At 66.0% G+C, this 55,572-nt stretch carries 54 protein-coding genes, 1 tRNA gene, 1 pseudogene and 1 riboswitch (2 of these 57 only partly in view); of the genes and pseudogenes, 23 read left to right on the top strand and 33 right to left on the bottom strand.

Features of this window, described 5'->3' with window-relative positions; translation table 11 throughout:
- The 4 genes from rpmA to ASC89_RS26845 form a co-directional block, all read right to left on the bottom strand.
- A protein-coding gene (gene rpmA, locus ASC89_RS26860) for a 50S ribosomal protein L27 (RefSeq protein WP_055875668.1) crosses the window boundary here: on the bottom strand, positions 1–209 show its 5' portion. It extends 61 nt beyond the left edge of the window; the window shows 209 of its 270 coding nt (coding positions 1–209); the start codon lies at positions 207–209; the stop codon falls past the left edge of the window.
- A 12-nt stretch (positions 210–221) separates the two neighbouring features.
- Complete coding sequence (gene rplU / locus ASC89_RS26855) at positions 222–845, bottom strand: 50S ribosomal protein L21 (RefSeq protein ID WP_056003847.1); 624 nt, start codon at positions 843–845, stop codon at positions 222–224.
- Positions 846–1,077: 232 nt separating this feature from the next.
- Positions 1,078–1,818: an MBL fold metallo-hydrolase gene (locus ASC89_RS26850; RefSeq protein WP_162248002.1), complete on the bottom strand. Its 741-nt coding sequence runs from the start codon at positions 1,816–1,818 to the stop codon at positions 1,078–1,080.
- 23 nt (positions 1,819–1,841) lie between these two features.
- The gene (locus tag ASC89_RS26845) at positions 1,842–2,291 is read right to left on the bottom strand and encodes a gamma-glutamylcyclotransferase family protein (RefSeq protein WP_056003841.1); all 450 of its coding nucleotides are present in this window, start codon (positions 2,289–2,291) and stop codon (positions 1,842–1,844) included.
- A gap of 95 nt (positions 2,292–2,386) precedes the next feature.
- On the opposite strand from ASC89_RS26845, the gene ASC89_RS26840 reads away from it, so the two are divergent.
- Positions 2,387–2,476 (top strand) — tRNA-Ser (locus ASC89_RS26840).
- A 136-nt stretch (positions 2,477–2,612) separates the two neighbouring features.
- Here the strand turns inward: ASC89_RS26840 and ASC89_RS26835 are convergent.
- The 7 genes from ASC89_RS26835 to ASC89_RS26805 form a co-directional block, all read right to left on the bottom strand.
- Entirely contained in the window at positions 2,613–3,575 is a 963-nt protein-coding gene (locus ASC89_RS26835; protein ID WP_056003838.1) for an ABC transporter ATP-binding protein, read from the bottom strand.
- A 5-nt stretch (positions 3,576–3,580) separates the two neighbouring features.
- Positions 3,581–4,585 carry an ABC transporter ATP-binding protein gene (locus ASC89_RS26830; RefSeq protein ID WP_056003937.1) on the bottom strand — a complete coding sequence of 335 codons (1,005 nt, stop codon included), beginning with the start codon at positions 4,583–4,585 and terminating at the stop codon, positions 3,581–3,583.
- Between the two features lie 5 nt (positions 4,586–4,590).
- Positions 4,591–5,505 (bottom strand): dihydrodipicolinate synthase family protein, encoded by a 915-nt coding sequence (locus ASC89_RS26825; RefSeq protein ID WP_056003835.1) that lies wholly within the window; start codon positions 5,503–5,505, stop codon positions 4,591–4,593.
- Positions 5,506–5,527: 22 nt separating this feature from the next.
- Positions 5,528–6,403: an ABC transporter permease gene (locus ASC89_RS26820; RefSeq protein WP_056003832.1), complete on the bottom strand. Its 876-nt coding sequence runs from the start codon at positions 6,401–6,403 to the stop codon at positions 5,528–5,530.
- Position 6,404: 1 nt separating this feature from the next.
- Positions 6,405–7,364, bottom strand: a complete 960-nt coding sequence (locus ASC89_RS26815; protein ID WP_056003829.1) for an ABC transporter permease — start codon at positions 7,362–7,364, stop codon at positions 6,405–6,407.
- A 71-nt stretch (positions 7,365–7,435) separates the two neighbouring features.
- Positions 7,436–9,025 (bottom strand): ABC transporter substrate-binding protein, encoded by a 1,590-nt coding sequence (locus ASC89_RS26810; RefSeq protein ID WP_056003826.1) that lies wholly within the window; start codon positions 9,023–9,025, stop codon positions 7,436–7,438.
- A gap of 25 nt (positions 9,026–9,050) precedes the next feature.
- The gene (locus ASC89_RS26805) at positions 9,051–9,770 is read right to left on the bottom strand and encodes a FadR/GntR family transcriptional regulator (RefSeq protein WP_055875700.1); all 720 of its coding nucleotides are present in this window, start codon (positions 9,768–9,770) and stop codon (positions 9,051–9,053) included.
- Between the two features lie 91 nt (positions 9,771–9,861).
- Between ASC89_RS26805 and ASC89_RS26800 the strand changes: the two genes are divergently transcribed.
- Positions 9,862–10,815, top strand: coding sequence for a dihydrodipicolinate synthase family protein (locus ASC89_RS26800; protein WP_056003822.1), 954 nt, complete (start codon positions 9,862–9,864; stop codon positions 10,813–10,815).
- A 45-nt stretch (positions 10,816–10,860) separates the two neighbouring features.
- Here ASC89_RS26800 and ASC89_RS26795 read toward each other — a convergent pair whose 3' ends face one another.
- The gene (locus ASC89_RS26795) at positions 10,861–11,640 is read right to left on the bottom strand and encodes a LytTR family DNA-binding domain-containing protein (RefSeq protein ID WP_244488565.1); all 780 of its coding nucleotides are present in this window, start codon (positions 11,638–11,640) and stop codon (positions 10,861–10,863) included.
- 11 nt (positions 11,641–11,651) lie between these two features.
- The gene (locus ASC89_RS26790; RefSeq protein ID WP_056003816.1) at positions 11,652–12,740 is read right to left on the bottom strand and encodes a sensor histidine kinase; all 1,089 of its coding nucleotides are present in this window, start codon (positions 12,738–12,740) and stop codon (positions 11,652–11,654) included.
- A gap of 175 nt (positions 12,741–12,915) precedes the next feature.
- Between ASC89_RS26790 and ASC89_RS26785 the strand changes: the two genes are divergently transcribed.
- Genes ASC89_RS26785 through ASC89_RS26775 form a run of 3 tightly spaced genes read left to right on the top strand, consistent with a single transcriptional unit; the run spans position 12,916 to position 14,762 of the window.
- A complete protein-coding gene (locus ASC89_RS26785; protein WP_162248001.1) occupies positions 12,916–13,848 on the top strand; it encodes a DUF4189 domain-containing protein in 933 nt (310 codons plus the stop codon).
- Positions 13,849–13,894: 46 nt separating this feature from the next.
- Positions 13,895–14,332 carry a hypothetical protein gene (locus tag ASC89_RS26780; RefSeq protein ID WP_156384789.1) on the top strand — a complete coding sequence of 146 codons (438 nt, stop codon included), beginning with the start codon at positions 13,895–13,897 and terminating at the stop codon, positions 14,330–14,332.
- Between the two features lie 22 nt (positions 14,333–14,354).
- Positions 14,355–14,762: a hypothetical protein gene (locus ASC89_RS26775; protein WP_055875719.1), complete on the top strand. Its 408-nt coding sequence runs from the start codon at positions 14,355–14,357 to the stop codon at positions 14,760–14,762.
- Between the two features lie 65 nt (positions 14,763–14,827).
- Here the strand turns inward: ASC89_RS26775 and ASC89_RS26770 are convergent, their stop codons facing one another.
- On the bottom strand, positions 14,828–15,331 hold the full coding sequence (locus ASC89_RS26770; RefSeq protein ID WP_056003807.1) for a hypothetical protein: 504 nt from the start codon (positions 15,329–15,331) through the stop codon (positions 14,828–14,830).
- A 69-nt stretch (positions 15,332–15,400) separates the two neighbouring features.
- Between ASC89_RS26770 and ASC89_RS26765 the strand changes: the two genes are divergently transcribed.
- The 3 genes and pseudogenes from ASC89_RS26765 to ASC89_RS26755 all read left to right on the top strand — a co-directional run bounded on the left by ASC89_RS26765 (position 15,401) and on the right by ASC89_RS26755 (position 16,919).
- Positions 15,401–15,931: a hypothetical protein gene (locus ASC89_RS26765; RefSeq protein WP_055875724.1), complete on the top strand. Its 531-nt coding sequence runs from the start codon at positions 15,401–15,403 to the stop codon at positions 15,929–15,931.
- Between the two features lie 95 nt (positions 15,932–16,026).
- Positions 16,027–16,284, top strand: a pseudogene (locus ASC89_RS26760) (tripartite tricarboxylate transporter permease); the annotation flags it as partial.
- Positions 16,285–16,367: 83 nt separating this feature from the next.
- Complete coding sequence (locus ASC89_RS26755; protein ID WP_056003802.1) at positions 16,368–16,919, top strand: hypothetical protein; 552 nt, start codon at positions 16,368–16,370, stop codon at positions 16,917–16,919.
- Positions 16,920–17,077: 158 nt separating this feature from the next.
- On the opposite strand, the gene ASC89_RS26750 is transcribed toward ASC89_RS26755, so the two are convergent.
- The 5 genes from ASC89_RS26750 to ASC89_RS26730 all read right to left on the bottom strand — a co-directional run bounded on the left by ASC89_RS26750 (position 17,078) and on the right by ASC89_RS26730 (position 22,805).
- Entirely contained in the window at positions 17,078–18,079 is a 1,002-nt protein-coding gene (locus ASC89_RS26750) for an ABC transporter substrate-binding protein (RefSeq protein ID WP_056003799.1), read from the bottom strand.
- A gap of 3 nt (positions 18,080–18,082) precedes the next feature.
- Entirely contained in the window at positions 18,083–18,835 is a 753-nt protein-coding gene (locus ASC89_RS26745; protein WP_082533625.1) for an ABC transporter ATP-binding protein, read from the bottom strand.
- Positions 18,832–19,638 carry an ABC transporter permease gene (locus tag ASC89_RS26740; protein WP_056003796.1) on the bottom strand — a complete coding sequence of 269 codons (807 nt, stop codon included), beginning with the start codon at positions 19,636–19,638 and terminating at the stop codon, positions 18,832–18,834. Before ASC89_RS26740 ends, ASC89_RS26745 begins: the two co-directional genes overlap by 4 nt.
- A 27-nt stretch (positions 19,639–19,665) precedes the next feature.
- Positions 19,666–20,274, bottom strand: coding sequence for a YkoF family thiamine/hydroxymethylpyrimidine-binding protein (locus ASC89_RS26735; protein WP_056003793.1), 609 nt, complete (start codon positions 20,272–20,274; stop codon positions 19,666–19,668).
- Positions 20,265–20,378: riboswitch (TPP riboswitch) on the bottom strand. (Overlaps the previous gene by 10 nt.)
- A 138-nt stretch (positions 20,379–20,516) precedes the next feature.
- Positions 20,517–22,805 (bottom strand): acetamidase/formamidase family protein, encoded by a 2,289-nt coding sequence (locus ASC89_RS26730; protein WP_056003790.1) that lies wholly within the window; start codon positions 22,803–22,805, stop codon positions 20,517–20,519.
- 334 nt (positions 22,806–23,139) lie between these two features.
- On the opposite strand from ASC89_RS26730, the gene ASC89_RS26725 reads away from it, so the two are divergent.
- Entirely contained in the window at positions 23,140–24,591 is a 1,452-nt protein-coding gene (locus ASC89_RS26725; RefSeq protein WP_056003787.1) for an acetamidase/formamidase family protein, read from the top strand.
- 32 nt (positions 24,592–24,623) lie between these two features.
- Here the strand turns inward: ASC89_RS26725 and ASC89_RS26720 are convergent, their stop codons facing one another.
- The 12 genes from ASC89_RS26720 to ASC89_RS26665 all read right to left on the bottom strand — a co-directional run bounded on the left by ASC89_RS26720 (position 24,624) and on the right by ASC89_RS26665 (position 37,588).
- Positions 24,624–25,088 carry a hypothetical protein gene (locus ASC89_RS26720; RefSeq protein WP_056003784.1) on the bottom strand — a complete coding sequence of 155 codons (465 nt, stop codon included), beginning with the start codon at positions 25,086–25,088 and terminating at the stop codon, positions 24,624–24,626.
- Positions 25,085–25,939, bottom strand: a complete 855-nt coding sequence (locus ASC89_RS26715) for an IclR family transcriptional regulator (RefSeq protein ID WP_056003781.1) — start codon at positions 25,937–25,939, stop codon at positions 25,085–25,087. The genes ASC89_RS26720 and ASC89_RS26715 overlap by 4 nt, the downstream gene beginning before the upstream one ends.
- A 272-nt stretch (positions 25,940–26,211) precedes the next feature.
- A complete protein-coding gene (locus ASC89_RS26710) occupies positions 26,212–27,255 on the bottom strand; it encodes a beta-propeller fold lactonase family protein (protein WP_056003778.1) in 1,044 nt (347 codons plus the stop codon).
- Positions 27,256–27,274: 19 nt separating this feature from the next.
- Positions 27,275–28,438, bottom strand: a complete 1,164-nt coding sequence (locus ASC89_RS26705; protein ID WP_056003775.1) for an alanine racemase — start codon at positions 28,436–28,438, stop codon at positions 27,275–27,277.
- A 2-nt stretch (positions 28,439–28,440) separates the two neighbouring features.
- Positions 28,441–30,039: an amidohydrolase family protein gene (locus tag ASC89_RS26700; protein ID WP_056003772.1), complete on the bottom strand. Its 1,599-nt coding sequence runs from the start codon at positions 30,037–30,039 to the stop codon at positions 28,441–28,443.
- Positions 30,036–31,085: a Gfo/Idh/MocA family protein gene (locus ASC89_RS26695; RefSeq protein ID WP_056003769.1), complete on the bottom strand. Its 1,050-nt coding sequence runs from the start codon at positions 31,083–31,085 to the stop codon at positions 30,036–30,038. Before ASC89_RS26695 ends, ASC89_RS26700 begins: the two co-directional genes overlap by 4 nt.
- On the bottom strand, positions 31,082–31,966 hold the full coding sequence (locus tag ASC89_RS26690) for a carbohydrate ABC transporter permease (RefSeq protein WP_056003766.1): 885 nt from the start codon (positions 31,964–31,966) through the stop codon (positions 31,082–31,084). Before ASC89_RS26690 ends, ASC89_RS26695 begins: the two co-directional genes overlap by 4 nt.
- Positions 31,966–32,868, bottom strand: a complete 903-nt coding sequence (locus ASC89_RS26685; RefSeq protein WP_055875764.1) for a carbohydrate ABC transporter permease — start codon at positions 32,866–32,868, stop codon at positions 31,966–31,968. The genes ASC89_RS26690 and ASC89_RS26685 overlap by 1 nt, the downstream gene beginning before the upstream one ends.
- 204 nt (positions 32,869–33,072) lie before the next feature.
- Entirely contained in the window at positions 33,073–34,398 is a 1,326-nt protein-coding gene (locus tag ASC89_RS26680) for an ABC transporter substrate-binding protein (protein WP_056003762.1), read from the bottom strand.
- A 250-nt stretch (positions 34,399–34,648) separates the two neighbouring features.
- A complete protein-coding gene (locus ASC89_RS26675; protein ID WP_056003759.1) occupies positions 34,649–35,938 on the bottom strand; it encodes an aspartate aminotransferase family protein in 1,290 nt (429 codons plus the stop codon).
- A 13-nt stretch (positions 35,939–35,951) separates the two neighbouring features.
- Positions 35,952–36,839, bottom strand: a complete 888-nt coding sequence (locus ASC89_RS26670) for an amidohydrolase family protein (protein ID WP_056003756.1) — start codon at positions 36,837–36,839, stop codon at positions 35,952–35,954.
- The gene (locus ASC89_RS26665) at positions 36,836–37,588 is read right to left on the bottom strand and encodes an IclR family transcriptional regulator (RefSeq protein ID WP_056003753.1); all 753 of its coding nucleotides are present in this window, start codon (positions 37,586–37,588) and stop codon (positions 36,836–36,838) included. The genes ASC89_RS26670 and ASC89_RS26665 overlap by 4 nt, the downstream gene beginning before the upstream one ends.
- Before the next feature lie 325 nt (positions 37,589–37,913).
- Here ASC89_RS26665 and ASC89_RS26660 point away from each other — a divergent pair, with 325 nt between their 5' ends.
- Entirely contained in the window at positions 37,914–38,486 is a 573-nt protein-coding gene (locus ASC89_RS26660) for a hypothetical protein (protein WP_156384788.1), read from the top strand.
- A gap of 121 nt (positions 38,487–38,607) precedes the next feature.
- Here ASC89_RS26660 and ASC89_RS26655 read toward each other — a convergent pair whose 3' ends face one another.
- Together ASC89_RS26655 and ASC89_RS26650 are read right to left on the bottom strand one after the other, a co-directional pair.
- A complete protein-coding gene (locus ASC89_RS26655; protein WP_056003747.1) occupies positions 38,608–39,528 on the bottom strand; it encodes a sugar phosphate isomerase/epimerase in 921 nt (306 codons plus the stop codon).
- Positions 39,529–39,538: 10 nt separating this feature from the next.
- Positions 39,539–40,723 (bottom strand): Xaa-Pro peptidase family protein, encoded by a 1,185-nt coding sequence (locus ASC89_RS26650; protein ID WP_056003744.1) that lies wholly within the window; start codon positions 40,721–40,723, stop codon positions 39,539–39,541.
- A gap of 100 nt (positions 40,724–40,823) precedes the next feature.
- Here ASC89_RS26650 and ASC89_RS26645 point away from each other — a divergent pair, with 100 nt between their 5' ends.
- The 13 genes from ASC89_RS26645 to ASC89_RS26585 form a co-directional block, all read left to right on the top strand.
- Positions 40,824–42,020, top strand: coding sequence for an ROK family transcriptional regulator (locus tag ASC89_RS26645; protein WP_056003741.1), 1,197 nt, complete (start codon positions 40,824–40,826; stop codon positions 42,018–42,020).
- A gap of 98 nt (positions 42,021–42,118) precedes the next feature.
- Positions 42,119–43,783 carry an ABC transporter substrate-binding protein gene (locus ASC89_RS26640; RefSeq protein WP_056003739.1) on the top strand — a complete coding sequence of 555 codons (1,665 nt, stop codon included), beginning with the start codon at positions 42,119–42,121 and terminating at the stop codon, positions 43,781–43,783.
- Positions 43,784–43,862: 79 nt separating this feature from the next.
- The gene (locus tag ASC89_RS26635; RefSeq protein ID WP_055875792.1) at positions 43,863–44,849 is read left to right on the top strand and encodes an ABC transporter permease; all 987 of its coding nucleotides are present in this window, start codon (positions 43,863–43,865) and stop codon (positions 44,847–44,849) included.
- The gene (locus ASC89_RS26630) at positions 44,850–45,776 is read left to right on the top strand and encodes an ABC transporter permease (RefSeq protein WP_082527901.1); all 927 of its coding nucleotides are present in this window, start codon (positions 44,850–44,852) and stop codon (positions 45,774–45,776) included.
- Positions 45,769–47,400: an ABC transporter ATP-binding protein gene (locus ASC89_RS26625; RefSeq protein ID WP_055875797.1), complete on the top strand. Its 1,632-nt coding sequence runs from the start codon at positions 45,769–45,771 to the stop codon at positions 47,398–47,400. The genes ASC89_RS26630 and ASC89_RS26625 overlap by 8 nt, the downstream gene beginning before the upstream one ends.
- Positions 47,397–48,476: a sugar phosphate isomerase/epimerase gene (locus tag ASC89_RS26620; RefSeq protein WP_055875801.1), complete on the top strand. Its 1,080-nt coding sequence runs from the start codon at positions 47,397–47,399 to the stop codon at positions 48,474–48,476. The genes ASC89_RS26625 and ASC89_RS26620 overlap by 4 nt, the downstream gene beginning before the upstream one ends.
- An 8-nt stretch (positions 48,477–48,484) precedes the next feature.
- Positions 48,485–49,270, top strand: coding sequence for a PIG-L deacetylase family protein (locus tag ASC89_RS26615; protein ID WP_055875803.1), 786 nt, complete (start codon positions 48,485–48,487; stop codon positions 49,268–49,270).
- A 311-nt stretch (positions 49,271–49,581) separates the two neighbouring features.
- Positions 49,582–51,216 carry an ABC transporter substrate-binding protein gene (locus ASC89_RS26610; protein WP_055875806.1) on the top strand — a complete coding sequence of 545 codons (1,635 nt, stop codon included), beginning with the start codon at positions 49,582–49,584 and terminating at the stop codon, positions 51,214–51,216.
- Positions 51,217–51,281: 65 nt separating this feature from the next.
- Positions 51,282–52,313 carry an ABC transporter permease gene (locus ASC89_RS26605; RefSeq protein WP_055876054.1) on the top strand — a complete coding sequence of 344 codons (1,032 nt, stop codon included), beginning with the start codon at positions 51,282–51,284 and terminating at the stop codon, positions 52,311–52,313.
- Positions 52,297–53,196, top strand: a complete 900-nt coding sequence (locus ASC89_RS26600) for an ABC transporter permease (protein WP_244488564.1) — start codon at positions 52,297–52,299, stop codon at positions 53,194–53,196. The genes ASC89_RS26605 and ASC89_RS26600 overlap by 17 nt, the downstream gene beginning before the upstream one ends.
- Complete coding sequence (locus tag ASC89_RS26595; protein WP_056003736.1) at positions 53,196–54,161, top strand: ABC transporter ATP-binding protein; 966 nt, start codon at positions 53,196–53,198, stop codon at positions 54,159–54,161. The genes ASC89_RS26600 and ASC89_RS26595 overlap by 1 nt, the downstream gene beginning before the upstream one ends.
- Positions 54,158–55,168: an oligopeptide/dipeptide ABC transporter ATP-binding protein gene (locus ASC89_RS26590; RefSeq protein WP_056003732.1), complete on the top strand. Its 1,011-nt coding sequence runs from the start codon at positions 54,158–54,160 to the stop codon at positions 55,166–55,168. The genes ASC89_RS26595 and ASC89_RS26590 overlap by 4 nt, the downstream gene beginning before the upstream one ends.
- A protein-coding gene (locus ASC89_RS26585) for a DUF6282 family protein (protein ID WP_055875815.1) crosses the window boundary here: on the top strand, positions 55,165–55,572 show its beginning. The gene runs 600 nt beyond the window's last position; the window shows 408 of its 1,008 coding nt (coding positions 1–408); its start codon is at positions 55,165–55,167; its stop codon lies beyond the right edge, outside the window. Before ASC89_RS26590 ends, ASC89_RS26585 begins: the two co-directional genes overlap by 4 nt.

Below are 55,572 nucleotides of genomic sequence, written 5' to 3'. Positions count from 1 at the left end.
TTGAACGCCACGGTGCCGGGAATAAGGGCGTAAATGGTATGGTCGATGCCCATACCGACGCCGGTGCCCGGGTGCCACTTGGTGCCGCGTTGACGGATGATGATGTTGCCGCCGATCACAGCTTCGCCGCCGAACTTCTTGACGCCAAGACGTCGGCCAGCCGTATCGCGACCATTGCGGGAGGAACCGCCTGCCTTCTTATGTGCCATCGGTTAGACTCCTTATTCCTTGTCAGCCTTGGGAGCGGCCTTCTTGGCCGCCGGCTTCTTGTCTGCAGCGGGCTTTTCGGCCTTGGGCGCAGCTTCCTTTTTGGGAGCAGCAGCCTTCTTGGCCGGAGCCTTGGTCTCGGTCGCCTCAGCAGCCGGAGCTGCCTTGGTCGTCGCTTTCTTGGCCGGGGCCTTCTTTGCGGCGGCCGGCTTGGCGGCGGCCTTGGGGGCCTCGGTCACGCTGGCCGAAGCCGCCGCGGCGGCAGCGCGCTTTTCGGCGCGGGCCTTGGCAATCTCGTCGACCTTGGTGGTCGGCTTTGCGCCGCCGGTCAGGATCTCGGTGATGCGCACGGTCGACAGACGCTGACGATGGCCGTTGCGGCGATCGTAGTGCTGGCGGCGCTCCTTCTTCAGGATGATGATGGTGCGCTCTTTTTCGGTGGCGATGAACTGGCCTGCAACCAGGGCGCCTTCCACGAGCGGCGCGCCAACGGTGACCGCGTCGCCGTCGCCAACCATCAGGACCTGGTCAAAGGTGACCACGTCGCCCGGCTGAGCGTCGATCTTCTCGATCTTCACCACGTCATTGGCGGCAACCTTGTACTGCTTGCCGCCGGTCTTGATCACTGCAAACGTCATTGTCGTCCCGGGGAACTCCCGGACCTCTTCGTTATCGCGCCCTGTGGCGCCGCAGGCGATGCCTGATCCTGCGGGCTTCGAGATAGGCTGCCGATAGCGATATCGGCGGCGGCCTCGGACAGCGGTTGAACAAATCAAAAATGCGCGCAGCAAACGCCGCACGCAATTCGAGCGGCCTTATCGTCAAGAATCCAACCGGAGTCAAGGCCGCGCAGGCCGGGTCCTTTAGGGCTCAGTACCAGGCGGCAAGCCGAACTTCTGCGGCATCGCCGACCAGTTCGGCGAGCTTGGCCGGATCACCACCCTGGTAGTGATAGGGATAGACGATGCCGGGCCGGAAGGCGGCGACCGCCGCAGCGACCTGCTCGAGGCTCATGGTATAGGGCAGGTTCATCGGCAGGAACGCGACGTCGATACCGGTCAAGGCCCGCATTTCCGGCGTGTCCTCGGTATCGCCGGCGACATAGACGCGCTTGTCGCCGAAGCCGATGACATAACCGTTGCCGACGCCCTCGGGGTGGTAGCGCTTACGGTTCTCGGTGGTGTTGTAGGCGGCGACGACCTCGATCGGCAGTCCGGCGATTTCGCCGGTGGCGCCGTTCGGCAGGGCAGTGGCGCGCGGCTTCAGCGGGCCGGGCAGGCGGGCCAGCACCTCTTCGGAGGTAAGGATCGGGGCAGTGTCGCCGGCGATGGCGTTGAGCGTTGCAATATCGAAATGGTCGCCATGGCCATGGGTGATGAGGATGCCGGTCGGCGGCGGCAGGCCCTCATAGAGCGCCGGACCGTTGGCCGGATCGATGTAGAGCGTCTCGGCGCCGAAGCTCAGCACGAGGCTCGCATGGCGGATCGGGTAGATGGCCACGTCCCCCGCCGAGGTCACGAGGACATCGGGCGTTGCGGCGAGTACCGGGCGAATGGCGGCGGCGAGCGGCAGGGCGGCAAGCCCCAGCATGGTGGCACGACGGTTCGGCATGGTCATTCCGGGGGCGTTGATTTCTAGTGCGGGCGGATGGCGATCAGGCGTTGGCGCAGTTCATCGGCAGTGGCGGCTTCGGTCGCGAGGACGCGCGGCTTGTGCTCGGCCTGCCAGCGCTGCAGCGTCCATGCCGGCGCATCGGCAGCGATGGCGATCGCCGGCAGGTAGGCATCGGCCTCGTGCAGCTCCTCCTCGAGCATCGCCGCGATCGGGGCGCGACGGTACTCATCGCCCTCGAAGGCGTCGAGCAGGTCGCGCTCGAATGGCGTCAGTCCCAACAGCAGCAACCCGTCCGCCGTTCCGCCCGGCGTACGCAACAGCGCCGGATAGACGCGGCCGGGATAGTGCACGGTGCGAAAGCCCGGGGCGCGGGCCGCATGCACCGCTTCGGGTGGCAGCATGCGGCCGAGCACCGCCGAGCGCAGTTCGGGGTCGCACAGCGTGCCATAGACGAAGAGCGGAAGAGTCATGCAGCGAGCGAGCCAAAGAGTGTTGCAGCCTCGATCATGCTATGCCATAAGCCCGCCCGTCTCGACCAGCCGCGGTAACGCGTGTTCGACCTCGCGGAGAGGTGGCAGAGTGGTCGATTGCACCGCACTCGAAATGCGGCATGGGGGCAACTCCATCGGGGGTTCAAATCCCTCCCTCTCCGCCATTCCTCTCGTTCCGTGCGGCGATCGCACAGCGCGGGACGAGCGATCGGGCGAGCTGCTCTCCACCGCGATGCCCCGAAACTGGCCGAGCTTGGTACGTGCCTAACCGGGCCACCACGAGAGCTTCTGCATGCAGGCCTAGAGATCGTCGCGAATACAGGCCTTCAGATGGCCCGGGCCGACCGTCTCGAGCGGCGGCACCGCCGCTGCGCATGCGTCGATGGCATATGGACAGCGCGTTCGGAACACGCAGCCGGAAGGTGGGTTGGCAGGGCTGGGGATGTCGCCGGTGAGCAGTTGTCGCTGCCGCCTGTCGCCCGGCACCGGCGACGGGATCGCCGAGAGCAGCGCCCGCGTGTAGGGGTGGCGCGGACGGGCGTAGAGCTCAGCGCTCGGGGCGATCTCCATGATCCGGCCGAGATAGAGCACGATGACCGTGTCGCAGATGTACTCGACCACGGCCAGGTCGTGCGAGATGAACAGCATGGTGAGGCCAAGCCGCTGCTGCAGATCGCGCAGCAGGTTGACGATCTGCGCCTGGATCGAGACGTCGAGTGCCGAGACCGGCTCGTCGGCCACGATCAGTTGCGGATCGAGCGCCAGGGCCCGGGCGATGCCGATGCGCTGGCGCTGGCCGCCGGAGAATTCATGGGCATAGCGGTTGAAGGCGTCGGCAGGGAGCTCGACGGCAGCCAGCGCCTGGCGCGCGCGCGTACTCCGTTCCTCGCGGCTAAGCCCGCCCTGGATTTCCAGCCCTTCGGTGAGGATCTGCCCGATGGTCATGCGGGGCGACAGGCTCGCGAACGGGTCCTGGAAAATATACTGCATGAAGCGGCGTTGCTTGCGCAGCTCGGCGGTCGAGAGTTTTGTCAGATCGGTGCCGTTGAAGCGGACCTCGCCCGAGGTTGGCTCCACCAGCCGCAGGATCGAGCGACCGATCGTCGTCTTGCCGCTGCCCGACTCGCCGACCAGGCCCACCACGCTGCCGCGCGGCACGTCGAACGACACGTCCTCGAGCGCCCGCACGACCGGGCCGCGGGAAAAGGCCGAGGGCTTGAAGTGCTTGGTCAGGCCACGGACCGAGAGCAGGGGGGCATCCATGGTGCTTACAGCTCCTGCCAGCGAATGCAGCGGCTTGCCTGGTCGTTGCCGGTATCGAGAAGGGGCGGCACTGCGGCGCGGCACGCCTCGATGGCGTAGCTGCAACGCGGGGCAAACGAGCAGCCCTGCGGCAGCCGGGCGAGGCTCGGCACGGTGCCGGGAATGGTGGGAAGCGGGGTGCCCGCCTGCTTGAGCCGGGTGGCCTCGCCGAGCCTCGGGACCGAGCGCATCAACCCGATGGTGTAGGGATGCCGGGGGTGCGCGAACACATCGGCGACGCGGCCGGTTTCCACCACGCGCCCCGCATACATCACCGCGACGCGGTCGGCGATCTCGGCGACAACGCCCAGATTATGGGTGACGAAGAGGATGCCCATGCCCCGCTGCGCCTGCAGTTGCTGCAGCAGGTCGAGCATCTGCGCCTGGATGGTGACATCGAGTGCCGTCGTCGGCTCGTCGGCGATCAGCAGCGCCGGATCGCAGGCGAGCGCCATGGCAATAGTGGCGCGCTGCCGCATGCCGCCCGAAAGTTCGTGCGGATATTGCTTGGCCCGCCGCGCCGGATCGGGGATGCCGACATCGGCGAGGAGTTGCACCGCCGCCGCTGCCGCGTCCTTATGCGATTTGCCCAGGTGGATCCGGATGGGTTCGGCGATCTGCTCGCCGACGGTGTAGACCGGATTGAGGCTGGTCATCGGCTCCTGAAAGATCATCCCGACATCGTTGCCGCGCACCTGGCGCAGCGCGTCAGCGTCGAGCTGCGCGAGGTCGCGGACCACTCCGGATTTACCGCGGAAGCCGACGCTACCCTTCGCCACCCGCCCGATGCGGGGCAGGAGGCGGAGAACGGAGAGGCTGGTGACCGACTTGCCCGAGCCGGATTCCCCGACCAGCGCCACCGTCTCGCCCGCGGCGATGGCCAGGTCGAGATCCTGCACCACCGCGACGTCCTTACCGGAAATGCGGTAGACCGTGGTGAGGCCGGAAATGTCGAGGATCGGCTCGGGCATCGCGGTCAAAGCAGGCCGGTCGACTTGAGGATGGCGTCGATCTTCGCCGTCTCGTCGGAATTGAGCATGCGCTGCGGCCGCGCCATGACGTTGGTCGAGATGATGCCGAGCTGCCGCATGGCGGTTTTGAAGGCACCGACCCCGGCCGAGCCGGCGCTGGTCCGCGGCTGCGCGATCCAGACGATCTCGAACAACCGGCAAAGCCGCTCCTGCTCCCGGCGCGCCGCCTCGTGGTCGCCCGCCTGGAACAGGTTCCAGAGTTTGACGTAGCCGTGCGGGTCGACATTGGCGAGGCCGGGGACGACGCCATGCGCGCCCATGCCCAGCACATTGTCGACGACGATCTCCGAGCCGGTCATGGCGAAGAAATCCGGTCGGTCCGCCATGTCCAGCATGACATAGCGAAGGTTGCCGTCATCGGCGCTCGAGTCCTTGACCCCGGCAATGGTACCCTCGCGAGCCAGCGTCACCGTGGTGCTGCGCTCGAGCTTCAGATGCACGCAGACCGGGATGTCGTAGGCGACCAGCGGCAGGTCGACTGCGTCGCGGATGTAGCGGAAATGGTCGATGGTCTCGGCCTGGTTGGTGCGGGCGTAGAACGGCGCCGTCACCACCAGCGCGTCGGCACCCGCCGACTTGGCGATCCGCGCATGCTCGATCACCCGGTCGGTGGTCGGGTCGATGACGCCGACGAAGATCGGCAGGCGGCCGTTGTTCACCTTGACCGCATGTTCGATGATTTTCGTGCGCTCGGCGGCAGCGTGGAACACCACTTCGCTGGTCGATCCCAGAACGAAGAGACCGTGCACGCCGCCATCGATGAGGTTCTCGATCACCCGGGTGAAGGAGGGATAGTCGACCTCGAAAGTCTCGGTCAGCGGAGTGACGACGGGGGGAACGACGCCGGTGAACTTAGGCATTTGTGGGCTTTCTCGAAGAGGATCAGTTGAGGTCGGAACGGGGGTCGAACGCGTCGCGCAGGCCATCGCCGATGAAGTTGATGGCCAGTACCGCAAGCACCAGGGCGGCGCCGGGGAACATCCACTGCCAGACATACTGCTCAAGCACGACCGTCGAGCGGGCGGCGTTGAGCATGTTCCCCCAGCTGGCTTCGGGCGGCGGGATGCCGAGGCCGAGGAAGGACAGGCCAGCCTCGAGCAGGATGGCATTGGCAATCTGCAGCGTGGCGTAGACGACGAGGATGTCGATGCAATTGGGCAGGCCATGCCTGAACAGCAGGTGCCAGAGGTTGGCTCCCATGCCGCGCGCGGCGACGACGAAATCACGCTCGCGCAGCTCCAGCAGCCGTGCCCGCACCATGCGTGAGAGCACCGGCCAGGACAGCAGCGAGATGACGAAGATGGTGGGCACGATGCCGGTACCGGCGATCGAAGCGAGCACCAGGAGCAGGATCACGGGCGGCAGCGTCATCGCCAGATCGACCAGCCGCATGGTCGAACCATCGGTGATGCGACCCCCAAACGCGGCGAGCGCGCCGACGAGGAAGCCGATGACCAGCGAAATGGCAACCGAGACGCCGGCGACAAGCAAGGAAATCCGCCCGCCCTGCAGCAGCCTTGCCAGCACATCGCGGCCGACGCCGTCGGTGCCGAACCAATGCGCCGCGCTCGGCCCCTTGTTGAGGGCGCGCAGGTCGATGTCGTTGGGGGCGTGAGGCCACCAGAGGTCATAGGTCAGCACAGCGATGAGTACGGGCAACAGGATCATCAGCCCGGCGACTGCCGCGCCGTTGCCGACGAAACGCGACAGCGATCGGGCCAGCGGGCCATTGCTGCGGGGGAGAGCGATGGCAACCATCTCACGCCACCTGGATGCGCGGATCGACCGCGGCGTAGGTGATGTCGGTGACGAGGTTGACCAGGATGACACAGGCGCCGATCACCAATGTCGCGCCCATGATCACCGGATAGTCGCGGGTCTCGACGGCATTGACCATCAGCAGGCCCATGCCGGGCCAGTTGAAGACGCTCTCGATGAAGATAGCGCCGCCAATGGCCATGCCGATGGTCGAGCCGATCAGCGTGATCACCGGCAGCAGCGCATTGCGCAGCGCGTGTTTCACAATGACGAAGAACTCGCGGACGCCTTTGGCGCGGGCCGTGCGCACGTAATCCTGGTTCAGCACTTCCAGCATCGAGGCGCGCATGTAGCGCATGATCAGCGCAGCCTGGCCGATCGACAGCAGGACGGCTGGCAGGATCAGGTGAGCGAGGAGATCGCCGAGGGAGAACGGTACGCCGGGGGTGAGCATGCCGCCCGACGGCGCGACGCGGAACTGCACCGAGAAGACATAGAGCCCGAGCAGCGCGGTGAGAAATGCCGGGCTGGAGATGCCGACGAAGGCGGCGACAGAAAGCCCGACATCGGTTGTCGAATTGCGGCGCACCGCACCGATGATGCCGGTCGCGATGCCGAAAACAATCGAGAGCACTAAACCGGTGGCCATCAGCAGCAGCGTCGGGCCGATGCGCTCGAACACCAGTGCCAGCACGCGGACGCCGCTGCGCTGGATCGAGTAGCCGAGATCGCCGGTGGCTGCTGCTCCCAGCCATGCCAGGTACTGGACCGGCAGCGGCTGGTCGAGGCCGAGGCGGGCCCGGATCGCCGCCATTTCGGCCTGCGACACCGAGACGTTGGGATCGATATAGGCATCGATCGGATCGCCGGGCGCCAGGCGCAGCAGCACGAACACCAGCACGCTCAGCGCGATGAGCATCAGGAGGCCGAGCGCAAGGCGGCGCAGGGTGAAGGTGAGCATGGGCAAGTTCACGCGGATTGCGGGGTGGAGGGCAGGCGAACCCGCCCTCCTGTCAGGTCGGGAGTGCGCGGCTATTGAGCGTTGCCCAGATCCCACTTCTCGGGATCGGCATCGAACGGACCGCCGCCCGGGGCCGGGGTCCAGACGAAGTGCTCGAGGCTGGTTGAGGAGACGCCATAGCGGTTGGCGACCCACATGGTGGCCCAGGGCAGGTTGGCGTTCATCGCCTGGCAGACCGCCTGGTAGCGGGCGTCGCGCTTGGTGGCATCGGTCTCGCCGAGCGCCGCGTCGAAGGCCGCACTGACCTCGGGCATGCGTATGCGCAGCGCATTGGTGCCGGCCGGCGGGATCATGGTCTCGTTCAGGCCGACATTGATGTTGGACGGCTCCGGCCCATCCTGCAGGCCGGCGTAGATCAGCGGGAAGTCGGCAAAGTTTGGTTCGGCGGCGAGCACCGTGGCGTTGTAGGTCGGCGAGTCCACGGCGCGCGGCACGATGTTGATCCCGACCTGCGCCAGCATGGCCTGGATCGCCGCGAGGACGTTCGTCGACAGCGGGTTGTTGTAGTAGGTCAGGATGGTGATCGGCTTGTCGCCATTGATCTCGGCCCAGCCCGCTTCGGCCAGCAGTGCCTTGGCCTTCTCCGGGTCGTAGGCATAGGGCTCGATGCCGGCAGGCACGAACTGTTCGGCGACATAGCCGCAATTCGCTTCGGTTGCCGCACCGTTGTAGAGGCTCTCGATGATTGCCTTGCGGTCGATCGCGTACATCACCGCCTGGCGAACCTTGAGATCCTTCCAGAACGGCACCTCCTGGTTGAAGCCGACATAGTTGACGACGAAGCTCGGACCCTCGATCACCTTGAACTGGTCATTGCCGTTGAAGGTCGCGACGTCATCTGCCTCGACGTAAGTGAACTGGATTTCCCCGGCGCGCAGCGCCGCGACGGCGGCCGCCGAGTTCTCGAAATAGCGGTTGATCAGCTTGTCCACGGCCGGCCTGCCGCCACGGTAGTCCTCGTCGGCGACGACCTCGACATACTGGTCGGTCACGTATTTTTCGAACTTGAAGGCCCCGGTGCCGACCGGCGTCGTCGACCACCAGGTGCTCTTGGCGAGATCGGCCGGCGGGACTTTGCCCAGCGCATGCTCGGGCAGCATCATGATCTTGGTGAGCGTATCGAGCAGCCCGGCATTGGGGGCGCTCAGCGTCAGCACCACGGTGCGGTCATCAGGCGTCGCGATGCTTTCGATGGCGCCGAGACGCGCCGCGAACACACTGCCGGTGTCACCGTTCTTGGCTGCCTCCAACGTGAATTTCACATCAGTCGAGGTGAAGGCCTCGCCGTCGTGCCAGCTCTCGCTGGTCAGCTTGAAGCTGTAGGTCTTCTGATCGGCGCTGATCTCGAAGCTCTCCGCCAGGTCGCCGACGATCGCCGTCAGGTCGGCGTTGTAGATGACCAGCGGCTCATAATAGACGCTGAGCCAGGTGAGGCCGGCGGTCGCGGCGAGTGGATTGAAGTTGCCCGGAAAACCACCCGGGCCGACGTCGAAGCCGCCGCTGATGGTCTTGCCGGTCTCTGCCAGGGCTGGCAGCGCCAGCATAGGGGCGAGCAGTGTCGTCGTCAGCACGAGTGCTGACCTCAAAGTCCTCAGTCTCATGGTCGTCCTCCCAGTTGTCCCTATTCTAACGAGCGGTCTCGCCGTTCTTGGCGATGACCCCCAGAATGCCGTGATAGTGGTGATCGAGCCGCGCCCGCGCCGCCTCGACGTCCCGGGCTGCCACCGCCTCGACGATGTCGTGGTGGTCCTTCCAGGTGGCGAGCGGGTTGGGATTGTCGAGGTTGACGAAGTCCGAGGCCTTGTAGAAGGCCAGCCAGAACACATCGATCAGCTTGCTCAGCATCTGGTTGCCCTGGCAGCGGAACAACAGCAGATGGAAAGCCTTGTCTTCGTCGGCGAAGCTTTCGTGGTGCTCGGCCCGAACGCGCATCCGATCGGTCACCGCCCGCAGCTCGGCGAGGTCGTCCTCGCCGATCATCTCGACCGTCTTCTCGATCAGCGCCACTTCGAGCACGCGTCGGATCTCGACGAGTTCGCCGACTTCGCGCAGCGAGCCTCGTAAGCCATAGGCGAGGTGCTCGAGCAGCGGGTCGAACGAGAAGGCCCTGACAAACACCCCGATACCGCGCCGCGTCTCGAGGATGCCGACCGATTCCAGCGCCTTGATCGCCTCGCGCACCGAGTTGCGGCTGACCGCCAGCTGCTGGGCGAGGAAGCTCTCGGGGGGAAGCGGGTCGCCACCGCGCAGCCGGTTCTCGTCGATATAGGCCTTGAGGCTCTCCTGCACCGAGGCGTGCAGCGTTTGTGGCTTGGTCAGCGGCTGCAGCGACTTCGTTTCGATCATGGTGGCTGGTCAATCCCGTCTTCGTTGATTGCTTGATATCAACTTGTAGGATATCCATCAAGACATATTGGATGTCCTATGAGTGGCGACGATGAACAAGCTGGAACGGCGTGACGCGCCTTGGGGCAAAATTCGCGGCAACTGGGCGACCTTGCTGCTGCCGATCGACAGCGACGACAGCATCGATTTCGTGCGCCTCAGCACAGAGATCGACGTCTTGATCGCCGCCGAGGTCGACGGGATCTACTCCAACGGCACGGCGGGCGAGTTCCACAACCAGACGGAAGCGGAGTTCGATGCCATCCAGCAGCTGCTGGCGCAAAGCTGCAGGGCCGCCGGCATGCCCTTCGTCATCGGCGCATGCCAGCCCGACCCGCGCCTGGCGCTTGACCGGGTGCGGCGGGCTGCGGCGCTGGCGCCGGATGGCATCCAGGTGATCCTGCCCGACTGGTGGCCGCTGTCGAACGCCGAGGCCGTCGACTTTCTCGTGATGGCTGCCGAGGCGGCCGGCGCCATCCCGCTCATCCTCTACAACCCGCCACACGCCAAGCGCGTGCTGGGGCCAGCGGAACTGGCCGCCATCCTCGAGCAGGTCCCGCAAGTGGTCGGCGTCAAGCTTGGTGACGGCGACGCAGACTGGTACGCCGAGGCTCGGCAGCACCTCGCCGACTGGGCCCTTTACGTGCCCGGCCACCACCTCGCGACCGGCGTGCGCGAAGGTGTCGCCGCCGGCGCCTTCTCCAACGTCGCCTGCCTGAGCCCCTCGGGCGCTCAGCGCTGGACGGAGCTGATGCTCACCGACCCGGAGGCGGCCCGCGATATCGAACGCCGCCTCTGCAGCTTCATGGAGGATCACATCGTCCCGTTCCGCCGCGACCATGGCTACTCCAACGCCGCGCTCGACAAGCTGCTGGCTGCCGTCGGGAACTGGGCCCCGGTCGGCACGCGGCTCCGCCGCCCCTATCGCTGGATCGACGAGGGCTGGACCGAGCAACTGCGCCAGGCGGCCCGTTCGCTGGTGCCCGAAATCATGGAGGCCCCCTAGTACCAGCCATCGGCGACCGACGTCTGGCGCTACGCCTCCTTTGCTTCAGCGCGTATCCGGCATTATGCCGCGCGCCAGTTCAGCGCGCATCTTGGCCGCGTAGGTTCGCCCGACACGGATTTCGCTGCCGCCGACCAGTTCCACGATCAACCGCGAGAACTGCGCGGTCCGCAGGCGAACGATGGCATCCCTGCGGATGATCGCACCGCGATGCACGCGCACGAAGATCCTCGGCGGCAGCCGCCGTTCCAGCGATGTCAGGCTCTCTTGATGCAGGTGGCTTTCCCCGTCGCTGAAGATGCGGACATAGTCGCGCTCGGCAACGATGTGCGTGACGTTGTGCAAGGCAAGGCGCCGATAATCGCCGCGCGAGCGCACCCAGAAATCCGGCCCGGCACCTTCGGTCTGCTGCAGTGCGTGCCGCAGGGCCCTGATCACTTCCTGAAGCTCGCCGACCCGCTCCTCGTTTGAGCTGGCCCGCAGCCGGGCGCAGGCCCGCGCGACCGCCAGCTGCAAACGCGCCGGTTCGAGCGGCTTGGTTACATAATCGATGGCATGCGCGTCGAAGGCACGCTGGGCCTGATGGTCGAAGGCGGTCACGAATATCGTTGCCGGCGCCGCCGGACCAAGCCGCTCCAGCAGGTCGAAGCCGGTGCCGCCCGGCAGCTGAATATCGAGCGTGATGACATCGGGGCGCAATCGCTCGATCAGCATGCCGGCCTCGGCGAGATTGGCCGCTTCGCCCGCGACATAGACGTCCGGCATTGCCGCCAGGGCACGCCGGATCCGGCCGCGTGCGAGTGGCTCGTCGTCGATAATCAGCACCGAAAATCCACTCATTCGTAACGTAGCGGCAGCTCGACGACCGCCTCCCACTTCCCCTGACCGTCATAGCCTGCAGTGCATCGCCCTCGGGCGCCGAACCGGGCGGCAAGCCGTTCGCTGACATTGGCCAGCCCGATCCCCGTCGAGGGAGGTTCCGTCGTTGCGCGATCGGGTGCCACATCGTTGGTGACCACCAACCTGAGGTCTTCATTCACCGCCGCGGCTTCGATGCGAATCAACATCGGCGCGCTCGCCTGCCCCACGCCGTGCTTGATGGCGTTCTCGACCAGAGGTTGCAGGATCAGGCTGGGTACGAGCGCGCCGTTCAATTCGATGGGCACATCCACTGCGAAATTCAGCCGATCGGAAAAGCGTTCGCGTTCGATCGCCAGATAGTCCTGCTGCAGCGCCAGTTCCCGATCCAGGCGAACATCGCTCAATGGATCGAGGGTCAACGTCGTCCGCAGAAATTCCGACAGGACGACGACCATCCGCTTGGCTTCGTTCGGCATGCCTTCTTCGATCAATGCCGCAATGGAGTTGAAGGTATTGAACAGGAAATGCGGATTGATCTGATAGCGCAGCGCCCGCATCTGCGCTTTGAGCGCCTCTTCCCGGATTGCCGCAAGCCGCTGCTCCTGCTGGCGCACTTCGTGACTGTAGAGCATCGCCACATAGAGGCACGCCCAGCCAAACAGGAACGAGCTGTTTTCGATCAGGCTGTAGACGAAATCGCGCGGCGTGAAAGCCGGCTTCTGCGGCCACAAGTACCAGGAGGCGATGAGGAAATCGATGCTCGCGGAGAACGGTGAGCAGAGCAGCGTGAGCACGAAGCACAGGATGGCCTTGTGCAGGAAGGACAAATTGCGCCAGCGCAGCAGCAGCGCCGAAATGGCGAAGGTGATGACGATGCTGGCGGTGATCCAGACCAGCTTTCCCGGCGCCGATACCCATGCGTCGACACCGACAAAGTGCCAGAGCAGGCTGGCGATCAGGAAGACCGAGGCCCAGTAGACCACCCCGAGCTGTCGGGTCATCCGGCGCAGCTCGATCCGCGCATCTGCGTCTTCGGTCAAGGCGCTTTGGCCATCGGCACTCATCGCATGACTTATTTGCATATTGCCGCGTCGAGTCGAGTGCCGCTCGTGGCGATTAGAAGCCGTTCGCAGATTTCTCGCGCCACTGAGGGCGGGATCGCAGCCGGTCGCCGAAATCTTCTTTCGGGACGGGTGATCCGATGATCGCCTGTTATCTCAACACCACAGGATGAACATGATGAAGCGTTTCGGCGATCTGCGCTGGGTTGGGCAAATGCTGCTGATCGCAATTGTCTGGTGCCTGTCGCCGGCGTCGGCGCAGGCGCAGCATTATCCCTGCAACGGCCCCGGGCCGGGGGAGCGGCTGGTGGGGATGGCTCCCAATGGCCCCGGTGTCGCCCCGACGCCGATATGTGCTCGCGATGACAGCGGCGCAGCCCCGGAGCAACCCGAGGCGCCCAGCGATGGCAGCTTTGCGGCGATCGCCTGGCATGTCGACGCCGCCGATGTCTGGGTCGACGGCAATTACAGCGGCGCGAACAATATCGGCGAGCAAGGCGCGCTCGATGCGTGCAACAGGGTGATGGGCGGCGGCTGTACGTCGGCCGGCACCTGGTCGAATTCATCGATCGCGATCATCCGCGATAAGGAGGGATATTTCTACAGGGGCTGGCTTGGTGAGGGCGGCGCCGATCGTGATCAGGTGATGGCCGAATGCTCGGCCAAGCAGCTGTTGCCGTGCGAGGTCTTTGCGACGATCCGCGCCAGCACCAACCAGCGTTTCCCTGGCGCCAAGGCTCGCAAGTATTTCGCCGCGTCCGCATGGGTCGCCGGTGGTGCCGACGACGGCTACAACGCCAAACTCTACGTCGCGAGCGGCTACCGCAGCGCCGATGCCGCGAGCGCCGCGGCGATCGAGGCGTGCAGCGCCGACACGTCGCGGCGGTGCGAAACCAACGCGCTGACCGGCAATGGCTTCATCCAGGCGTATCGCCTGGGCGGCAACAACGACAGCGCGACCACCGAGACGTCGGCCCGGCGCGCCAAGCAAGCGGCGCAGACGAACTGCAAGAAGCAGCAGAGCGCGACCTGCGATCTGCAGGCGCTGTTCGACAGCCGCAAGGCGGGGCTGTTCGTGCACGATTTCGATACAGGCAAGACGACGCGCTAGGCGCGGGTCAATGAGTCGGTCTCTCGCATTCTTGCTCGCAGTGACGTTGGCCGGCACGAACGGTTTTCAAGAGACGTCTCGAGACTCCTCGCCTGCGGTTACGCCTGAGCGGATCTCGTATGTCGGCACCGGCAATGGTTGGAGCGGCGGTCGTACCGAATGGTCGATCGATCGTTCGGGGCGGGGGTCTTACCGCACGACTGTCCGGATCGAGGCGGAAGGCCAGTTCAACGCCGGACCAGAAGGTTTTGCGCGCATCCGCGCGATACTGCAGCCGCTCGAGGCGCTGCGCGAACTGCCCTGTGAGGGAGCGGTAACGGACCAGGGGACGGGAGCGCTGAGCTGGCAACGCGGCGATCGGACAAGCTCGCTGCGTTTCGATTTCGGCTGCAATTTTCGTCAGCCCGACGCTGCCCGGACGTGGCTGGGCCGGGCGAGCGACATGGTGCGGGAATGGGCCCTGGCGAAGGGGTCACGCGGCTGACGCCGCCAAGGAGAAGCATGCAATGAAGCGTTTTCGTCCGTTCCAATACGTCGTCCTGTTCGGGCTTGCCGTGACAAGCGCGGTCGCCGCCCAGGCGGTCGAAACGGGACAGCTCGACGGCATCGTCGACGAGCAGATGAACTACCTGCAGTTCCGCACCGCCATACTCGGCGCGACGTGGACACCACTCGTCGACCCGCAATGCGATGCCAATGTCTACGGCCGTCCTGGCGGCCCGAAAGACGACACCAATATCTGCCGGCAGCTGCCCGAGCTCGAATCCTGTTCGGGCGACGGCTATTGCAGCATGTACTTCGTCCACGAGCCGTCCGGCAGGAAGGTGCAGGTCGTCACCTATGGCGATTACGCGCGCTGGGAGCTGCCCGGCGGCCAATCGGATCTGGCCGTCATCGAGTGGAGCTATCAATGAGCCGCCGCGGTGCGTCGCATGCGTCGGACACAGACGCCGGGCTGCGACGACGACGCCTGTGGCGGTCAGCCCGGGATGGGGCCGATCGGCCAATCACCGAGGGTTTGCTCGATCTCTCCGGCTTCGGACGGGCACATGAGAAAGAGGGTGAAGGCCTTCTCGCCTTCGGCATACCAGTCGGCGCCACGCACATCCGGCTCGACACCCTCCGAATAGCAGAGTGCAGCCTTGCTGCCATCGAGGGCGATCAGGATGCCCCAGTTGACGTCGCCACCGCTGGCCGGGTCGTAACTGCGGACATAAAGCCGCTGCCCCACCTTGATGACAGGCGTGGTGACCGCATCGGTGACATACACCTGGTCGCGCACCGGGCCCGCTGGTGCGGCAGCCTCGATCGCGGCGCGCACCAGGGGATGCTCGAGAAAGCTCACGCCCTCGACTTTGTCGAAGACATACTTGCCGACATAGGCGCCGAGATCGGGCGCGACCTCGTTCGGGGCGGCGGCGGCCGGCACGGTCGTCATCAGGCCTAGCGAGAGGAGAACGGAAAGAATGCTGATGGTACGCATGGTACTCCGGGAGAAGCTGGAGAGTTGGGCTGAACTGCAAGATGCTGCAGGCAAACGCAGGGGTTGCCCGTGAACGCGTCGTCCGCCAAGATTGCCGAAAAGGTCATTATGCGCAAATACTTCGTGCTGGTCTGCGGTTTGTTTTTGCTTGCATCGCAGGTCGGTGCAATGGCGCAAAGCCCGGTGCCGAAGCCGACGGACGGCTATGACTGGGCGATCCGGATCGACGAAGAGGATCGGACGCGTCCGGCCATTCTGGCCTATGAGGTAGCGGATACCGACGATCAGCCGCTGAACTTCTCCTGCGAGGAGGGCGGTGGGCGCATCTTCGCGGGGATCGCCGGCGTCCCCGGCGACCTGACCGAGATCACGCTGGTTTCGGGCAATCAGACGCTGCAACTCGCCGGCAAGACCGATCAAGATGAAATGCCGTCCTTCACATCGAACGGCATCGCCGGCGATTCCTTGTTCATCAAGGCCTTTGCCGCCAATGGTTGGCTTCGCATGACCGCCGGCGGGCATGAAACCGATATGGCGGGCAGCCTTCGAGGCGCGAAAGCGATCTCGGCTTTCGTGGCCCATTGTAACCGGCCGCATTAGAGCGATTGGGGAGCGGCGAGACGGCGGATTTCGTCGCCAACTGACGAAGTGCCGGCTTACCTGCGCGGTCGCCTCACCGCCTGACGCCCAGCCGCGCCATCTTTTCGTTGAGGGGGCGGCGCGGCGCCTGCGTCGGGTGCAAGCCTGCGCCGCTGCTTCTCGGCTTCGTGCTCGGCCCGCCGCTGGAAGAGAACCTGCGCCGCGCCATGATCATCTCGAAGGGCGACCCGCTGGTGTTCGTCGAGCGACCGATCTCGGCGGTGCTGCTGGCCATGGCGCTGGCCGCGGTGATCGTCGCGCTGCTGCCGGCGACCCGGCGGAAGCGCAAGGAAGTGTTCGTCGAGGAGGATTAGGCGCAGCGCTAAGCCTCCTGCCGGGGCCTTACATTTTCCGCACCGGCAGCTGACACTTGCCGGATCAGCAGAGGAGAGTCGCCATGCGCACAGCATTCGTCAGCGTCCTGATAGCCGTCGTCGCCCTCGCTGCTGGATCGGCGTCGGCACAGAGCAGCTACACGCCGCTCGACCTCGATGCCTGCGAGGTGCTGAAGGTCTACGAGGAAGCGGGTGGCGCGGACCTCCGCTGCCCGGGGCATGGCGGGTTCGACGTCTTCGTCTCGGAAGGCGATGCGCGGATGGATGTCGATTTCGGCGTGCGCAACGAGGCGTTCGAGACCTTCTCGGCCTTCAACAGTGTCGGCAAGACGGTGGAATGGCTGGAGGACGAGGACGGTGTCCAGGCAGCGGTGCTTCGCTTCCTGATCGACGTCGATGGCCGCAGCGCCGCAGCGCTGGTGGTCAGCAAGGTGGGGCTGCGGGAGGCGCCGGGCTGTGTTGTGGCCATAGTGGATGCCGCCGCCGAACAGGCCAACGGAACGGCGCGGGGCCTCGGGGCGATGGCGAAGTTCTTCGATTGCGACAGCGACGGGGTGATGATCGTGCCGGGCGCCCGCGGTCTCGTTGCCGATTTCAGCGGCGCCAACCAATGAAAACCGGCGCGAAGGTGGTCTGGCGAAGGACGGGTGATTTCGGTCGGCAGAGCCCGCCGAGAGAGGCGGTAACACGCGTCCACAGCTCCGAACCTGGATGACGGGATGAGTAAGCCGGTGCGGCGCTCAACCCGGAGATTGAGCGCCGCAGTTATGAGCTATTCGGCCGGCAGGTACTGGTTGCTGAAGTAAGTCGAGAAGTCAGGCTTGTCTGCCAGCACCACCCCGTTGCCGTCGCGCAGGATGCCGGCGGTGAAGAGGTACTGGCCGATGGCTTCCATTTTGGCGGGCGCGATGGCGCCAATCACGCCATCGGCGCTCTGCAGATAGTGCCCGTCGATCAAGGCCTGCAGCGAGGCGCGGATCAGCGCCCGATCGGTCAGGACGTCGCTATTGGCGGCAATGAGGATGTCGGCGGCTTCGTCCGGATGCTCGACCGCGTAAGCGTAGCCGCGCTCGGTGGCGCTGATGAAAGCCGTGGCGGTCTCCGGATTTGCATCGAGATACGCCTCGCTGGAGCCGATCAGGGTGGTGTGCTGGTCGGGGACGCCGAAATCGGCATAGCGGAAGGCGCGCTGGGCCTTGCCGTCGAGTTCGGCCTTGACCCCCTCCCAGGTGTAGACTTCGAGGGTGAAATCCACTGCGCCATTGGCCAGCGCCTCGTAAGCAGAGGTCCCCAGCGTCACGGTTTCGAACGTGCCCTCGCCGCCATCCGCACGGATCATCGAGGTGATCAGGGCATTCTCCCAGGCGCTGCCGAAGCCGCCATAGGTCAGGCCATCGAGGTCCCGCGGGCGCTGGATGTCCGCGCGTTCGGCGTTGAACACCAGCCGGCCGGTCTCGGTCTGGGTGACGGCGTAGACGCCCTTGAGGTCGGCGCCGCCGGCGCGCTGGGTCATGAAGCCGATGGAACCGACAATGCCGAAATCGGCGACATGGTTGGCCACCAGCGCGCCGGCGGAGGTGTCGGTGTAAGGCAGGATTTCGACGTCGAGCCCGGCCTCGGCATAGTAGCCGAGCTCACGCGCCACATAGAGCCCGATGTGGTTGGTATTGGGGGTCCAATCGAGGGCCATGGTGACGTGCTGCTGCGCGGCGACCGGGCTGGCGGCGAGGCCAATGAGGCAGGCGGCGGCGAGCGCCAGGTGGCGGAGGTTCATCGTTCAAGTCCTTTGGGTTGGGGCGGAGAGGAGCAGATCGAGGATGCCGGCCTCGATGGCGGCGACCGCCGCGCCGGTACGGCGGGGGCGCGGCAGGGGCACGGCAACTTCAGCGATGACGCGGCCAGGGCGGGCCGACAGCACATAGATGCGGTCGGACAGCAGCACCGCTTCGCGCACGTCATGGGTAACGAGGAGGGTGGTCCAGCCGTGGCGGCTCCACATGGTTTCGAGCCAGCGTTGCATATCGGCGCGGGTGAGAGCATCGAGCGCGCCGAACGGCTCGTCGAGCAGCAGCATGTCCTTGTCCTGCACCACGGTACGGAGCAGCGCCGCGCGCTGACGCATGCCGCCGGAGAGCTGGGCAGGATAGTGGTGCTCGAAGCCGGAAAGGCCGAACTCGGCGAACAGTGGCGCCACGCGCCGGCGCGCCGCGGTGCGCCCGATGCCCTGCACCTCGAGGCCCAATGTCGTGTTGTCGATGATCCGCCGCCAATCCATCAAGGCGTCGCGCTGCGGCATGAAGGCGAAAGGGCGGTGGTCTGGCTGAAGCGGGGCGCCATCGAACAGCATGGCGCCGGTGTCGGGGCGCAAGGCCCCGGTCAACAGCTTGAAGATGGTGGATTTACCCGAACCGGATGGGCCGAGAACGGAAACGAACTCGCCTTTGCCAACGGCGATGGACAGCTCGCCCAACACCTGGAGATCGCCGAAGGCTTTGGCGATGCCGCGCAGTTCGAGGCGCGCGACGCTCATGGGCTTTCGCTCCCGGAGAGGCGCAGCCAGGGCATCGACAGGCGCTGGATCAGTACGGTCGCTCCGAACAGGAGCAGCGTCAGGGTGGCGCTGACCGTGACGGCGGCAAGCACGAGGTCGGGGCGGAAGTTGTTCTTGGCGTTGAGGATATAGATGCCAAGCCCTTTGGCCGCGCCGGCATACTCGGAGAAGATCGCGCCGACCACGGCGTAGGTGATGGAGATCCTGAGGCCGGCGAAGAAGAAGGGCAGGGCCGAGGGCAGGCGGGCGATGAGGAAGATGCGCCAGCGTGGCGCACCCATCGAGGCCACCAGTTGCTCGATCTCGTCGGCGGTGGCGGCATAGCCCTGCACCAGCGCGATCAGCATTGGAAAGAAGGTGACCAGCGCCACCAGCATTATCTTGGGCGCGAGGCCGAAGCCGAACCACAGCACCACCAGCGGCGCGATGGCGATCATCGGCAGGGTCTGGCTGATGACAAAGACCGGCAGCAGGGCGCGGCGCAGCGGACGGAAGAAGTCGATCAGCACCGAAAGGGCGAAGGCCGCCGAGACCGAGCAGGCAAAGCCGAGGAGGGTGGCGGTGAGGGTGGGGAGTGTGTTGTCCCACAGCGCCCGATGCTGCAGTGCGCCTTGCATCAGCACCCGGGAGGGCGCGGGCAGTGTGGTCGGTGGAATCCCTGAAAGCTGGGCATAGGCCTCCCAGAGGAGGAACAGGCCGCCGACCGAGAGCAAAGCAGGCCACAGGCGGCTGAAGGCTGTTGCGGCGCGTCCCGCGACCGGGCGGATGAAGGGCATCGACATGGACCTTGAAGGAAAAGCAGACGTGCCTTAGCGGGCGGTCGGGCTGTTCGCGGAAACGGTCAGGTCGATGGTGACGTGTCCTTCGGGCGGCCCGAACCGGCAGAAGGCTTCGGCCAGCGTCGCAAACACCGGACCGGCATCGCCGCGCAGCACCGAGCAGAAGTGCTTGGAGCGATCGAACACACCTGAGCTCTTCAGGAAGTCGATGCAGCCATAGATCTCGTCCATGTGCTGGCCGGTGCCCATCACGTAAAGCGAGAACTGGGCGGCTATGGATTGGCCGGTTGCGGCTGCCGAGGCGACAGCCGCATGGGCGGTCGCCTGGCGGACGGCCAGCGGTTCGAGCGGATCGGCGAGCGCGTTGGTGTTGCAGATCGCCTCATCGGGCTCACCAGGACAGCCGCGTGAAATGGCGGCCGAGAAGGTGACATGCTTGCCGGCCTGCGCCGCTGCGACGAAGAGGTCGCGCATGGCCGGAAACAACACCTCCGGCGGCCCGACCAGGAGGGTCGAGATATCGTCGGTCTCGATGCGCAGCCGGTCCCGATAGGGATCGAGCGCGCCAAGCGCCGAGAGGATGACGCCGACGAAATCGTCGGCCATGGGATAAAGGGAAATCTGTGCGCCGGAAAACATCGCCCGCCTCGCTCCGCTGGTATTACCCAGATCAGCTTTAGGGTCCGCGCACTTAGCGTGCCGCATCTCAGCCCCGGCAATACGGAGCACCCCTGTGGATGGCGTTGCTTAGACCACGGTTGGGTCGGCTTTGGAAGAGGCGGCTTTCGGATTTGGTTTGATTGGCGCGGGCGCGCCCATCATTGGCCGGACGCAGTATGCGCCAGGTTGACGCAGGCCGGCTTCGTACTCTCTAGGTTCGGCTAGCGCATGCTGCGACCGCGGAAGATCGCCTTGTCGATAACGGCATGGACGCCGAAGTTGCCGTCCGCAACCTGGGTCACGCCGAAATCGACGGCGAGCGACATGATGGTCAGCGCCTCGTCTTCGTTCAGTCCGTAGACGTCCATCAGGAACCGGCGCGTCTGCCGGAAGGCGTTGCGCAGCGCCAGGTCCACGGTCGACTTCTGATAGACCTCAGCCTGGGCATTGCGACCGAGATCGCGCAGGTAGTTGAGGTGGCTGAAACTCTGGATCACCCAACTGTCGGGGGTCTCGATCAACGGCGCCTTGAGCCCGGTGACACAGGCCGCTGCGTCGGCGGCTCCAGCCTTGTGGAGGCGGATGCGGATGTCACCGGTCAGCGAGCATTCAAGCCCAGTGCCGTTGATCTCGCCGTCGGACAGGGCGAAGTGCCCGTCGCCCATCGAGAGCAGGCCGCCCTCCACCGATACCGGCAGGTAGATCCGGGACCCCTTGCCGGCGCGCCAATTGTCGATATTGCCGCCGAAATAGCTCGGCGGGATAGAATCGACGAGTTCGGACTCCCGCGGCGCCAGCGCCACGAAGCCGAAATGCAGGCGCGCCGGAATGGCGATACCTTCGAGCACGGTGCGATGCTCGACCAGAGTGTGATCGACCGGTACGCCGGGGTAATCCATGGTCTTGTGCACGACGCCGAACGGATCGGCCTGCGGCTGCCACACGTAGCTGTAGAGCGGACGAGCCTCTTGGGGTCGCTCGAGATCGATCTCGAAGATGGTGACGGTCTCGCGCTTCGCCCGGTCGAGCAGATCACCATACTGGTACCCCCACCAGGCCGAGGCGTTCGAGGCGAAGGCCTTGCCGGTGTGCAGCGGATTGCCGCTGGGCCGGGGCCGGATGTCGATGATTTCAACCTCGATCACATCGCCGGGCTCCGCCCCGCGCACGTAGATGGGGCCGGTGCAGATATGCACCCCGAACCCTTCGCCCGCGCCGCGCCCGAACACCGAGGCGTTCATCGGTCCGGCTCCGCGCCGGTCGATGTTCTTGCCTTCACTCGTCCAGCCGAAGACGCTTTCGGCGCCAGCATCCCCCGCCACCATCCGATCCCAGTCGTCGCCGGAATGCTGGGTGAGCGTCTCGATCGTGACGGTGGCTCCCGGCTCAACCCGCAGCACCGGTGGCAGCGTGCGACTTACATAGCCCCAGTGTACCGTGTCGGCGGTCGCCGGCAGGTGATGCCGATCACCGGGCCACGGCTCAGGCGCGGGCCTCGTTGCCTCCTGCGGCCCGGCCGGCGGAGTTTTCGCGGGCGGTACAGGCTGGTGCGTCGTCGGCCTGCCACGCTGGGAGTAGCCGTCATCGACCGGCACGGCGGCGCGGCGCATCTCCGTGGGGGTCATGCGGAAAGCCGTGCTGAAGGCGCGGCTGAAATGCGCCTGATCCCGAAAACCCCAGCGCTGGCCGATGGCGGCAACGCTTTCGCGTGCGTGGTTCGGATCGAGCAGGTCCACCTTGCAGCGCTGCAGCCGCAACTGCCGTACATGGTCGGAGAAATTCTCGCCCCGCCCTTCGAACAGCCGCTGCAGGTAGCGCGCCGACATCCCCTCCTGGCGGGCGATATCGGTGAGCCCGAGATCGGCGTTGGTGAGCTGGCTGTCGATCGCGGCCGAGACTCTTCGGAAATGCGCCGCCTGCACCTGGGTCAGCCCGCCGTCCGGGGCGTTTGCCTCACCGAGCAAGGCGCTTGCCACCAGTTCGGTGAGCGCGATCTCGCCGGCGGCCAGATCGGCCTGGCCGAGATTCTCAATATCAGCGGCCAGCGTCCGCAACAGCGGCCGAGCCGCGGCGGCCGCCACCGTGCGGCCCAGCACGACCGGCAGCCGCACCGGCACGCGGCCCAGCCGCGCCGCGAGGGGCCCGCGTTGCAGCCGCAGCAAGACGGCACGGAAATCGGTACGCCAGCGCATCTGCCAGGCTGTGCTCATCTCGAGCGCGACGAGGTCTCCGTCAGCCAGCTCGAGCGCGGTTCGCCCGGCGGTGAGCCGCGCCCTGCCTCTGCCGACGAGCAGCAGGAGCACTGGCGCCCCAGGCCCGTGCGCAACACTCTCGAGCGCCTGCGCTTCACCGGCGAGATCGGCGAGCAGAGCTCCGGAGCTGGAGGGCGAAACCGCAATAGTGCCGCTGGCTCCGCTGGCCTGCAGCCCCAGTTGTGCGAGCCGCTCCAGCCATGCGGCGCGGCGGCGGTCGAGGGGCACGGTTTCGACGCTGAACCGGACGGCGCTCATGGTGTCCCTTCACGCGCCGCAGACTGCGGCGCTGCTTCGGCACCCACCTCGATCAGAGCTTCCCAACCCTGAGCTTAGCATAGCCCGGCCGACCCGCCAGTCTTTGCCGTGAGACGAACAATCTCTTGCCTTTTGGCTGTCAGGCAGGCGCCCGACAAGGCTCGGCTCGGAGGACTGCTTCCGACGTACCTTGTTGATAATGCTGAAAAAAAGAGAGAGACGAAGTGCCAGGGGCCGATCGAGCCGGGGTCCGGACAGCCTCTTCGCCCGATTGCCTGAGCCGGGCCTGACCGGGATAGTTGCGCGTAGATGCAACCCCCGCGAAGGACACCCCATGTGCAAAGGCGATGACGTTAACTGCCCTCAGTTCGAGGCCCACTATCGAAGCTTCAAGGAGGATCTCAACGTCGAGCGCCGCAGCTTCCTCAAGAGTGGCTTCCTGGCTGCGGGTGGCCTTGCCGCCCTCGGCGCCGGCGGCGGCATATCGCTGGTCACCCCGGCGCTGGCCCAGGCCTCTGCCGCCCGCCAGCCACAGCAGCGCGCGTACCACTATCTCCCCGCTACCGCCGACACAGTGCATTGGGGCTTTTTCAGCAAGACGCTGAAGCCGCAGGTCGAGATCGACTCGGGCGACATCGTGACCATCGAGACCCTGACGCACCACGCGGGCGACGATCTCGAGCGCATGGTCGAGGGCGATGAAGGCGCCGAAAGCGTCTACCTCTGGACCAAGGACAAGAAGGGCGTCGACCGGCGCGGCGCCGGCCCGACCGACCCGGCCGTCTACAAGAAGGGCTCGGGCGAAGGCATGGGCGTCCACATCCTCACCGGCCCAGTGTTCGTGCGCGACGCCGAACCGGGCGACATCCTCGAGGTCCGCATCCTCGACTGCACCCCGCGGCCTTCTGCCAACCCGAAATTCGCGGGCAAGTCCTATGGCTCGAACGCCGCAGCGAACTGGGGCTTCCACTACAACGACATGCTCGAGGGCAAGAAGCGTGAGGTGATCACCATCTATGAGGTGGACGTCACCGGCAGCAAGAGCTGGGCAGAAGCGGTCTATAATTTTCCCTGGGTGCCGCAGACCGATCCGTTCGGTGTTACCCACACCACCATCGACTATCCCGGCGTGCCGGTCGACCACGCGCTGACGACGCGCAACTACGACGTGCTGAAGGGTATTCGGCTGCCTATTCGCCCGCATTTCGGCACGCTTGGCCTGGCCCCCGCCGAAGCTGATTTTGTCGACACCGTGCCGCCCAGCTATACCGGCGGCAACATCGACAACTGGCGCATCGGCAAGGGCGCGACGATGTACTACCCGGTCGCCGTCGAAGGCGCGATGATGTCGGTCGGCGACCCCCATGCCAGCCAGGGCGACAGCGAACTCTGCGGCACGGCGATCGAATGCTCCCTCACCGGCACCTTTCAGTTCATCCTGCACAAGGAGGCCGACCTGGCCGGCACCCCGCTGGAAGAGCTCAACTATCCCATGCTGGAGACCCAGACCGACTGGCTCGTACACGGCTTCTCGTTTGCCAACTACCTCCAGGAGCTGGGCCCCTCGGCGCAGAGCGACATCTACTCGAAGTCGTCGGTAGACCTCGCGCTGCGCGACGCGTTCCGCAAGATGCGGCACTTCCTGATGACGACAAAGGGGCTGACCGAGGACGAAGCGGTGTCGCTTATGTCGATCGGCGTCGATTTCGGCGTCACCCAGGTCGTTGACGGCAACTGGGGCGTCCATGCGATCGTCAAGAAGGACATCTTCGCCGGTCGCGGCTGACCCCGGGATATGTGCACCGGGGGCTGGCACCGCTACAGCGGCAGGTAGCCGGTAAAGCCGGCGATCTTCCAGGCCTCATGCTCGCGGCGGAGGTGGAATACCGAGCGCCAGGCGAGGATCATGGCGCCCTCGGATTGGCGGACGATCTGCCCTTCGATGCGCTTATGGGCAAGGGCCGCATCGCCGTTGATGTCGATGCGGTCGATCGATTGGCTGCGGAACCAGGCGGCCCGCAGGGGCTCGGCGAACTCGGCCGGGTTCCAGCGGGCGGCGATGGCGGCATCGCGATAGGCGGTAACCGACGCATAGGCCGGGCGCCAGTTGGCGGGCTCGAGCGACAGCGCGGCGTCGATGCCGAGAAAGCCGGACTCGACATAATCGGCGGCAACCAACGACCAGTCGCTGCTGAGGAAGAAATCGCTGTCGCGCCTGACCAGCATTTCCCAGATGGCGAAGCGATCGACATCAGCGGCGGTGAAGGGATTGGTTTCGTTCATTGCACGTCCGGGGGGAGCGGGAAATGCGGTTCGGGCAGGTCGCCGCCCATCGACTGCGAGATCTTGCGCGCGGCGCGGTAGAGCATGATCGCCGCATCGTCGAAGGGGACGATGATCTGCTGGCTGGTGAGGAACGGCATGGTCAGCGCCGCGATCGAGATGCCGGCTGTGTTGATGATCGGAAAGCTCAGGTCGGTCACCCCCTGCACCATCTCGCCTTCGATCCGCTCGTAGCCGCGTTTCGCAATGGCCTCGATCCGGCCACGGTAGCGCCTCGCCTGCTCGGGCGGCAGCAGCGCCTCCGACTGGCCGATAATCCAGGCCTGTACCGGGCTGGACTGAAAGGCGATGATGGTGCGCCCCGAGGTGCCGCGGATGGCCGGGCTGGCGGCGCCGACGCGCAGGCGGATGGCGATGGGGGCGGGGCTATCGACCTGGGCGATGATGCGCTGGTTGAGCCCATCGAGCACCGCCATATGGATGGCCTGCGAGGTCTCGAGCGCCAGGGCGTTCATGATCGGCTGGGCGGCATCAACGACCCGGCGGAACGGCGGGAACAGCGTCGCAAGGCCATAGAGCTGGGTGGAGAGCACCAGAGCTTCTTCACCGGGCGGCCGGATCAGGTAGCCGCGGCGCTCGAGCGCCATCACCATGCGATAGACTTCCGACAGCGAGCGGCCGAGGCGCTGGGCGATCTGGCTGGGGGTGACCGGCACGGTGAGCGTCGCCAGCAGCTCGAGCACATCGAGGCCCTTTTCCAGCGCCGGAGCGGTATACTCCGCCTTGGGAACGGGCTTGCGGCGTTTGCGCGATCCCTTGGCGGTCGGCGCACCGTCTTCAGCTGCTGCCATGCTCCCCCCGCTCGCTCGTTTCGGCGCCGATGTCCACTAACACCGCGCCATTCGGCCCGCCACCATGGGGGAGGGCCGGGGCACAGGAAATCTGGGGTGATCCAGGGATCTGCACCAATCTTCTCAGTCGTCTCTTCCCTCCCCCTTGAAGGGGAGGGATTGAGGGAGGGGGTGGTGCGGTGATCACCGATGGACCCCCACCCCCACCCCCTCCCCAAGGGGGAGGGGAGCTCGACGTACTGCATCGTTGCCAGCTTTCGCTAGGAAAGGACCTAGTCCCAGAGCAGCAGCCAGCCCGCGCCCGGGCAATCGAACAGATGCTCGACGCCGGTCGGAACGCCGTTGGCGAGCGGCAGCGCCTTGACCGCGCCGGAATCCCAGCCGGCGACCAGCACGTGGCTTTCTGTGACCAGCAAATGCTGCGGCCATTGCGTCTGGCTGTCGTGTTCGGCGACCAGTGCCGGGGTGGCGCCGGAGACCTCGAAGGTCGAGATGGTGTCGAGGCTGCGGTTGGCGAAGTAGACGTGGCGGCCATCCAGCGCGCGCTGGATATCGCCGGGATAGTTGCGGCTCCAGCGGGTCTTGCCCGGGCCAGTCTGCTGCGTGGCCCTGACATTGGCCCAGCTGGTGGCCGGATCGCCGAGGCGGCCGACCACGAGGTTGGAGCCGAGCTCGCCGCTGACCGCCAGCCGCCCATCAGGCAGCACCACGGCGTGCCGCGGCCCGGTATTGGCCGGCACGGCGGTCGCCCGCGATTGGGTCAGCGCGTCGGCGACGGGCTTCGACAGATCGAGGCTGAACTCACGGATGAGATCGGCGCCGAGGTCGATCACCACCAGCGTCGCGCCGATGAAGAAGGCCTGGTGCGGGTGCGCGTCGTCCTGGCGTTCGAGCTCGGGGCCGCCGCCACTGAGCTTCAGCTGCACGATCGGCCCTTCGAAGCTGCCATCGGCGGCGAGGCGCTGCAGGCCCAGTGTGCTGGTGGTGTAGTTGGTGACGATCAGCAGCCGGCCGCTCGGATCGACCACGAGGTGGCAGGGCTCGGCGCCCTCGCTCGACTTCTCGCCGAGGGTAATCGCCGCGTCGCCCTCGATGCGCCAGGCATGGATATCGCCCTCCATGCCGACGCGCGACGTGCCGTAGACCACCGGCAGGGTGGGGTGACGGGTGAGGCTCGAGAGCTGGTTGACGCGGGCCAGGGTCTTGCCCCGCCACTTGCCATCCTGCTGCACCCAGCGGGTCAGCCCATGCAGCTCGAATATGCCGCGCGACGCGACCAGCAGCGACTGCCCCTCGGCCAGTTTGAACTCCGACATCGTTCCCCCCAAAATAATACTACTCGGATGCGCCGGGGCCGAAACCGTCCCAATGCGCCACGACCTGGCCGTTCTCGACCACACTGGCGCGGCGCAGCATGGCGAAGGCCATGCAGACATGGTTCGGCACGATCTCCAACCGTGTCCCTACTGGTAGCGGCATCGGCGCGCCCTGGCCATGCCAGCGCAGCCAGCCGTGTTCTTCCGACATCCGCTCGATCACCCAGCCGGGGGCGTTGACGATCAGCCCCATGCCGGGAAAGGCGTCGCGATGCGCCGAGGCCGGCACCAGGTCGGTGCTCAGCGATTTCGAGCCGGCATCGATGCAGGCGCGCTCGGGGTCGGGGTGACTGACCACCGTGGCGATGACGCGGATGGCGGTGGTCTCGAGGCTGGCATTGCCGAGCGCGATCTGGCCGACATCGTTGAAAGCATAAATGCCAGGGCGGATCTGGGTGACGCCGGGTACATGCGCCACTTCGCGCGCCGAAGCGGAGGCGCCGAGCGAGACGATCGGCAGCGGCACGCCGCGGCCCCGGATCGTCTCGGCGACCCCGACCATGAATGCCCCGGCGGCCTTGGCGCGGCTCGCCAGATCCGGATGGTCCTTGGCGCCATAGGTGGTGCCTTCGTGGGTATAGATGCCGACGAGCTCGATGCCCGGCAGGGCGTGAACGGCGGCCGCCACAGCGGCGGCCTGGTCGGCAGCGACGCCTTCGCGGCCGAGGCCTGAGTCGATGGCCAGCATCATCCGCGCCGTGGCGCCGGCGGCGGCGAACACCGCGCCGATGCTGGCGGCGGCGGCTTCGCTGTCGGTGGCGAGCGTCAGGTCGACCCGGCGCGACAGGGCGAGGGCGCGTTCGGCCTTGTCGGCCCCGACGATCGGGTTGGCGACGAACAGCCGCTTCACCCCGGCGGCGGCGAAGGCTTCCGCTTCGCCGAGCTTGGCGACGCAAAGGCCATCGGCGCCGTGCGCCACCTGGCGGAGGCCGATCTCCGCCATGCGGTGGGTCTTGGCGTGCGGGAAGAGTTCGACCTTGGCCGAGCGGGCGATGGCAGCCATCTCGTCGAGATTGCCATCGAGCACGGCGAGATCGAGCACCAGGCCGGGGGTCGAAACAGGCAGGTCGGCCCAGCTCGAGCCCTGGGCGTCGTCGGCGATAGAGATTGCGGTTGCGGCCATGTTCAGGCTCCCAGCGTCAGTGTGCGGCCGGCGCGATGGCCGGTGACGCGATTGTTCTCGACGGCGAACTGGCCGTTGACCAAGACATGCACGATGCCGGTCGCCGCCTGGCGCGGATGCTCGTAGGTGGCGTTGGCCTTGACCGTGTCCCGGTCGAAGACGACGAGATCGGCCTTGGCGCCGGCGGCGATCCGGCCGCGATCGGTGAGCCGCAGCCGGTTGGCCGCCGAGCTGGTCATGTGGCGCACGCATTCCTCGAGCGTCAGCACCTTCTCGTCACGCACATAGGTTTCGAGCATGCGCGGGAAGGTGCCCCAGGAGCGGGGATGAGGGCGGTCGCCAACCAGGATACCGTCGCTGCCGACGGTGTGTTCCTCGCGCTGCATCAGGGTGCGAACATGCTCCTCGATGCCGATGAAGAACACGCAAGGGGCGGCGCGCTCGGTGGCGATCAGCACGTCGAGGGCCAGCTCGGCGGGCGAGGTGTTGAGCTTCCGCGCCGCGTCGGCGAGGTTGCCCTCCATCATCCATTCCATCTCCGGCGCACCGGGCAGGCCCGCGAGATAAACGCTCGACCAGTTGACGGTGAGGCCCTGGTGGCCGTCCGAGCCGATGACGTCGAGCGCCTCGATGATGCGCTTGCGGGTCTCCGGATCCCTGAGCCGCGCCATCTGCTCGTCGCCGCTGCCGGACAGCGCCCAGCTGGGCAGCTGCGACAGCAGCGTCGTCATGCCGGCGAGGTAGGGATAGGCGTCGAAACTCAGATCGACGCCGTCGGCGATGGCGTCGTCGAACATCTTGAGCAGTTGCGGCAGCTTGCCCTTGTTGGCCTCGAAGCTCAGGTGGGTATGGGCGAGGTGCAGCGCCACGCCGGAGCGCCGGGCGATCTCGAAGCACTCGCCATAGCCGCCCAGCGCGTCGGTGCCGTAGTTGCGGTGGTGCGGGCAGTAGAAGCCGCCATATTCGGCGACCACTTCGCAGAGCGCCACCAGTTCGTCGGTATCGGAATACATCGCCGGCACATAGGTGAGGCCGGTCGAGAGGCCGACGCCGCCTTCCTCGAGCGCGGTGCGGAGCAGCGCCTTCATCTGCTCGAGCTCGTCTGGTGTGGCGAGCCGCGCCGCATTGCCCATCACCAGCATGCGGAGGTTCCCGTGCGGCACGAGGTAGGCGCAGTTGACCGCGACATTGCCGTCGAGGCGAGTGAGGTATTCGGCAACGCTGCGCCAGTTCCAGTCGAAGCCCGGCGGATCGTCGTTCCAGCCCTTGATCTGGCTGCGCATCTCGATGAGCGTCGCATCGTCGATCGGAGCGTAGCTCAGGCCGTCCTGGCCGAGCACCTCGGTGGTGACGCCCTGGCTGAGCTTACTGGTATGATCGGGGTTCACCAGCACCTGCAGGTCGGAATGGGTGTGCATGTCGATGAAGCCCGGCGCGATGCAGAGGCCGTCGATGGCGACGATCCGATCGGCTTCCGGACGGCGGGCGCCCTTGAAGATGCCGGCGATGCGATCGCCGATCACCAGCACATCTGCGCGCACCGGCGCATTGCCGAGGCCGTCGACGACGAGGCCGCCGGTAAACAGGGTGGAGGTGCTCATAGGGTCTCGATCTGCAGTTTCTGGTTGGTCTTGGCGCTGAGATAGATGGCGTCCGTCACCGCGACCACGTGGGCCGCGAGGCGCGCCGTCAGGCCGGCCGGGGCCGGGGCGCCGAAGGCGCAGGCGATCAAGGCCTTGGTCGGGGCGCCGGGATCGTAGAGGCCCGAGGCCTCAGGGGCGCGATACTCCACCACCTCGCCGCTGGCCCGCACCAGGCGAAGCGTGTCGGCCACCGAGTCGGCCCAGAGCTGGCCGTTCCGACCATAGAGTGCGAAATGCCATTGCGGTCGCGCCAGGTAGGGGTGGGTGGAGGCGGCGCTCAGCGCCGCCGAACCGCCGCCGGCGAACTCGGCATTAACAGTGGTGTGGAGGTCGATGTCGCTCTTTGGCGGAAACGTGCTGGCGTTGAGCGCGACGATCGGCTGGCCCACCAGCCACTCGACCATGCCGAGCTGGTGCGACATGGTCACGGCGGCCGAGCCGCCGGCGGAGATCGCCTTGTCGGTATAGGTGGCGGTGTTTGATGCCGCCTTGCCGCCCCAGCCGCCATCGGTGCTGCCTGAGAGCAGGGCCCGGGTGTTGACTGCGAGATGCATGGTCAGGTGTTCGACGGGGCCGATCTCGCCGGCCTCGATCAGCTTGCGGCTCAGCGCAAAGATCGGTGCCGCCGGCCAGCCGAAGCCGACGAGCAGTGCCTTGTTCAGTCGCTCGGCCGTATCGCGCATCCGCCGGGCCGGCCCGGCGCTCAGCGCGAAAGGCTTTTCGACCAGCACGTGGGCGCCGGCTTCGAGCGCCGCGATCACCTGTTCCTCGTGGGCGACGGGTGGGCTCGAGACGACGACGATGTCGGGGCCGAGCGCCAGCGCTTCGCGCCAGTCGGCAAAATGCGGGGCACCGAATTGCGCCCCGAGGCTTGACGCCATTTCGGCATTGGGGCTCGAGAGCGCCACCAGCTCGACGCGCGGGTCGGCGGTGAGCGCCGGCAGGTGGCTCGACTGCGACCAGGCGCCGGCGCTGAGCACGGCGGCCTTGATGGTTGCACTCATTTGCCCACCCCCGCCGTGAGGGCGCCGACGACGTGACGCTGGAAGATCAGCACCAGCACGGTCGGCGGCAGCATCGACATGACGGTGGCGGCGGCCAGCGCGTTCCAGTTGAACTGCTGTACTGACTGGAAGCCGGCGAGCAGCGGCGGCACGGTGAGCTGGTTGGTGAGCACCAGGGCGTAGAAGAACTCGCTCCAGGCCTCGAGGAAGATCAGCACGCCCGCCGCGACGAGGCCCGGCCGGGCGATCGGCACAATGATGATCCACAGCGTCTGGAGCCGGGTGGCGCCGTCGATCTTGGCCGCCTCCTCGATTTCGCGCGGCAGCTGATCGAAGTAGTTCTTGAGGATCATGATGGCGAGCGGCAGGGTGAAGACGTTGTAGCTGATGACCAGGGCCCACGGGGTGTTGAGCACGCCGATGACGCGGAAGGCCACGAAGAACGGGCCGATAATGGCGATGGCCGGAACGATCCGGGTGGCAATCACCGACAGCTCGAACACCCGGGCGCCGCGGAACGGATAGCGCGACAGCCCATAGGCGGCGGCGCCGGCGATGCAGAGGTTCAGCACCACGAGGATCGAGCTGACGAGGAGGCTCTGGCCGATGGTCGGCACCAGCCGGGTGCCCATGTCGGTGCTGCCGATGCCCTTGCCGCCGGTATTGCCGAACAGCACCGCCGCATAATTGTCGAGCGTGACGCTGGAGGGCACCAGCGGGAAGGGTTTGACGCCCAGCTGCGAGGGGGTGATCAGGCTCGAGACCACCAGGTACCAGACCGGCAGCAGGATCCAGATGGCGAACACCAGGACGCCCAGATAGATGGCGACGCTAGTGGCGAGGCTGCGGCGCCGGCCGCGCTCGAAGGCGGAGGACGCCATCAGTGCATCTCCCTGCGATAGAACAGCCGGACGATGGTCAAGCCGCCGATCAGCGCGACGACGCCGAGGATGACGGCGAGCGCCGAACCGAGCCCGATATTGGTGTTCACGAACAGCTGCCGGTAAATCAGGATGCTGAGCACCTGGGTGGTGTCGCCGGGTCCGCCCTGGGTCATGGCAAAGACCACGTCGAACTGCAGGAAGGCATAGATCACGTTGAACACGGTGACGGTGATCAGCACCGGCCGCAGCCAGGGCAGGGTGATGTTGCTGAAGCGCTGCCACCAGTTGGCGCCGTCGAGCTGGGCCGCTTCGTTCAGTTCCTCAGGCAGTGTCTGCAGGCCGGCAAGCAGCAGGATGCCGGCAAAGCTCGCCTGCCGCCACACCGCGGCGAGCACGGTGATCGGCAAAGCGGTGTTCGGGTCGGACAGGAACGGGTGATAGTCGCTGGTCAACCCCAGCATCATCAGCACGGCGTTGAGCCCGCCGACGCTGCCATCGGCAAACCACTTCCAGAGGATGCCGATGACCAACCAGGGCGTCGCCCACGGAATGATCAAGAGGGCGCGCGCCAGCCCGCGGCCGATGAAGCGCTGGTTGAGCAGCATCGCCATGGCGAGGCCGATCACTGTCGAGAGGATGACGAAGCCGACCGAGAAGGTGAGCGTCACCTGGGCCGAACGCCAGAACACCGGGCTCGAAAAGATGATGGTGAAGTTCTCGAGGCCGACGAACGGCCCGAAGCTCGAGCCGCTCGCCGGCACATCGTGGAGGCTGTAGACCAGGGTGAGCAGCGTCGGCAGGGCCAGCAGCACGATCAGGATGATCATCGCCGGCGCGACGAGCTTCAGCCCGAATGCGCGATCGGCCTTCGGTCCGAGTAGGTCAGCTGCTCCTGCCATGGGCTCTTGTGTCCTGTTGCTTGGTATTCAGTTGAATTCGGGTCAGCCGCAGCTTCGGCTCTAGCGTCCCCTCTCCCTTTGGGGGAGAGGGTCAGGGTGAGGGGGCCCTGCCGCAAACGCCGGGCGTGGGAAGGCCCCCTCACCCGGCGCTACGCGCCGACCTCTCCCCCAAGGGAGAGGTGCAGCGGGCTCCGCGCCTAACGGCTAGAGCGTCCGGCCGCCCTGGGCGCCCTTGGCGGCAGCGGTCAGGTCCTCGACGGTTTTCGCCGGGGTGGCCTGGCCGAGCAGCAGGGCATGGACGATGTCGCCGACCTTGGCCTGGAAATCCGGGTACCAGGGCAGGGTGCGGGCCGGCACGACGTTCGACTTGGTGGCGAAGGTGTCGGACAGCAAGGCGAGATCGTAATAGTCGGGGAACGAAGCGACCACTTCGGGGTCGGTGAAGAACCCGGCATAGGGGGCGGCGAGGCCGGCGGCCTTGGCCCACTGGTTGAACACCTTGAACTTCCCGTCGGTGTCCTTCCAGCCGTAGTACTTCATCAGGTCCCAGGTCGCGAGACGTTCGTCATCGCTGTCGGACTGGCCCATCTGCAGCACTTCGCCGATCTGTAGCGTCGACGGACCGGCTGGAGCCGTCTTGACGTTGGCCGATTGCGGGCCTTCGAGCGAGCGGATCGAGGTCAGGAAGTAGTGGTGCAGCACGTAGAAGGCGGCGTTGCCCTGCGCCATCTCGTTGCTGAGCTTACCCGGATCGTCGGTCAGGAGCGACTTGGGCGCGAGGCCCTCCTGGTACATGGCCTGCCACCACTCGAACACCCCGACGGTCTTAGGGTCATCGGCGAACACCGGCTGGCCGGCATCGTCGAAGGCGGTGATCTGCTCATTGAGCAGGTAGGTGTGGAGGTATTCCTCGCAGAATTCCTTCACCCAGTAGGCGACATAGGGCGAGGCGACGGTCGACTGCAGCGATTTCGAGGCGTCGTAGATTTCCTTCAGCGTCGTCGGCACGGCGAGGCCGGCATCGGCGAGGAACTTCTCGTTGTAGTGCAGCATGTGCACGGCCGAGAAATACGGGGCGCTGATGATGTCGCCAGCGGCATTGACGTGGCGGCCGCGGGCGCTCTCGAACATGTCGGCGATCATATCGTCGACGCCGGGCAGGCCGTTCAGCGTCTTGGCCCAGCCCTCGTTGACGAACTTCTGCGAGTTGTAGGCGAAGTTGTAAAAGAGGTCGATCTTGTCGCCGCCGCGCAGACGGGTCTGCAGCGCCGGGGTGTAACCGAGGTTCGGGATCACGGCGACATTGACCGCGGGGTTGCCCGCCGCCGTCCATTCACCGACCAGCGACTTGATGGTGTCGGGCTGGAAGTCCCAGGCCAGCATATCGAGCGTGCCCGAGTAAGCGGCCTTGGCGGTGCCGGTCATGAGACCCGGCAGGAGGCTGGCGGCCAGCGCCGATGCGCCGCCAGCCTTGAGGAAGGAGCGGCGGTTCAGCGAACCGAAGCCCCGGGTGGCATTAGTGGTCGTCATAGCTTTCCCTCCTTGACGAACTGAACCGACAACACGTCGCGGACGACGCTTGTTCTCCCGCAGCCAAGGCTGCAGGCCTCCGGGCCCGGCCCAACGGACCCGCTCTCGACATTCTCAGCCGAGCCATGTGGCCCAACCGGTCGGCAGGCGAGGCGCTTCCCTGTTGCCTCACTGCCTGTCGTCAGATCGCAACGTTATGACGGCCGCAATCATATATCAATACGACTTTTCGCATATGAAAAGCATGAGCTCAGCGCAGAGTTTTCATAACGATTTCAGCGGTTTCGAGCGTCCGGTCGATATCGGCATCGGTGTGCGCGGCGCTGATATGGTTGCGCTTGATCGGCATGGGCAGCATGAAGATGCCGCGCTCGCACATGCCCTGGCGGAAGCCGACATCGCGGGCCGTGTCGTTGGCGAGGAGATCCTCGTAGCGCTCGACCTTGCCGCTCATGAAATAGGGGGTGAACACCGAGCCGAAGCCCGCCGACACCATCTCGATGCCGAGCCGTGCGGCGATTTCGGCGAGGCCGGCGCGCATCCGATCACCGAGCCGGAAGGTGCGCTCGTAGATGGTGCCGTCCTCGAGCGCCGCGATGGTGGCCAGCGCCGCGGCCGAGCCGACCGGATGGCCGTTGTAGGTGCCGCCGACGAATACCTTGCCGCCCGGCGCGGTCGAGAACTGCAGCATCAGTTCACGCTTGCCGGCGATGATGGCGCAGGGATAGCCATTGGCGATGGCCTTGGCGAAGGTGCTGATATCGGGCTTCACCCCGAGCAACGACTGGTAGCCGCCGAGCCCATGGCGGAAGCCGGTGATCACCTCGTCGAACACCAAGACGATGCCATGCTGATCGCAGAGCCGGCGCAACCCCTCGACGAAATCCTGCCGTGGCAGCACGCAGCCGATATTGTGCGGGATCGCTTCCATGAAGATGGCGGCGATCTGGCCTGGGTGGTCGAGGATCGCCTGTTCGGTGGCGGCGAGGTCGTTGAACGGCACGATGATGGTGTTGTCGATGGCGTCGGCGAGCTGGCCGGCGCTGCCCGGATCTTTCTTCCCGATCTTGTCGGCAGGGCTCGCGATATTCATCAGCAGGTAGTCGTGCCAGCCGTGGAAGGTGCCCTGGAACTTGATCAGCTTCTCACGGCCGGTGACGCCGCGCGCCAGCCGCACCGCCATGTAGGTGGCTTCCGAGCCCGAGGAGAAGGCGAGCGCCATCTCGGCGGAGGGCACGTGCTGCACCACCTTTTCGGCGAGCATGATTTCCTGCTCGGTGATGCCGACCCCGACCATGTCTGGACCGGTCAGCGCCTTGGCGACGGCGGCGTTCACCGTGGGGTCGTTGTGGCCGAGGACGATCGGGCCGAAGGCCGCGTGATAGTCGAGATAGGTGTTGCCGTCGACGTCGCGGATATAGGCGCCCTCGGCCCATTCCCAGGCATAGGGCTGGCTCAGCCGACGGGTCGCGGAGTTGACGCCGCCGGGAATGACCTTGGTGGCGCGTTCGGTGATGCTCTTGGATTTCTCGATATGCATAGGAGTACCGGTCTTAGGAAAGGCCGAGCAGCGTGAGGCTGTCGCGGTGGATGATCTGTTCGATCTTGTCGGCGGGAACGCGCGGCAGCGCCGTGCCTTCGACGATGGCGTTGACGGTGCGGAGCGCATGCAGCGTCTCGGCCGGGGTGGTGATCGGGTAGTCCGAAGCGAACAGCAGCTTGTCGAGCACGTTCCACTCGGTGGCTTTGATCATTCCCTCGTAGAAGGTGTAGGGCCGGTACAAGAGGCCCGAGACGTCGGCATAGACATTGGGGTGCTTGCGGATCACCACCGCGGTATCGACCGTCCAGGGGTGGCCCATATGGGCCATGATGATCTTGAGGTTCGGGTAGCGCATGGCGATTTCGTCGACCACCAGCGGGTGGGCGTACTTGATCGGCGCGGTGCGGACCGGCGACGTGCCGATGTGAAAGAGGATCGGCAGCCCGTGCCGTTCGGCCTCGCGATAGATGGCCAGCGCCCGGCTCTCCAGCGGCTCGAACACCTGGTAGTTGGCGCCCATCTTGATGCCCTTGAGGCCGAGGTCGGTGCGCGAGCGCTCGATCTCCTCGAGCGCCTTGGGATCATGCGGGTGCACCGACATGAAGCCGATCAGGCGATCGGGATGCGCCAGCGCGAAGGCTGAGGTGGCGTCATTGACGCCGATCGCCACGTCGCCTGGCTCGTTGAAGCCGTTGACCCCGCCGGTGATTTCGCCCGGCGCCCAGGCGACGCCGAAGACGATCGACTTGTCGGCCGGCTGTTGCGCCGCGAGGAAATCGTTCCAGCTGTAGACCGAGTCGACCGAGCGGTCGGGCCGCCAGGTGTGGTGCAGGCGCCGGTGTTCCGGCGGCACGGCGTGGCGGAACTGCGGGGTGTGCGAGTGGACGTCGATGATCATGGGTTGGCTTTCTGCGGAGCGCCAAGTTCGTGCGAGATCGATTGGGCGCAGGCCTCGACCGCCCTGGCGAGTTCGCCGAGGCCATCCTGGGTGACGCGGGTGGTGGGGCCGGAAATGCTGACCGCGGCGACGACGGCGCCCGAGTGGTCGCGGATCGGCGCGGCGACGCAGCGCAGCCCCTGCTCGATTTCCTCGTCGTCGATGGCATAGCCGCGCGCCCGGATCTCGACGATCTGCTCGGCGAGCCGTTTGGGGTCGGTAATGGTGTGCGGGGTGTGCGGCTCGAAGCGCATGCGCGCCATCAGCTGCTGGCGCACCGGCTCGTCCTGGAAGGCGAGCAGCGCCTTGCCGACGCCGCTGCAATGCAGCGGATCGAGGAAGCCGATGAAGCTCGCCATGCGCATCGAGCGCGAGGCATCGAGCTTGTCGACGCAGAGCGCATTGTCCTCGCTGAGGATCGAGAGGTGCACGGTCTCCCCGGTGCTAGCGACGAGGCTCTCGAGATGCGGGCGGGCGGAGCGGCGAAGGTCGAGCTCGCCCATGGCCCGCGCGCCGATCACCAGCGACAGCATGCCGAGCCGATAGGTCTGGCTCTGTTCATCGCGATCCAGCAGCCGCCGTGCCGTCAGCGTCGCGAGGATGCGGAACACCGTGCTCTTGGGCAGACCGGTCTCGGTAACGATCCCGTCGACGGTCAGCACGCCGTTCTTCCCCGCCACCGCGGCGAGAATGTCGACGGCGCGATCCACGGATCGAATGGCGTAACGGTCGTCTAAAGAATTCACTAGATGAACTCACAGTTTGGATAGTGAACTGAGTACAGCTGGAATCCGAGGCGACGTCAAGCGGGCGCTTGGGAGGGCGGAAAACGAGAGGTTCCGTGTCCGAGGACTGGTCGTGGTCTTCCGACGAAAGGAGTGCGGTCGATGGAGTCTTGTGGGGGGCGGACCAGCACGCGGCCTAGCGCGCTACCAGCTCAAGCGCAGCGGTGTCTTGCGCGTACTACCAACACGGGGTGACATTGAGTCGATGATTGGTAGCCGCCCAATCGTCCAAAATGGCGAGGAAATTGCCTTGGACAGAACCGAACTCAAGAAGTTGTTACGACATGTCGCCAAGTTTCGAGAGAAAGTCGTTTCGGTTTTTGGCGTGTCTGCTCCAGAGAGCGCCTCCCTTTTGATCGGCATGCTGGTTCAAACCGAGGATCCCATGTCGCGGTCCACGCTCTACGTTGGGGCCGTCACAGAGTGTCTGCTGCAGGGCTGCCTGAGTGCGGCGGAGCGCATAGCTGTCGCCCGCCATGAGGAATTTCAAGATATTCTCTCTCTCATGTCGCTTTCTGGGACACTGTCCGATGTCGGAAAGCCCTTGGAGGGGCTCGCCTGTGCCACGGCAGCACTTGCCCAGGCAGTGAGTGAGAGAGTCTATGTGAACTTTGCTGCTGGCAACTTGATGCGCCAAGCTATCAAGACAGGGTCAGTAGACGCGGTGAATGAAGCCCTCGATGCTCTCATCGATTCAACCCAGGTTCCGCGCACATCGGATTGTGCCTTGGAAACGGATTGGATCGATGCGGCGAATGCGCCTGGGGCGGACAGAGAGCTCACCGATTGGGTCCACGCAGTGGCGAGCCGAAGAAGGGAATGACCGACTGGCTCGATGTCCCCAAGCCTCTTGCCCGCGGAGGGCGGAGCGGGCGACTTCGTCGCACCCAATTCAATGCCTTTTGCGCGGAGCCCCCGTTTCGCTCGAGGTCTCAATCAGCATCTCACGACCTCACCATCTTTAGCGCCGCTGGCAGCCGCAGGGTGATGTCGTCCTGGTCGATCGGCGGCTGGTCGCGCTTGAGGCGGGCCGAGTGCACCAGGGCAGCGTATTCGGGGAGCTGGATGTAGGGCTGGCTGGCCAGCCATTGCTGGTCGAAGGCAGGGATGGCGAATTGGCCGCGGTGGAGTTCGATCAGCGGTTTTGCGGTGGGGAGCAGGGCGAGGAGGCTTGGCCAGTCGATCATGCCCTGGCCGACGGGGGCGAGGTGGCGGCGGAGATCCGTGTCACCTTCGAAGCTCAGGGTGGCGTCGTCGATGTGGACCTGGGTGATGTGCGGAGCGAGGCGGCGGGCGGCGGCGAGGGGATCTTCGAGGCGGACCAGCATGTTGGCCGGGTCATAGGAGATGCCGAGGGCGTCGGGGCCGACGCGTTCGACTAGGTCCAGGCACTCGTAGGAGGTGATTTCCTCGTGAGTTTTCACCAGCGCGCGCATACCGAGATCGGCCAGCACCGGCCTGAGATCAGTGAGCAGCGCCGCAACGGCGTCGAGCTGGGCGCGCCAATTTGCGGCGCGGTCTTCGAGGGTGCCGATGGTGAAGAACATCTCGCGCATGCCGAGCGAGGCGCCTGTTTCCAGCAGGCGCCGGACGCCGCGGGCGAGATCGCCGTCGCCGAGCTGCAGCTCACGGCGGTAGCGGTCGAGCCGCATTGGGTTGAGCCAATCGAGGCTGGCGGCGATGGCGATGCCGAGGCTGTCGGCTTCGGCCTTGAGTTCGCGTAGCACGGCAGGGTCGAGCGTCGGGCTCAGCTCGAACAGGCTGTAGAAGGTGATTTCGCCGGCGCCGAGCGCGGCGGCCTTGCTGATGGCGTCGAGCGGGTCGTTGCCGGCATCGGGGATACTGCCGCGCATGAGTGAGAACATCGCAAAACTCCTAATCGATCGGGAAGATGCCGCGGGGGAAGTGGGTCAGCCACTCGGCGCCGCTGTCTGTCACCAGCGCGACATCGCCGGCGCAGACATGGCCGAGGCCGGGCAGGGTGAAATTGGGATGGATCTCGAACACCATGCCCGATCGCAGCAACGGGCCGTCAGCATCGCGGCTCCTGTCGCGGCGCGGCGACAGGGCTTCGGCGAGGCCCGGTTCGCTGTAATCGAGGCCGAGCCCATGGCAGGACTGGAAGCGGAACGGGTCGCTGTCGCGTGTATATGGGCACATTGCGTCGATGCGGGCTTCGATCAGGTCGACCAGCTCATGGACCGGGCCGCCGGGAACGAGGGCGGCGAGCGCGGCATCCTGGATGTCGAGCAGGCGGTCGGCGGCGTCGCTGAGCTCGGGTGCCGGCTTGCCGCGGCTGCCGATGCGCAGCCCTTGCGCGAAATAGCCCTCGAAAGACACCATGGTGCCGAGCTGCACGCGATCGCCGGGTGCGATACCCGGCGGCAGTTCGAACATCTCGAAATAGGTCACCGGCGGTTCGGGACCGGTGGAGAGCCAGAGGCGCGAGACATCGGCGCCCAGCGCCCGGCCCGCATGCTCGACCTCGGCCATCAGGCGGGCCGGGATGGCCTCGGGTTCGGCAGCATAGGCGAAGGCGCGGGCCAGCATGGCGTCGGAAATCTCCGCAGCGCGGCGGTGCAACGCGGTTTCGGCCGGGTCGCGATCGAGGCGCATGGCCTGGAGGACCGGATCGATCCGCACCATGCGCGGGAACGTGGAGGCGAAGGTGGCCGCGAGCTTCGCGGTCATCTCGTCGGCGCCGGCGACCCCGACGCGCCAGCGGCTGGCATGGGCGAGGGCCGAGGCGCGGGCGACAAGGCCGGCCGGGCCGGCGATCTCGACTTCGTAGAGGCCGCCGACGCGGGTGGTGAACAGCCGGGCCTCGTTCTTGCCGGGCGCCACGATCACTGCGTCGGTGGCGGTGATCACCAGCATCGAGGGCGCCCACATCGGGGTGAAGTTGGTGAACCAGCCGATATTGCCGCTCGATTGGGTGGCGGCGGCAAGGCCGCGCGGCGCCGAGAAAGCGACGATGGCGTCGAGGCCGTGCCGCTGCAGCAACTCGCGGCCGGCGCTTAGCCGTTGTTCGAGCAGGGCAATCGGGAGGGCAGTGATCATCGGACATCCACAGGAGCAGTGAGGCGGCTCAGTGCCGCTTGACAATACGTTCGGGATGGTTCGATATCAGACTGTAAGGAAAGTTACCAGACGGTCTCAGATGGACATGCAGATCCTCTCCGGCAGCCCCCGGTTGCTGCGCAACCTCAACGAGAAAGCCGTGTTGCAGCGGCTGCTCGCGGAGGGCTCGCTGACGCGCATGGAGCTCGAGGCTTTCACGGGGCTGTCGAAGCCGGCGATGTCGGATCTGCTGCGCCGGCTGGAATCCGCAAACCTTATCCGTCGCGACGGAGAGAAGGCCGGCACCTATGGCCCCAAGGCGGGCCTGTGGAGTCTCGAACCACGCTCCGGCTTCGTTGCAGGCATCGATGTCGGCTCCCACGGCATCGATGCCGCCATTTCCGACATCACCGGCAACACCATTGCCAGTTTCCGGCACGCCGCCGAGCCGGGCGATCGCTATGACGCGCATGAGCGGCTGACTTCGGTGCTCGAGAGCGTCACCCGGGAAGCCGGGATCACGGTGCGCGACATCGACCAGCTGGCGGTGGGTCTCCCCGGCATCGTCGATATCCGGGCCGGGAACCTCCGCAAGGGCCAGCAGCTCCCCAACTGGGAGGGCTACCACATCCCCGAGGCGCTCGAGAGCGTCCTGGGGCATCGCCATGTGCTGATCGAGAACGACGTGAACCTCGTCGCCATCGAGGAGATGGCGTGCGGCGCCGCCAATGGCGTGCAGTCGTTCATCCTGTTCTGGGTGGGCGATGGCGTCGGCGCCGGGGTGGTGATCGGCGGGAGGCTGATGCATGGCTCCACCGGCACGGCGGGCGAACTGGGCGGCGCCATGGTGCCCGACCGGATGGCCAAGCCCGGCGAGCCGGTGAAGATGGCGCTGGTCGAAGCGCTGCTCGACGTGCCGGCGATCGACGCGCTGGTCGCGGCGCACCAGTTGCGCGGGCCGGACAGTGCCGAGGCGATCCGCCAGGCGGCGCTCAGCGACAAGCATCCGAAATTCTTCGCTGAGCTCGGCTACCGCGTCGCCGCGGCGCTGACCGGCGCGATCGGCATACTCGACCCGGAGATGGTGGTGTTGGGCGGGGCCATCGGCCGCGCCGGAGGACGGGCGCTGGCGGACAGCGTCGCCGATATCCTCAAGACCCTGCCGATCGCCATTCCACAGATTGTCCCGACCGCGGTGAGCAGCAATGCCGTGCGGGCGGGGGCCGTAGAACTCGCGCTCGAGCATGCTCGAGAACGTGTGTTCACGGGAGGCAGCGCGGCACGCGGCCTCCCGTGAGGAGATTGGACCACTTGATGAGAAGCACCCATTCCCCGGAGACGATTATGCATACCAATTCAGTGCCTAAACAGCCCTCCCCGGGCTTGATCGGACGTTTGCGCACAAGCCTTCGCGCCCTGGCGCTGGGCGCACTGGCCAGCGTATCCGCCTTCGCCGTCACCTCTCCGGCGCTCGCCGAAGTCCCGCTCGACCAATTGGTCCGGATCGTGGCTGAGGGCGGCAACAGCTTTACCCGCACGTTCAACCCGTTCTCGCCGACGGCGCGCTGGGTCAGCACGCGCACCATGTACGAGCCGCTGATGATCCAGAACTATGCCACCGGCAAGCTCGATCCGTGGCTGGCGACCGCCTATGAGTGGTCGGCCGACGCGCTGAGCCTGACGCTGACGCTGCGCGACGACGTGAAGTGGTCGGACGGCCAGCCGTTCAGCGCCGACGACGTCAAGTTCACCTTCGAGCTGATGCAGGCCAATCCCGGCCTGATCGGGCCGGCATCCGGCGCCTTCGGGCAGTATCTCGCTTCGGTCGAGGCGGTCGACGCGAAAACGGTGAAGTTCACTTTCTCGTCGACCTACACCCCCGGCCTCTATTCGCTGGTCGACCAGTTCATCGTGCCGCAGCATGTCTGGAAGGACGTTGCCGACCCGGTGACCTTCGAGAACCCCGATCCGGTCGGCACGGGTCCGTTCACCACCATTGATGCCTTCGGCACCGATCGCTACCAGGTGACCAAGAACCCGAATTACTGGCAGCCGCTCAACATCGAGGGGGTGTTCGTCCAGGGCTTCAACGGCAACGACCAGGTCAGCGCCGCGACGCTCTCGGGCAATCTCGACTGGGGTGGGCTGGTGCCCGACCCGGACGTGACGTTCGTGCCGCTCGATCCCGAGCATTTCGGCTACTGGTGGCCGCGCACTTCGGTGGTGCTGCTGCTCGCCAACACCACTGATGGAGCGCTGGGCGACCCGGTGGTGCGGAAGGCCATGAGCATGGCGCTCGATCGGCAGCGCATGATCAATACCGGCGTCTGGGGCAAATCGGTTGCCGCCAATGCCACCGGCCTGCCGGAAGCGCCGTTCAAGGATTGGCTAGACCCCAAGGTGATCGCCGACGGCGCTTCATGGGTCAGCATCGACCCCGATGCGGCCAACAAGATGCTCGACGACGCCGGCTACACCAAGGGCGCCGACGGGATCCGCGTCGGCAAGGACGGCAAGCCCCTGAAATACGACATCATCGTGCCCTCGGGCTGGAATGACTGGGTGTCGGCCTGCCAGATCGTCGCCGAGAATCTGAAGGATATCGGTATCGACGTGACGCTCCGCACCACCACGGCGGACAGCTGGACCAACTCGACCTTCACTGGCCAGTTCCAGCTGTCGCTCGGCACGGCGCAGCGGACGGCGACGCCGTTCGAGTTCTATCGCAACAACATGGCGACCACTTCGGTGAAGCCGGTTGGCGAAGCCTCGCCCAACAACCAGCAGCGTTATGGCGACCCCAAGGTCGATGAGCTCTTGGCCAAGTTCGCCGCTTCGACCGATGCGGCCGAGCAGAAGGCGATCATCGCCGAGCTCGAAGGCATGTTCTCGGCCGCCGCGCCCGCCATCCCGCTCTACGAGCAGCCGGATTGGGGTCTCTACAACACCCGTCGCTTCACCGGCTTCCCCAACGAGCAGGACCCCTACGCGCCGCTCAGCCTGCAGATGACCAACGGTCCGCTGCTGGTCTGGCCGCACCTGGCTCGCCGCGCCGACTAACGCGCCGCACGTCTCGACTATGTGACACGGAGCTCCCGCCTTTGGCGGGTGGGAGCCTCCTTTTCCCCGGAGCCCGCCGATGTATTACATTGCGAAGCGCTTGGCGTTCTATGTGCTGGCAGCGTTCGTCGCCATCACCGTCAACTTCTTCCTGCCGCGGCTGACCCCGGGAGATCCGGCGTCGACCATCGTCGCCACCTATTCGACCTCGCTGAACGCCGAGTCGCTGGCGGCGCTGAAGGCGGCCTACGGGCTCACCGACGAGCCGCTGCTGCAGCAGTACCTGAGCTATCTGGGCAATGTGCTGCGCGGCGATTTCGGCCGCTCGCTCTCCAATTTCCCTGCCCCGGTGATGGCGGTGATCGGCGCCGGGTTCGGCTGGTCGATCCTCCTGGGCCTCACCTCGGTGCTGCTCAGTTTCGTGCTTGGTTCGGTGCTGGGCGCCATCGCCGCGTGGCGGCGCGGCGGCTGGTTCGACCGGTTGACGCCGCCAGTCCTGCTGTTCCTCGGCTCGTTCCCCTACTTCTTCTTGGCGCTGCTCTTGTTCTACGTCTTCTGCTTCAAGCTCGGCTGGTTCCCGATGGGCAACGCCTATTCGAGCGTCAACCCGCCGGCGCTGAACCTCGCTGGTGTAGGCGACATCCTGATGCACCTGATCGCGCCAGCCTTCACCATCGTCTTGGTGTCGCTCGGACCTTGGACGCTCAACATGCGCAACGCCATGATCGGCGTGTTGAGCGAGGATTACCTGACTCTCGCCGAAGCCAAGGGGCTGCAGCCGCGCCAGGTGCTGCTGTCGCATGCGGTGCGCACGGCGCTGCTCCCCAACATCACGGCGCTCGGCGCGGCGGTGGGGGCAGTGTTCTCGGGGCAGCTCCTGACCGAGATCGTCTTTACCTATCCCGGGCTTGGCTACTCGCTGATGCGCGCCGTCAGCGCCGTCGATTACCCGCTGATGCAGGCGCTGTTCCTCATCATCACCCTGTCGGTGCTGGCGGCGAATTTCTTCGTCGACACGCTCTACGTGCTGCTCGATCCGCGGGTGCGGACGGGCGGGGAGGCCTAGATGTCGCTCAGCGAAACCTTTGGCGCCAAGGCGCGCCGGCAACTCCTCGGCTCGATCCCGGTGACGGTCGGTCTGGTCATTCTCGGCGCCCTGGTCGCGGCCAGCGCCCTGGCGCAGCTCGTCGCGCCCTATAACCCGAAGCGCGCCACCGGCGGCATCAACGAGCCGCCCTCGCTTACTCACCTGTTCGGCACCACCGGGCAGGGGCAGGATGTGCTCAGCCAGTTCCTTTATGGCGGGCAGAACACCCTGTGGGTTGCTTTCTCCATCGCGGTGCTGACCACGCTGCTGGCACTGATCGTCGCGCTCACCGCGGCCTATTTCCGCGGCTGGGTCGATGACCTGCTGACGCTCGTCACCAATGTCTTCCTCGTCATTCCCGGCCTGCCGCTGGTGGTGGTGCTGGCGGCCTTCCTGCCGCCCGGGCCGCTGACCATGATCATGGTGCTGACCATCACCGGCTGGGCCTTCGGAGCCCGCTTGTTCCGCTCGCAGGCGCTCAGCCTCAGGGAACGCGAGTTCATCGCTGCTGCCGAAGACGTGGGCGAAAGCCGCTGGCGCATCGTCGCTATCGAGCTCTTGCCGAACATGGGCTCGGTGGTTGCCGCCTATTTCGTCAACCAGGTGATCTTCGCCATCACCGCTCAGGCGTCGCTGGAGTTCCTCGGGCTGGGCGATGGCGGGCAGATCACCTGGGGCTCGATGCTGTTCTGGGCCCAGAACAGTTCCGCCCTGATCCGCGGCGCCTGGTGGACCTTCGTCGTCCCCGGTATGGCCATCGCGCTCACAGCCTTCTCGCTGGCGCTGATCAACAATGCGGTCGACGAGATCGGCAACCCGCGGCTGCGCGCCGATCGCTTGATGCGCCGGGCCGGCGTCAGGAAACCGAGCGCCACGCTCATGACCCCGGTGAAGCGCGATGCTTGACGTTCCCGCCCTCGATATCGTCGATCTCAGCGTCGGCTATGCCGGAGAGGACAGCATCATCCCGGCAGTCGACCGGGTGTCGTTCAGCATCGCGCCGGGCGAGTTCATGGGGCTCGCCGGGGAATCCGGCTGCGGCAAGTCGACGATCGCCCAGTCGATCCTGCGGCTGCTGCGGGCGCCCGGCATCATCACCGGCGGCGAGATCCGCATTGCCGGCAACGACATGCTGTCGGAGGACGATAATGCGGTGCGGGCGCTGCGCTGGCGCACCGCCTCGATCGTCCTCCAGAACTCGCTGACCTCGCTCAATCCGGTGAAGCGGATCGAGTGGCAGTTGCAGGAGGCGCTCAATCGCGGCACCTCCTCGGTGCGGCGGACGCCGGCCGAGCTGCTGCAGATGGTCGATATCGACCCCAAACGCCTGCGGGCGTACCCGCATGAACTGTCGGGCGGGCAGCGGCAGCGCGTGGTGATTGCCATGGCGCTGGCGCTCGAACCCAAACTGATCATCCTCGACGAGCCGACCACGGCGCTCGACGTGATCGTGCAGCAGGAAATCTTCGTCACGGTGAAGGCGCTGCAGCGGCAGATGGGCTTTGCCGTGCTGCTGATCACCCACGACCTGCCGCTCTTGTTCAAGGTGGCCGACCGCATCGCGGTGATGAAGGACGGCAAAATCGTCGAGACGGCGCCGGTGGCGGAGTTTCGGCAGCACCAGGAGCATCCCTATTCGCGGGCGCTGCTGACCGCGTCGCCGAAGGTGGATTTCACCACCCCGCCGGTGGCGCGGCCGAAATCGGTGGCGCATCCGGTGCTGGAAACCGCGCATCTTACCAAGGCCTATGGCACCAACCCGCTCACCGGGCGCTCTGCCCTGGTGGCGGTCAACGATGTGTCGTTCCGGCTGGCGCCGGGCGAGATCGTGGCGCTGGTCGGGGCGTCGGGCAGCGGCAAGTCGACTTTCGGACGGATCGTCACCGGCCTCACCCGCCCGAGCTCCGGTGATGTGCTGGTCGATGGCCGGACGCCGGTGCCGGTATCGCGCCGCCGGCCGCACCAGCCGCGCGCCGCGCAAATGGTGTTCCAGGATGTCTATGGTTCGCTCAACCCGCTGCACACTATCGGCCATCACCTGCGCCGGGCGGTGATCTCGGCGCCGGGCGGCGACAAGACCGATGTCGAGGGCCGGGTGGCGGCACTGCTCACCGAAGTCGGGCTGACCCCGACCGCCAGCTATCTCGACCGCCGTCCGCATGAGCTTTCGGGCGGGCAGCGCCAGCGCGTCGGCCTCGCCCGGGCGCTTGCGGCTTCGCCGAAACTGCTGGTGGCGGACGAGCCGGTATCGATGCTCGACGTGTCGATCCGGCGCGACATCCTCAACCTGATCGCGCGCCTGCGCGACGAGCAGGGCGTCGCCGTCCTCTACATCACCCATGACGTGGTCAGCGCCGGCTACATCGCCGACCGCATCGCCGTGATGCATCGGGGAGAGATCGTCGAGGAAGGGCTGGCCAAGGCCGTCCTCGCCAACCCGCAGCACGCCTATACGCGCCAGCTCATCGCCGCCGTTCCCGGCGGCCTCGGGCTCGAAACCTCCAGCGCTAACCCGGTTCCCGCATCATGACAGTGACAGACATCCCCGAAGTCCGCGTCGGCATCGACGGACGGAAGTTTCCCCGCGCCGCCGAACTCGGCCCGATCAAACTCCTCGAGCGTTGCGCCGAACTCGGCCATGCCGGGGTGTTCTTCCGCACCGTGCTCGACGTCTCGCCGACGCTCGATGCTGGGTTCCTCGCCGCAGTGAAGCAGCGGGCCGATGAGCTCGGGCTCTACCTCGAAATGGGGCTGGGGAAGATCAACCCCTACAACACGCCCGAGGCGCCGGAAGTGCGTGATGTCGGCAAGGGGGATTACCTCCTCGGCATGACGCGGATGATCGAGGCGACCACGGCGATCGGCTGCACGGCTTTGTGGGGCGATACCGCCAACTACCAGCGGCACGAGTGGGGGCTGCACGCCATCGACCGCTACCGCACCGATGTCGACTGGGGCGACCAGCTCGAGGCGACGCGGAAATTCCTTTTGAAGCTGAAGCCGGTGCTCAGGGATCGCGGCGCGGTCATCGCGGTCGAGACGCATGAGGAGATCACCACGGCGGAGATCGTGCGGCTGATCGAACAGGTCGGCGCCGACACGCTGGGGGTGACGCTCGATCTCGCCAATGTGGTGGTGCGCGGCGAGGATCCGGTGGCGGCCACCCGCCGAGTCGCGCCCTATGTGAAAAAGACCCATATGCGCGACATCGTGCTGTTCGCCCGCCCGCTCGGGCTGGAGCGGCAGACGCGGGCCTGCGGCGACGGGGTGATCGACTGGCAGGCGGTGCTCGGCGCGCTGTTCGCTGCCGGCAGTTTCCCCAACTTCACCATCGAGAATGTCTGGGGCTCGGACAAGAACCAGATCCCGCTGTTCGATCCGGACTGGCAGGCCCGCCAGCCCGATGCCGAGATGGGCGAAATCCTCGAGCTGGTCCGCCTGTCGCGACTGTTCGAGGACGGCGTTGCCGCGGGCACGATGATCGCCCCCGACGACTATTTCTCGGAGCACCCCGACCTCGACGAACTCGAAGGGTTCGTCACGCGCAGTGGCGCGACCCTCAAGGCGGCAGCCGATGCGCTGCGCGCGAATGTTTCAAAGGAGTAATGCCGCAAATGAATTATCCGCTCAAAGTGCTCGTCGTCGAAGCCCATCCCGACGAAGCGGAAATGTACTCCGGCGGCACCATGCGGCTCCTCGCCGACAAGGGCGCGGCCATCAAGTTCATGTCGCTGACCAATGGCGATGCCGGCCATTACCAGATGGACCGCGAGCCGCTGCAGCGCCGCCGGGCTCGCGAGGCCTATACGGCCGCCCGCCATCTCGGCGTACTCGATTACGAGATCCTCGATATCCACGATGGTGAGCTGGTGCCGGACCTGGCGGTGCGCACCGCGGTGATCTCGGCGATCCGCCGCTGGCAGGCCGATATCGTCATTACCTTCCATGACGATTGCCCCGGCCATCTCGACAACCGTGCGGCGGGCCGTGCCGTGCGCGAGGCCTCGGGCTTCTGCACCAATGGCAACATCGTGCCGGAGGTGCCGCCGCTCGCCGATGCACCGATCTGCCTGAAGATGACCGATTACGGCGCCATCGACGTGCACAAGCACGACGTGGTGGTGGATGTCGGCGCGTCGATCGATGCCAAGCTCAGGGCCTGCGCCGCGCACGCCACGCAGTTCTACGAGTTCGCGCCGTTCGAGCGTGGCTTCCTCAACGAAGCACCTGTCATCGGCGATTGGGCGGCGGAACGCGCCTTCATCCTCAAGTACTGGCCGGAGTTCATGTACACGCAGCCGGGCATGTCCGGCGCCGGCGAGTTTGCCGAGAGCTTCCAGCTTGCCGATTACGGCCGCAAGGTCACGGCGAAGCAGGTCTCGGCACTGCTGGGGGTCTAGTACGCGGGCGCAGGGACCAATGGCTGCTGCCCCTCACCCCGACCCTCTCCCCAGCGGGGAGAGGGGGCGTTGTGGCACTGCCGGCGCAAAGTGCGTCCCCTCTCCCCGCTGGGGAGAGGGTCAGTCCATTCGCTCCCGCATCGATCCCGAGCCGCTAACGATACGTTGGTATCCGCGTTTGCGCCGAAGGTGAACTTGTCCGGGACGGTACCGGAAAACATGCTGATCCTCGTCGCCAATCGGGCCTGGAAGCGACCTCCTCCCCGCTTCCAGGCACGAACTGGCCTCCAATTTTGGAAGAGAGGATCAGTATGTCCAAACGCAGAGTCCTGCCGCTTGCCGCGGCGCTGCTGACTGCCGTTGCCTCGAGCGTCGCATTGCCCGCTATCGCTCAGACGGAGTTCGCTCCCACGCCGCTCAGCCCCGACCAGGTCGGCTCGGGCCCGCGGCTGATTTACCTCCATCACGAATATCCCGCGACGCTCGACCCGCAGAACACCTCGGCGTTCGTCGGCCAGCTGGCGATGGAGTTCTTCGATACGCTGGTGACCTACGAGATCGATCCGGCGACCGGCATTGCCGACCAGACCAAGATCGTGCCGCGGCTCGCCAGTTCCTGGGACATCTCCGCCGACAATAAGGTGCTGACCTTCCACCTCAACCCGGCAGCCAAGTTCTGGGACGGCTCGCCCGTCACCGCCGACGACGTCTACTGGTCGATCGAGCGGGCGCTGGTGGGGCGCATGGGCTGGGGTACCACGCAGATCGAAACCGGCGGCATCTTCAAGGTCGACCAGATGAAGGTGGTCGACCCAGAGACGCTTGAGATCACCTATCCCGATGGGCTCGGCCGCTATGCGCTGCGCAACTTCGCCTCGATGTCGCTGACGGTGATGTCGAAGGCTGCCTGCGAGGCCGGCCGCACCGCCGAGGACACCTGGTGCGTCGAGTGGATCAAGAAGAACGCCATGGGCTCCGGCCCCTACATGCTGGGCGAGCAGCGGAACGGCGAGTACCTGACGGCCGTCGCCAACAAGGCCTATTGGGGCGACGCCAAGCCGTTCTATTCGGAAGTGATGTTCCGCGTGGTGCCGGATGCGCAGACCCGCATGCTGCTGATGGAAAGCGGCGAGGCGGACATCGCCTTCATGACCCCCAACGAATATGCGGTGTTGTCGAAATCGCCGAACACCAAGGTGTTCTCGGTGCCCTCGCAGCAGGACGTGGCTGTGCTGCGCTGGAAGCCGGATGTGCCGCCGTTCGATGATCCGAAGATCCGCGAAGCGGTGATCAAGGCGATCCCCTATGAGCGGCTGGTGACCGAAGTGTGCAAGGGCTTCTGTACCCCGGTGCAGAACCTCGTCGGCGTCAACACGCCCGGCTATGTCGCCGATCCCGAATTCACTACCGATGTCGAGGCGGCCAAGAAACTGGTGGCCGAGAGCAAGTATGCCGGGAACGTGCCGGCCTTCGAAGTGCCGGTGGTGCAGGGCTCGGGCAACATGACGGCCGGCGTCATCATCCAGGATGCGCTGCGCGGCATCGGGCTCGACATGCAGATCAAGCCGCTGACCCAGAACGCCTTCGACGATATCGCCTGGGGCAAGCGCGACCTAAAGGTCTCCATCCACTCGATGGGGCCGTGGTGGAACGACTTCATGTACTGGGCCTACTGGATGTACCGCACCGACAGCGCCACCAACCACATCCAGTTCTCCAACGCGACGCTCGACAAGGATGTGCTGGCGGCCCTGCTGGTGCCGCAGGACGACACCGAAACCTACGGCAAGCTGCAGACCGAAGTGCTCGACATCCTCAATGGCGAACACCTGGCGGCGCCGCTCTACCAGGTGAACTGGAACGCAGCGGTCTCCAGCCGGATCTGCAACGTCAACAAGTTCCCCTGGGGCACCATCACCTTCTCCTGGCTGCGCCCGTGCGCCTGACCCACCCGTGACCTGCCGTCCCGGCCCCAGCCGGGACGGCCTCTTCCGACCATCCGGTGACCACCATGCGCCTCCCACCGATCCTCCTCTATGTGTTCAGACGCCTCCTGATCGGCCTCGTCGTGCTGTTCGGTATCAGCGCCGTGGCCTTCTCGATGGCGTACCTGTTGCCGTCCGATCCGGTGACCAGTCGCTACCCCGACATCACCAACGAGCAGCGGGCCGAGATGCGGCGCCAGATGGGGCTCGATCAGCCGCTGGTGGTGCAATATGCGCGCTATATGGAGTCGGTGTTCCGCGGCGAGTTCGGCCGTTCCTTCGGCACCGGCAACAGCGTCGGGCAGGATCTGGCGCAGCGCATCCCGGCAACGCTCGAGCTGGCGAGTTTCGGCATCGCCTTCGGCGTGCTGGTCGGCATCCCGCTCGGGTTGCTCGCTGCCGTCCGACGCGGCAACCCCACCGACCACCTGGTGCGGGTGGTCAATATCGCCATCCAGTCGGTGCCGGCGTTCTGGCTCGGCGTGGTGCTGATCTTCCTCTTATATTTCCAGTGGAGGCTGGTGCCGTCGCCGATCGGCCGGCTGTCGCCGATGTTCGTCTCGCCGCCGCCGGTTACCGGGTTCCTCACCATCGATGCGCTGCTGGCCGGCAAGCCCGATATCGCGTGGGCCGCGCTGCGCCAGCTGATGCTGCCGGCGCTGGTGCTGGGTCTGGGCGTGATCTCGCCGCTGGCGCGCATTACCCGCTCGGCCATGGGCGAGTCGCTGGGCGAAGATTACGTCACCTTCGGCCGGGCGCTGGGGCTGAGGTCACGCCAGGTGGTGCTGGGCGATGCGTTCCGCGGTGCGCTGGTGCCGATCGTCACCACGCTCGGTTTCGTCGTCGCCAACGTGCTGGCCGGCGCTGCTATCGTCGAGACGGTGTTCGCCTGGCCGGGGATCGGCCGTTACGCCGTCACCGCCATCACCACCTCCGACATGGCGCCGGTTTCGACCTGCATCCTGTTGATCGCCTCCAGCGTCGCCATCACCAACCTGCTGGTCGACCTCTCCTATGCCCTCATCGACCCCCGGATCCGGCATGAATATGCAAGGTGATCGCATCGTGCCGCTCACGGCATCCCGCCCCCGACCGAGCCTCAGCTGGCGGAAGCTCTATTTCGGCGCCTTTGGTGGCGACCCGCTCGGCGTCGTCGGGGTGGTGCTGCTTGCCATCCTGCTGCTGACGGCGATCTTCGGGCCGTTCCTCGTCACCCACGACCCGATCCTCACCACGCCGGACGTGCTGCTGCCACCTTCGGCGGCGCACTGGCTGGGCACTGATCACTTCGGCCGCGACGTATTCTCGCGCACCATCACGTCGCTGCGGATCGATTTCATCGTCGCCGGCGTGGGGGTGAGCGGCGCCATCGTCATCGGCTCGCTGATCGGGCTGATCTGCGGCTATGTCGGCGGCTGGTTCGACGACTTGGTGATGCGCGCCGTCGATATCATCCAGTCGTTCCCGCTGATCCTCATCGCCATGATCCTGGTGCTGGTGCTCGGGCCCGGCGTCGAGAGCATCGTCATCGTCACGGTGCTGATCAACATCCCGCTCTATGCCCGGGTGATCCGCGGCCAGACGCTCAGCAAGAAAAGCCTCGAATATATCGACGCCGCCCGCTGCTCGGGGGCGAGCGAAACCTCGATCCTGTTCCGGCATCTCCTCCCCAACACCGTCAACCCGATCGTCATCCATGGCAGCCTCAACCTCGCGGCAGCGGTGGGCAATGTCGCGGTGCTGTCATTCCTCGGTATCGGTATCCGCCCGCCGACGCCCGATCTCGGCGTCATGGTGGCCGAAGGCACCAACTACCTGGTGCAGGGCGCCTGGTGGATGAGCATCTGCCCCGGCCTCGTCCTCGCCACCACCATCTTCAGCCTCAACCTGATGGGCGATGCGCTCGAGGCCCGCCTCGACCCGCGCCGGGGGAGCGAGTGATGGGCGAGAAACTGTTCGAAATCCAGAACCTCTCGATCGATACCAGGCGCGGCGGGGTCACCCGGCGCATCGTCGAGAACATGAACCTCGCGGTGGAGCGCGGCCAGATCTACGGCCTCGTCGGCGAGAGCGGCTCGGGCAAATCGATCTCGATGATGGCGAGCGTCGGCCTCGCCGCGCCGGGATTGCTGGTCAGGAGCGGCGAGGTCAGCTTCGGCGGCAAGCGGCTTGCCGCAGCCGACCAGAAGGGGTTGCGTGGCAACCTCTCGCACGGCGTGTCGCTGCTGTTCCAGAACGCCAAGGGAGCGCTGAGCCCGTTCCTCACCAGCGGACGGCAGGTGGAGCGGGTGCTGGCGCAGCGGCGGGTACCCAAGGCGGCGCGGCCGAAGGAGATCGCCGAGCTGTTCCGGCTGGTCGGGCTGAATTTCGGCGACCTGGGCGAAAAATACCCGCACCAGATCAGCGGCGGGCAGGCGCAGCGCGTCGCCATGGCCTGCGCCATGGCCACCAACCCGGCGCTGCTGATCGCGGACGAGCCGACCACGGCGCTCGATGTCACCACCGAACGGGAGCTGCTGCGCTTTCTCGCCCGCATCTGCCGGGAGCGCGATATGGCGATCGTCCTGATCGCGCACAACCTGTCGCTGGTGTCGGAATACTGCTCCGGTCTCACCATCATGCATGCCGGGCAGGTGGTGGAGGAGGGCGCGCTGCGCTCGATCTTCGCCACGCCGCTCCACCCCTATACCCAGGGGCTGATTGCGGCGGTGCCGGATGTCGACGAGCCGCACGAATTGGTGCCGCTCAAGGGCAGCGTCTGGGGAGGACGCAGCGATATCGTGCGTTGCCGGTTCTCGCATCGCTGCCCGCATGTGCGGCCGCAATGCGAGGCAGGCCTGCCGCCGGCGGTCACGCGCGGCGAACACCAGGTGCATTGCGTGCTCTACGAGGGAGAAGCAGCATGAGCGCTCCGGTACTCAGCGTAAGGGAGCTGACCAAGCTGTTTCACAATCCGGCGGCGCCCGAGGCCATGCCGGTCGGGGTGCGCGGCGTTTCGTTCGATATCGAGGCCGGCGAAGTGGTCGGGCTGATGGGCGAAAGCGGCTGCGGCAAGACCACGCTCGGGCGCTGTGTCGTCGGGCTGCAATCGGCCGACGCTGGCGAGATCGTCGTCAACGCCACCAATTTCTCGGCGCTGCGCGGCGAGGCGAAGCGTCGCTTCCGGAAGAACGTGCAGATCGTCTTCCAGCGCCCCGAAACCTGCCTCAACCCGCGGATGACCGTCGCCAGCTTCGTCACCCAGGCGCTGCGCAACTTCCACACCGTGGCGCGCCAGGGCGAGCGAGCCCGGCTGATCGAGCTCGCAACGCTCGTCGGCCTCCGCGAAGAAACGCTGGAGCGCTACCCACACCAACTGTCGGGTGGCGAGCGGCAGCGCGTCGCCATCATGCGGGCGCTGGCCTGCGAGCCGCAAGTGATCGTGCTGGACGAGCCGACCTCGGCGCTCGACGTCTCGGTGCAGGCGCAGGTGCTGCGTACGCTGAAGGACCTGCAGGTGGCGGTCGGTACGTCGATGCTGTTCATCAGCCACGACGTGGCGGTGGTGCGCTACATCTGCAGCCGGGTCATGGTGATGTATCTGGGCGTCATCGTCGAGGAAGGGCCGGCCGATGCGGTGTTCTCGGCGCCCTCGCACCCCTATACGCGCGCGCTGCTCGGCGCGGCGCCGCGGATCAAACCCAAACCGGACGACGGGATCGCCATGCGCGGCGAACTGGTGCTCGGCGAGGTGAAGCCGGGCGAATGCCCGGTGCGCGCCCGCTGTCCTCTGGCGCATGAGCGTTGCCACACCGCCCCTCCCGTAACCGAACTGGGCGGCGGCCATCGTGCCGCCTGCTGGCTCAGCGGCGAAACTCCTATCCACCTGTCAAACCAGACTGCCAACCAAGTCGATCAGAAAGCGGCATCATGACTATCAGTGAGTCCTTCTACGAACGGTCGATGGAACTGCCCTCCGAGCTCCTCGTCGGCGCCATCGATAGCCACGTCCATGCCGGACCGGTGCTGCGCTCCAATCCGGGGCACCAGGATCCATTCGAAGTGGCCATCGAAGCGCGCGAGGCCGGCATGCGCGCCATCGTCTACTATGACGTGTTCGGCTGGGCCTCGGGAACGGCCTGGATGGTCAACCGGCATGTGCCGGGGATCAAGACCTTCGGCGGTTACCTGATGAACTCGGCGCATGGCGGGCTCAACCCGCGCTCGGTGCGCACGGCGCTCTATATGGAGGAAGGGTGCCGGTTCATCAGCTTCGGCTCGCACTGCACCTATTTCTCGGCCAGCCGGGAGTCGACGATCATCGACGGGCAACTGGTG

Source organism: Devosia sp. Root413D1, assembly GCF_001425235.1.
GTDB lineage: Bacteria > Pseudomonadota > Alphaproteobacteria > Rhizobiales > Devosiaceae > Devosia_A.
This window is presented reverse-complemented; position numbering and strand designations above follow the sequence as displayed.

Coding starts and splice junctions, on each gene's coding strand:
- ASC89_RS26605 (WP_055876054.1), top strand. CDS start 51,282: ATGCGCCTCCCACCGATCCTCCTCTATGTGTTCAGACGCCTCCTGATC.
- ASC89_RS26675 (WP_056003759.1), bottom strand. CDS start 35,938: ATGCATATCGAGAAATCCAAGAGCATCACCGAACGCGCCACCAAGGTC.
- ASC89_RS26800 (WP_056003822.1), top strand. CDS start 9,862: ATGAACAAGCTGGAACGGCGTGACGCGCCTTGGGGCAAAATTCGCGGC.
- ASC89_RS26785 (WP_162248001.1), top strand. CDS start 12,916: ATGAAGCGTTTCGGCGATCTGCGCTGGGTTGGGCAAATGCTGCTGATC.
- ASC89_RS26700 (WP_056003772.1), bottom strand. CDS start 30,039: ATGAGCACCTCCACCCTGTTTACCGGCGGCCTCGTCGTCGACGGCCTC.
- ASC89_RS26695 (WP_056003769.1), bottom strand. CDS start 31,085: ATGAGTGCAACCATCAAGGCCGCCGTGCTCAGCGCCGGCGCCTGGTCG.
- ASC89_RS26680 (WP_056003762.1), bottom strand. CDS start 34,398: ATGACGACCACTAATGCCACCCGGGGCTTCGGTTCGCTGAACCGCCGC.
- ASC89_RS26635 (WP_055875792.1), top strand. CDS start 43,863: ATGTATTACATTGCGAAGCGCTTGGCGTTCTATGTGCTGGCAGCGTTC.
- ASC89_RS26650 (WP_056003744.1), bottom strand. CDS start 40,723: ATGATCACTGCCCTCCCGATTGCCCTGCTCGAACAACGGCTAAGCGCC.
- ASC89_RS26835 (WP_056003838.1), bottom strand. CDS start 3,575: ATGGATGCCCCCCTGCTCTCGGTCCGTGGCCTGACCAAGCACTTCAAG.
- ASC89_RS26655 (WP_056003747.1), bottom strand. CDS start 39,528: ATGTTCTCACTCATGCGCGGCAGTATCCCCGATGCCGGCAACGACCCG.
- ASC89_RS26805 (WP_055875700.1), bottom strand. CDS start 9,770: ATGATCGAAACGAAGTCGCTGCAGCCGCTGACCAAGCCACAAACGCTG.
- ASC89_RS26735 (WP_056003793.1), bottom strand. CDS start 20,274: ATGTTTTCCGGCGCACAGATTTCCCTTTATCCCATGGCCGACGATTTC.
- ASC89_RS26830 (WP_056003937.1), bottom strand. CDS start 4,585: ATGCCCGAGCCGATCCTCGACATTTCCGGCCTCACCACGGTCTACCGC.
- ASC89_RS26685 (WP_055875764.1), bottom strand. CDS start 32,868: ATGGCAGGAGCAGCTGACCTACTCGGACCGAAGGCCGATCGCGCATTC.
- ASC89_RS26615 (WP_055875803.1), top strand. CDS start 48,485: ATGAATTATCCGCTCAAAGTGCTCGTCGTCGAAGCCCATCCCGACGAA.
- ASC89_RS26620 (WP_055875801.1), top strand. CDS start 47,397: ATGACAGTGACAGACATCCCCGAAGTCCGCGTCGGCATCGACGGACGG.
- ASC89_RS26610 (WP_055875806.1), top strand. CDS start 49,582: ATGTCCAAACGCAGAGTCCTGCCGCTTGCCGCGGCGCTGCTGACTGCC.
- ASC89_RS26740 (WP_056003796.1), bottom strand. CDS start 19,638: ATGTCGATGCCCTTCATCCGCCCGGTCGCGGGACGCGCCGCAACAGCC.
- ASC89_RS26730 (WP_056003790.1), bottom strand. CDS start 22,805: ATGAGCGCCGTCCGGTTCAGCGTCGAAACCGTGCCCCTCGACCGCCGC.
- rplU (WP_056003847.1), bottom strand. CDS start 845: ATGACGTTTGCAGTGATCAAGACCGGCGGCAAGCAGTACAAGGTTGCC.
- ASC89_RS26720 (WP_056003784.1), bottom strand. CDS start 25,088: ATGAACGAAACCAATCCCTTCACCGCCGCTGATGTCGATCGCTTCGCC.
- ASC89_RS26595 (WP_056003736.1), top strand. CDS start 53,196: ATGGGCGAGAAACTGTTCGAAATCCAGAACCTCTCGATCGATACCAGG.
- ASC89_RS26715 (WP_056003781.1), bottom strand. CDS start 25,939: ATGGCAGCAGCTGAAGACGGTGCGCCGACCGCCAAGGGATCGCGCAAA.
- ASC89_RS26850 (WP_162248002.1), bottom strand. CDS start 1,818: ATGCCGAACCGTCGTGCCACCATGCTGGGGCTTGCCGCCCTGCCGCTC.
- ASC89_RS26845 (WP_056003841.1), bottom strand. CDS start 2,291: ATGACTCTTCCGCTCTTCGTCTATGGCACGCTGTGCGACCCCGAACTG.
- ASC89_RS26745 (WP_082533625.1), bottom strand. CDS start 18,835: ATGAGCGTCGCGCGCCTCGAACTGCGCGGCATCGCCAAAGCCTTCGGC.
- ASC89_RS26825 (WP_056003835.1), bottom strand. CDS start 5,505: ATGCCTAAGTTCACCGGCGTCGTTCCCCCCGTCGTCACTCCGCTGACC.
- ASC89_RS26630 (WP_082527901.1), top strand. CDS start 44,850: ATGTCGCTCAGCGAAACCTTTGGCGCCAAGGCGCGCCGGCAACTCCTC.
- ASC89_RS26645 (WP_056003741.1), top strand. CDS start 40,824: ATGGACATGCAGATCCTCTCCGGCAGCCCCCGGTTGCTGCGCAACCTC.
- ASC89_RS26750 (WP_056003799.1), bottom strand. CDS start 18,079: ATGAACCTCCGCCACCTGGCGCTCGCCGCCGCCTGCCTCATTGGCCTC.
- ASC89_RS26710 (WP_056003778.1), bottom strand. CDS start 27,255: ATGTCGGAGTTCAAACTGGCCGAGGGGCAGTCGCTGCTGGTCGCGTCG.
- ASC89_RS26775 (WP_055875719.1), top strand. CDS start 14,355: ATGAAGCGTTTTCGTCCGTTCCAATACGTCGTCCTGTTCGGGCTTGCC.
- ASC89_RS26820 (WP_056003832.1), bottom strand. CDS start 6,403: ATGGTTGCCATCGCTCTCCCCCGCAGCAATGGCCCGCTGGCCCGATCG.
- ASC89_RS26815 (WP_056003829.1), bottom strand. CDS start 7,364: ATGCTCACCTTCACCCTGCGCCGCCTTGCGCTCGGCCTCCTGATGCTC.
- ASC89_RS26755 (WP_056003802.1), top strand. CDS start 16,368: ATGCGCACAGCATTCGTCAGCGTCCTGATAGCCGTCGTCGCCCTCGCT.
- ASC89_RS26625 (WP_055875797.1), top strand. CDS start 45,769: ATGCTTGACGTTCCCGCCCTCGATATCGTCGATCTCAGCGTCGGCTAT.
- ASC89_RS26790 (WP_056003816.1), bottom strand. CDS start 12,740: ATGAGTGCCGATGGCCAAAGCGCCTTGACCGAAGACGCAGATGCGCGG.
- ASC89_RS26590 (WP_056003732.1), top strand. CDS start 54,158: ATGAGCGCTCCGGTACTCAGCGTAAGGGAGCTGACCAAGCTGTTTCAC.
- ASC89_RS26705 (WP_056003775.1), bottom strand. CDS start 28,438: ATGGCCGCAACCGCAATCTCTATCGCCGACGACGCCCAGGGCTCGAGC.
- ASC89_RS26770 (WP_056003807.1), bottom strand. CDS start 15,331: ATGCGTACCATCAGCATTCTTTCCGTTCTCCTCTCGCTAGGCCTGATG.
- ASC89_RS26600 (WP_244488564.1), top strand. CDS start 52,297: ATGAATATGCAAGGTGATCGCATCGTGCCGCTCACGGCATCCCGCCCC.
- ASC89_RS26670 (WP_056003756.1), bottom strand. CDS start 36,839: ATGATCATCGACGTCCACTCGCACACCCCGCAGTTCCGCCACGCCGTG.
- ASC89_RS26725 (WP_056003787.1), top strand. CDS start 23,140: ATGTGCAAAGGCGATGACGTTAACTGCCCTCAGTTCGAGGCCCACTAT.
- ASC89_RS26810 (WP_056003826.1), bottom strand. CDS start 9,025: ATGAGACTGAGGACTTTGAGGTCAGCACTCGTGCTGACGACGACACTG.
- ASC89_RS26690 (WP_056003766.1), bottom strand. CDS start 31,966: ATGGCGTCCTCCGCCTTCGAGCGCGGCCGGCGCCGCAGCCTCGCCACT.